At 65.3% G+C, this 54,760-nt stretch carries 62 protein-coding genes, 1 tRNA gene and 1 pseudogene (1 of these 64 cut by a window edge); 36 read left to right on the top strand and 28 right to left on the bottom strand.

Annotated features, from left to right (window positions below; translation table 11 throughout):
* Both BW990_RS10765 and coaD read left to right on the top strand, forming a co-directional pair.
* A protein-coding gene (locus tag BW990_RS10765; protein WP_076448047.1) for a CBS domain-containing protein crosses the window boundary here: on the top strand, positions 1-271 show its 3' portion. The gene continues 164 nt to the left of window position 1, outside the view; only the last 271 of its 435 coding nucleotides appear in the window; its start codon lies beyond the left edge, outside the window; it ends in the stop codon at positions 269-271.
* Positions 272-362: 91 nt separating this feature from the next.
* Positions 363-866 (top strand): pantetheine-phosphate adenylyltransferase, encoded by a 504-nt coding sequence (coaD, locus tag BW990_RS10760; RefSeq protein ID WP_076448159.1) that lies wholly within the window; start codon positions 363-365, stop codon positions 864-866.
* Here the strand turns inward: coaD and BW990_RS22105 are convergent.
* Positions 857-1,012 (bottom strand): hypothetical protein, encoded by a 156-nt coding sequence (locus BW990_RS22105; RefSeq protein ID WP_200798041.1) that lies wholly within the window; start codon positions 1,010-1,012, stop codon positions 857-859. The two genes, coaD and BW990_RS22105, sit on opposite strands and share 10 nt — an antisense overlap.
* Before the next feature lie 194 nt (positions 1,013-1,206).
* Between BW990_RS22105 and BW990_RS10755 the strand changes: the two genes are divergently transcribed.
* Entirely contained in the window at positions 1,207-1,410 is a 204-nt protein-coding gene (locus BW990_RS10755) for a hypothetical protein (RefSeq protein ID WP_076448046.1), read from the top strand.
* Positions 1,411-1,646: 236 nt separating this feature from the next.
* On the opposite strand, the gene gap (BW990_RS10750) is transcribed toward BW990_RS10755, so the two are convergent.
* The 3 genes from gap (BW990_RS10750) to gap (BW990_RS10745) all read right to left on the bottom strand — a co-directional run bounded on the left by gap (BW990_RS10750) (position 1,647) and on the right by gap (BW990_RS10745) (position 4,138).
* Positions 1,647-2,648: a type I glyceraldehyde-3-phosphate dehydrogenase gene (gene gap, locus BW990_RS10750; protein WP_076448045.1), complete on the bottom strand. Its 1,002-nt coding sequence runs from the start codon at positions 2,646-2,648 to the stop codon at positions 1,647-1,649.
* 99 nt (positions 2,649-2,747) lie between these two features.
* Positions 2,748-2,906 (bottom strand): hypothetical protein, encoded by a 159-nt coding sequence (locus BW990_RS21830; RefSeq protein WP_159441630.1) that lies wholly within the window; start codon positions 2,904-2,906, stop codon positions 2,748-2,750.
* Between the two features lie 227 nt (positions 2,907-3,133).
* Positions 3,134-4,138, bottom strand: coding sequence for a type I glyceraldehyde-3-phosphate dehydrogenase (gene gap / locus BW990_RS10745; protein WP_076448044.1), 1,005 nt, complete (start codon positions 4,136-4,138; stop codon positions 3,134-3,136).
* A gap of 184 nt (positions 4,139-4,322) precedes the next feature.
* Between gap (BW990_RS10745) and BW990_RS10740 the strand changes: the two genes are divergently transcribed.
* Positions 4,323-4,691: a DoxX family protein gene (locus BW990_RS10740; RefSeq protein WP_076448043.1), complete on the top strand. Its 369-nt coding sequence runs from the start codon at positions 4,323-4,325 to the stop codon at positions 4,689-4,691.
* Positions 4,692-4,766: 75 nt separating this feature from the next.
* A complete protein-coding gene (locus BW990_RS10735) occupies positions 4,767-5,744 on the top strand; it encodes a DUF808 domain-containing protein (RefSeq protein WP_076448042.1) in 978 nt (325 codons plus the stop codon).
* Positions 5,745-5,973: 229 nt separating this feature from the next.
* Here BW990_RS10735 and BW990_RS10730 read toward each other — a convergent pair whose 3' ends face one another.
* Together BW990_RS10730 and tkt are read right to left on the bottom strand one after the other, a co-directional pair.
* On the bottom strand, positions 5,974-7,164 hold the full coding sequence (locus BW990_RS10730; protein WP_076448041.1) for a PQQ-dependent sugar dehydrogenase: 1,191 nt from the start codon (positions 7,162-7,164) through the stop codon (positions 5,974-5,976).
* Positions 7,165-7,357: 193 nt separating this feature from the next.
* On the bottom strand, positions 7,358-9,373 hold the full coding sequence (gene tkt / locus BW990_RS10725; protein WP_076448040.1) for a transketolase: 2,016 nt from the start codon (positions 9,371-9,373) through the stop codon (positions 7,358-7,360).
* A gap of 232 nt (positions 9,374-9,605) precedes the next feature.
* Between tkt and BW990_RS10720 the strand changes: the two genes are divergently transcribed.
* Both BW990_RS10720 and BW990_RS10715 read left to right on the top strand, forming a co-directional pair.
* Positions 9,606-10,157 carry a hypothetical protein gene (locus BW990_RS10720; RefSeq protein WP_076448039.1) on the top strand — a complete coding sequence of 184 codons (552 nt, stop codon included), beginning with the start codon at positions 9,606-9,608 and terminating at the stop codon, positions 10,155-10,157.
* Complete coding sequence (locus BW990_RS10715) at positions 10,157-10,552, top strand: cell division protein ZapA (protein WP_076448038.1); 396 nt, start codon at positions 10,157-10,159, stop codon at positions 10,550-10,552. The genes BW990_RS10720 and BW990_RS10715 overlap by 1 nt, the downstream gene beginning before the upstream one ends.
* A gap of 90 nt (positions 10,553-10,642) precedes the next feature.
* Here the strand turns inward: BW990_RS10715 and grxD are convergent, their stop codons facing one another.
* From grxD to xth, 4 genes are all read right to left on the bottom strand, one after another.
* Entirely contained in the window at positions 10,643-11,005 is a 363-nt protein-coding gene (grxD, locus tag BW990_RS10710) for a Grx4 family monothiol glutaredoxin (RefSeq protein WP_076448037.1), read from the bottom strand.
* Positions 10,998-11,135, bottom strand: a complete 138-nt coding sequence (locus tag BW990_RS21825; protein ID WP_159441629.1) for a hypothetical protein — start codon at positions 11,133-11,135, stop codon at positions 10,998-11,000. The genes grxD and BW990_RS21825 overlap by 8 nt, the downstream gene beginning before the upstream one ends.
* A gap of 15 nt (positions 11,136-11,150) precedes the next feature.
* Complete coding sequence (locus BW990_RS10705; protein WP_076448036.1) at positions 11,151-11,393, bottom strand: BolA/IbaG family iron-sulfur metabolism protein; 243 nt, start codon at positions 11,391-11,393, stop codon at positions 11,151-11,153.
* A 71-nt stretch (positions 11,394-11,464) separates the two neighbouring features.
* On the bottom strand, positions 11,465-12,274 hold the full coding sequence (gene xth / locus BW990_RS10700; protein ID WP_076448035.1) for an exodeoxyribonuclease III: 810 nt from the start codon (positions 12,272-12,274) through the stop codon (positions 11,465-11,467).
* Positions 12,275-12,687: 413 nt separating this feature from the next.
* Between xth and BW990_RS10695 the strand changes: the two genes are divergently transcribed.
* Genes BW990_RS10695 through BW990_RS10685 form a run of 3 tightly spaced genes read left to right on the top strand, consistent with a single transcriptional unit; the run spans position 12,688 to position 15,065 of the window.
* The gene (locus tag BW990_RS10695; RefSeq protein ID WP_076448034.1) at positions 12,688-13,044 is read left to right on the top strand and encodes a DUF6749 family protein; all 357 of its coding nucleotides are present in this window, start codon (positions 12,688-12,690) and stop codon (positions 13,042-13,044) included.
* 36 nt (positions 13,045-13,080) lie between these two features.
* Positions 13,081-14,169 (top strand): DUF6902 family protein, encoded by a 1,089-nt coding sequence (locus tag BW990_RS10690; RefSeq protein WP_076448033.1) that lies wholly within the window; start codon positions 13,081-13,083, stop codon positions 14,167-14,169.
* Positions 14,166-15,065 (top strand): DMT family transporter, encoded by a 900-nt coding sequence (locus BW990_RS10685; protein ID WP_076448032.1) that lies wholly within the window; start codon positions 14,166-14,168, stop codon positions 15,063-15,065. Before BW990_RS10690 ends, BW990_RS10685 begins: the two co-directional genes overlap by 4 nt.
* Before the next feature lie 83 nt (positions 15,066-15,148).
* Here the strand turns inward: BW990_RS10685 and BW990_RS10680 are convergent, their stop codons facing one another.
* Positions 15,149-15,472 carry a HesB/IscA family protein gene (locus BW990_RS10680; protein ID WP_076448031.1) on the bottom strand — a complete coding sequence of 108 codons (324 nt, stop codon included), beginning with the start codon at positions 15,470-15,472 and terminating at the stop codon, positions 15,149-15,151.
* 139 nt (positions 15,473-15,611) lie between these two features.
* Here BW990_RS10680 and BW990_RS10675 point away from each other — a divergent pair, with 139 nt between their 5' ends.
* The 8 genes from BW990_RS10675 to BW990_RS10640 all read left to right on the top strand — a co-directional run bounded on the left by BW990_RS10675 (position 15,612) and on the right by BW990_RS10640 (position 24,443).
* Positions 15,612-16,769: a deoxyguanosinetriphosphate triphosphohydrolase gene (locus tag BW990_RS10675; protein ID WP_076448158.1), complete on the top strand. Its 1,158-nt coding sequence runs from the start codon at positions 15,612-15,614 to the stop codon at positions 16,767-16,769.
* Between the two features lie 70 nt (positions 16,770-16,839).
* The gene (locus tag BW990_RS10670) at positions 16,840-18,660 is read left to right on the top strand and encodes a cation:proton antiporter (protein ID WP_076448030.1); all 1,821 of its coding nucleotides are present in this window, start codon (positions 16,840-16,842) and stop codon (positions 18,658-18,660) included.
* A gap of 165 nt (positions 18,661-18,825) precedes the next feature.
* Positions 18,826-20,571, top strand: coding sequence for an arginine--tRNA ligase (argS, locus tag BW990_RS10665; RefSeq protein ID WP_076448029.1), 1,746 nt, complete (start codon positions 18,826-18,828; stop codon positions 20,569-20,571).
* 73 nt (positions 20,572-20,644) lie between these two features.
* The gene (locus tag BW990_RS22240) at positions 20,645-21,619 is read left to right on the top strand and encodes an SPOR domain-containing protein (RefSeq protein ID WP_076448028.1); all 975 of its coding nucleotides are present in this window, start codon (positions 20,645-20,647) and stop codon (positions 21,617-21,619) included.
* The gene (locus tag BW990_RS10655; RefSeq protein WP_076448157.1) at positions 21,616-22,620 is read left to right on the top strand and encodes a glycoside hydrolase family 3 N-terminal domain-containing protein; all 1,005 of its coding nucleotides are present in this window, start codon (positions 21,616-21,618) and stop codon (positions 22,618-22,620) included. Before BW990_RS22240 ends, BW990_RS10655 begins: the two co-directional genes overlap by 4 nt.
* Complete coding sequence (locus tag BW990_RS10650; protein ID WP_076448027.1) at positions 22,617-23,414, top strand: segregation and condensation protein A; 798 nt, start codon at positions 22,617-22,619, stop codon at positions 23,412-23,414. Before BW990_RS10655 ends, BW990_RS10650 begins: the two co-directional genes overlap by 4 nt.
* Positions 23,411-24,094: an SMC-Scp complex subunit ScpB gene (scpB, locus tag BW990_RS10645; protein ID WP_076448026.1), complete on the top strand. Its 684-nt coding sequence runs from the start codon at positions 23,411-23,413 to the stop codon at positions 24,092-24,094. Before BW990_RS10650 ends, scpB begins: the two co-directional genes overlap by 4 nt.
* 133 nt (positions 24,095-24,227) lie before the next feature.
* Positions 24,228-24,443, top strand: a complete 216-nt coding sequence (locus BW990_RS10640) for a hypothetical protein (protein ID WP_076448025.1) — start codon at positions 24,228-24,230, stop codon at positions 24,441-24,443.
* A 104-nt stretch (positions 24,444-24,547) separates the two neighbouring features.
* Here BW990_RS10640 and BW990_RS10635 read toward each other — a convergent pair whose 3' ends face one another.
* From BW990_RS10635 to BW990_RS10600, 8 genes are all read right to left on the bottom strand, one after another.
* Positions 24,548-25,627: a 2'-deoxycytidine 5'-triphosphate deaminase gene (locus tag BW990_RS10635; RefSeq protein WP_076448024.1), complete on the bottom strand. Its 1,080-nt coding sequence runs from the start codon at positions 25,625-25,627 to the stop codon at positions 24,548-24,550.
* A 175-nt stretch (positions 25,628-25,802) separates the two neighbouring features.
* Positions 25,803-25,879, bottom strand: a tRNA-Pro gene (locus tag BW990_RS10630).
* Between the two features lie 88 nt (positions 25,880-25,967).
* Positions 25,968-27,149 carry a MerR family transcriptional regulator gene (locus BW990_RS22100; protein ID WP_083950557.1) on the bottom strand — a complete coding sequence of 394 codons (1,182 nt, stop codon included), beginning with the start codon at positions 27,147-27,149 and terminating at the stop codon, positions 25,968-25,970.
* A 7-nt stretch (positions 27,150-27,156) separates the two neighbouring features.
* Entirely contained in the window at positions 27,157-27,459 is a 303-nt protein-coding gene (ihfA, locus tag BW990_RS10620) for an integration host factor subunit alpha (protein ID WP_076448023.1), read from the bottom strand.
* Between the two features lie 95 nt (positions 27,460-27,554).
* The gene (locus BW990_RS10615) at positions 27,555-28,526 is read right to left on the bottom strand and encodes a beta-ketoacyl-ACP synthase III (protein WP_076448022.1); all 972 of its coding nucleotides are present in this window, start codon (positions 28,524-28,526) and stop codon (positions 27,555-27,557) included.
* A complete protein-coding gene (gene plsX / locus BW990_RS10610) occupies positions 28,523-29,629 on the bottom strand; it encodes a phosphate acyltransferase PlsX (RefSeq protein WP_076448021.1) in 1,107 nt (368 codons plus the stop codon). Before plsX ends, BW990_RS10615 begins: the two co-directional genes overlap by 4 nt.
* Positions 29,630-29,657: 28 nt before the next feature.
* Entirely contained in the window at positions 29,658-29,864 is a 207-nt protein-coding gene (rpmF, locus tag BW990_RS10605; RefSeq protein WP_076448020.1) for a 50S ribosomal protein L32, read from the bottom strand.
* A gap of 164 nt (positions 29,865-30,028) precedes the next feature.
* Positions 30,029-30,598 carry a YceD family protein gene (locus BW990_RS10600; RefSeq protein ID WP_076448019.1) on the bottom strand — a complete coding sequence of 190 codons (570 nt, stop codon included), beginning with the start codon at positions 30,596-30,598 and terminating at the stop codon, positions 30,029-30,031.
* A 119-nt stretch (positions 30,599-30,717) separates the two neighbouring features.
* On the opposite strand from BW990_RS10600, the gene BW990_RS10595 reads away from it, so the two are divergent.
* From BW990_RS10595 to BW990_RS10585, 3 genes are read left to right on the top strand one after another with little or no spacing between them, the layout of a single operon-like run.
* Positions 30,718-31,185 (top strand): outer membrane protein assembly factor BamE, encoded by a 468-nt coding sequence (locus BW990_RS10595; protein ID WP_234990220.1) that lies wholly within the window; start codon positions 30,718-30,720, stop codon positions 31,183-31,185.
* A gap of 2 nt (positions 31,186-31,187) precedes the next feature.
* Positions 31,188-32,045 carry a GNAT family N-acetyltransferase gene (locus BW990_RS10590; RefSeq protein WP_234990219.1) on the top strand — a complete coding sequence of 286 codons (858 nt, stop codon included), beginning with the start codon at positions 31,188-31,190 and terminating at the stop codon, positions 32,043-32,045.
* 50 nt (positions 32,046-32,095) lie between these two features.
* The gene (locus BW990_RS10585) at positions 32,096-33,922 is read left to right on the top strand and encodes an ABC-F family ATP-binding cassette domain-containing protein (RefSeq protein WP_076448018.1); all 1,827 of its coding nucleotides are present in this window, start codon (positions 32,096-32,098) and stop codon (positions 33,920-33,922) included.
* Positions 33,923-34,128: 206 nt separating this feature from the next.
* Here the strand turns inward: BW990_RS10585 and BW990_RS10580 are convergent, their stop codons facing one another.
* On the bottom strand, positions 34,129-35,208 hold the full coding sequence (locus BW990_RS10580; protein ID WP_076448017.1) for an AbrB family transcriptional regulator: 1,080 nt from the start codon (positions 35,206-35,208) through the stop codon (positions 34,129-34,131).
* Between the two features lie 81 nt (positions 35,209-35,289).
* Here BW990_RS10580 and BW990_RS10575 point away from each other — a divergent pair, with 81 nt between their 5' ends.
* The 6 genes and pseudogenes from BW990_RS10575 to BW990_RS10540 all read left to right on the top strand — a co-directional run.
* Positions 35,290-36,390, top strand: a complete 1,101-nt coding sequence (locus BW990_RS10575) for an acetoin utilization protein AcuC (protein WP_076448016.1) — start codon at positions 35,290-35,292, stop codon at positions 36,388-36,390.
* 229 nt (positions 36,391-36,619) lie between these two features.
* The gene (locus tag BW990_RS10570) at positions 36,620-37,711 is read left to right on the top strand and encodes a tyrosine-type recombinase/integrase (protein WP_076448015.1); all 1,092 of its coding nucleotides are present in this window, start codon (positions 36,620-36,622) and stop codon (positions 37,709-37,711) included.
* Between the two features lie 107 nt (positions 37,712-37,818).
* Positions 37,819-38,817, top strand: coding sequence for a hypothetical protein (locus BW990_RS21330; protein ID WP_143526152.1), 999 nt, complete (start codon positions 37,819-37,821; stop codon positions 38,815-38,817).
* A gap of 100 nt (positions 38,818-38,917) precedes the next feature.
* Positions 38,918-39,115 carry a helix-turn-helix transcriptional regulator gene (locus tag BW990_RS10555; protein WP_076448012.1) on the top strand — a complete coding sequence of 66 codons (198 nt, stop codon included), beginning with the start codon at positions 38,918-38,920 and terminating at the stop codon, positions 39,113-39,115.
* Positions 39,112-39,777, top strand: coding sequence for a helix-turn-helix domain-containing protein (locus BW990_RS21325; protein WP_076448011.1), 666 nt, complete (start codon positions 39,112-39,114; stop codon positions 39,775-39,777). The genes BW990_RS10555 and BW990_RS21325 overlap by 4 nt, the downstream gene beginning before the upstream one ends.
* 270 nt (positions 39,778-40,047) lie before the next feature.
* A pseudogene (locus BW990_RS10540) lies at positions 40,048-40,337 on the top strand (transposase); the annotation flags it as partial.
* Between the two features lie 262 nt (positions 40,338-40,599).
* Here BW990_RS10540 and BW990_RS21015 read toward each other — a convergent pair.
* Positions 40,600-41,589: an AraC family transcriptional regulator gene (locus tag BW990_RS21015; RefSeq protein WP_143526151.1), complete on the bottom strand. Its 990-nt coding sequence runs from the start codon at positions 41,587-41,589 to the stop codon at positions 40,600-40,602.
* Positions 41,590-42,312: 723 nt separating this feature from the next.
* On the opposite strand from BW990_RS21015, the gene BW990_RS21820 reads away from it, so the two are divergent.
* The 9 genes from BW990_RS21820 to BW990_RS10485 all read left to right on the top strand — a co-directional run bounded on the left by BW990_RS21820 (position 42,313) and on the right by BW990_RS10485 (position 47,854).
* Complete coding sequence (locus BW990_RS21820) at positions 42,313-42,489, top strand: hypothetical protein (protein ID WP_159441628.1); 177 nt, start codon at positions 42,313-42,315, stop codon at positions 42,487-42,489.
* Between the two features lie 83 nt (positions 42,490-42,572).
* A complete protein-coding gene (locus tag BW990_RS22095; RefSeq protein WP_076448007.1) occupies positions 42,573-43,313 on the top strand; it encodes a hypothetical protein in 741 nt (246 codons plus the stop codon).
* 48 nt (positions 43,314-43,361) lie between these two features.
* Entirely contained in the window at positions 43,362-43,673 is a 312-nt protein-coding gene (locus BW990_RS10520) for a hypothetical protein (RefSeq protein WP_076448006.1), read from the top strand.
* The gene (locus BW990_RS10515; protein WP_076448005.1) at positions 43,673-43,981 is read left to right on the top strand and encodes a hypothetical protein; all 309 of its coding nucleotides are present in this window, start codon (positions 43,673-43,675) and stop codon (positions 43,979-43,981) included. The genes BW990_RS10520 and BW990_RS10515 overlap by 1 nt, the downstream gene beginning before the upstream one ends.
* A 483-nt stretch (positions 43,982-44,464) precedes the next feature.
* The gene (locus BW990_RS10505; protein WP_076448003.1) at positions 44,465-44,764 is read left to right on the top strand and encodes a hypothetical protein; all 300 of its coding nucleotides are present in this window, start codon (positions 44,465-44,467) and stop codon (positions 44,762-44,764) included.
* A 208-nt stretch (positions 44,765-44,972) separates the two neighbouring features.
* Positions 44,973-45,881: a L,D-transpeptidase gene (locus BW990_RS10500; protein WP_234990218.1), complete on the top strand. Its 909-nt coding sequence runs from the start codon at positions 44,973-44,975 to the stop codon at positions 45,879-45,881.
* A gap of 10 nt (positions 45,882-45,891) precedes the next feature.
* On the top strand, positions 45,892-46,074 hold the full coding sequence (locus tag BW990_RS21815; RefSeq protein ID WP_076448001.1) for a hypothetical protein: 183 nt from the start codon (positions 45,892-45,894) through the stop codon (positions 46,072-46,074).
* Between the two features lie 11 nt (positions 46,075-46,085).
* Positions 46,086-47,087: an META domain-containing protein gene (locus BW990_RS10490; RefSeq protein WP_159441627.1), complete on the top strand. Its 1,002-nt coding sequence runs from the start codon at positions 46,086-46,088 to the stop codon at positions 47,085-47,087.
* Between the two features lie 23 nt (positions 47,088-47,110).
* A complete protein-coding gene (locus BW990_RS10485) occupies positions 47,111-47,854 on the top strand; it encodes a heparan-alpha-glucosaminide N-acetyltransferase (protein WP_234990217.1) in 744 nt (247 codons plus the stop codon).
* A gap of 63 nt (positions 47,855-47,917) precedes the next feature.
* Here BW990_RS10485 and BW990_RS10480 read toward each other — a convergent pair whose 3' ends face one another.
* The 7 genes from BW990_RS10480 to BW990_RS10455 form a co-directional block, all read right to left on the bottom strand.
* Positions 47,918-49,411, bottom strand: a complete 1,494-nt coding sequence (locus BW990_RS10480) for a phospholipase D family protein (protein ID WP_234990216.1) — start codon at positions 49,409-49,411, stop codon at positions 47,918-47,920.
* A gap of 441 nt (positions 49,412-49,852) precedes the next feature.
* Positions 49,853-49,990: a hypothetical protein gene (locus BW990_RS21810; RefSeq protein WP_159441626.1), complete on the bottom strand. Its 138-nt coding sequence runs from the start codon at positions 49,988-49,990 to the stop codon at positions 49,853-49,855.
* Positions 49,991-50,038: 48 nt separating this feature from the next.
* A complete protein-coding gene (locus BW990_RS10475; RefSeq protein WP_143526150.1) occupies positions 50,039-51,229 on the bottom strand; it encodes a hypothetical protein in 1,191 nt (396 codons plus the stop codon).
* 4 nt (positions 51,230-51,233) lie between these two features.
* Complete coding sequence (locus BW990_RS10470; protein ID WP_076447998.1) at positions 51,234-52,706, bottom strand: ShlB/FhaC/HecB family hemolysin secretion/activation protein; 1,473 nt, start codon at positions 52,704-52,706, stop codon at positions 51,234-51,236.
* Positions 52,707-53,053: 347 nt separating this feature from the next.
* Positions 53,054-53,281, bottom strand: a complete 228-nt coding sequence (locus tag BW990_RS10465) for a hypothetical protein (protein ID WP_143526148.1) — start codon at positions 53,279-53,281, stop codon at positions 53,054-53,056.
* Positions 53,278-53,547: a hypothetical protein gene (locus tag BW990_RS10460; RefSeq protein ID WP_234990215.1), complete on the bottom strand. Its 270-nt coding sequence runs from the start codon at positions 53,545-53,547 to the stop codon at positions 53,278-53,280. Before BW990_RS10460 ends, BW990_RS10465 begins: the two co-directional genes overlap by 4 nt.
* Before the next feature lie 117 nt (positions 53,548-53,664).
* On the bottom strand, positions 53,665-54,339 hold the full coding sequence (locus BW990_RS10455; protein WP_143526147.1) for a hypothetical protein: 675 nt from the start codon (positions 54,337-54,339) through the stop codon (positions 53,665-53,667).
* Between the last annotated feature and the right edge of the window lie 421 nt (positions 54,340-54,760).

Raw genomic sequence — 54,760 nt, 5'->3', positions numbered from 1 at the left:
GGACATCGTGCGCGTGCTGGGCACCAAGGGCGCCAGCTGCATGAACGACACGGTCGACGATCACATGACCCGCACCATCCAGACCTGCAGCCGCACCGACAGCGCCAAGGACGTGCTGGGGCGCATGACCGAAGGGCGGTTCCGGCACATGCCGGTGGTCGAGGACGGCAAGATGGTGGGCATCATCACGCTGGGCGACGTTGTGAAGGCGCAGCTGACCGAACTCGAGATGGAGAAGGACGCGCTCGAGGGGATGATCAAGGGCTTCTGACCCGGCGCGTCGCAGCCGCTTGCAATCCGGACCGTAATATTGTTGCGTGCCGCGCAACGAAAAAGCGCGAGACACCATCATGCCCATGCCCGTGCGGACCGCTCTCTATCCCGGGACCTTCGATCCGATCACCCTGGGCCATGTCGACATCATGCGCCGCGCGGCGCGGCTCTGCGACCGGCTGGTCATCGGGGTGGCGATCAATCGCGACAAGGGTCCGCTTTTCACGCTCGATGAGCGGGTGGCGATGATCGAGGCGCAATCCACGGCGCTGACGGCCGATATCGGCACCGAAATCGTGGTGCATCCGTTCGAGAACCTGCTGATCGACTGCGCCCGCGACGTGGGCGCGGGGCTGATCGTCCGCGGCCTGCGCGCGGTGGCCGATTTCGAATACGAATACCAGATGGTCGGCATGAACCGCGCCCTCGACGCCTCGATCGAGACGGTGTTCCTGATGGCCGAGGCCCGGCATCAGGCGATCGCGTCAAAGCTGGTGAAGGAAATCGCGCGGCTCGGGGGCGACGTCACCAAGTTCGTCACCCCCGATGTGCGGGCCGCGCTGGAGCAGCGTTTCGGGCCTGCTCACCCGTAGACGGCGTGGCGCGCGACCGCATCCTCCCGGCCGTTGATGTCCAGGTCGACCTTCTGTTCGAAGGGCAGGGACTTTAGTTCGTGGCGCGTGCGGGTATAGCGCATGTGCTGGTCGAGGCGGGTCTTGACGTGGTCGAAAAGGGTCATGATTGATCTCCGGTTCGGTGTGTGAGGGGCTGTTCTTGCCTCTGTTGGCGCTAACATATGCGCTGAACCGCGGCTCACAACGCCCATCACCGAAGAGCCGTTCTGCAGCCATTGCATAGCGCCAAGGTCGCTGTTCAGCCGGTGTTAACCGTGGCCGTGGCAGGGTGGCGGCGAGTTGTTTCGGAGGACATGCCATGGATATCCTGCCCGTCACCGCGCTGCGCATCTCGCCGCTGGCGCCGAACCAGCCGGCCCCCGTGCCGCCGCCTCCGATGGGCGGGGCCGGGGGCACGACGCTTGCCGCGCCGCTGATGCCGCCGCCGCCGGTGGAGACCGCGCTGCTGCCGCGCGCAGCACAAGGCTATGCCGCGGCCGTGGCGATCACGAATCCGGACTAGGCGGGGTAGGACAGGCGTGATTTGTCAACGGGGCTGGGGGGATGCCGGCTGCCGTGACCGTGGCTGCGGGGACCGGGACCGCGAAGCCCGCAAAGCGCGGGCCGCGCAAGAAAAAGGCCGGACGCATCGGTCCGGCCCGTCTGGTATCTGGCCTGTCTCGCAACCGGCCCGTCTCGTAAGGGCATCGGCGGGATGCGGCGGGCGCCCCGTCCGGACGCGCCGCGGCAATTCTGGGCTCAGACGAACTTGCCGAGCACCGTCGCGGTGTCGAGCATCCGGCTCGAGAAGCCCCATTCGTTGTCGTACCAGCTCAGGATCCGGACGAAATTGCCGTCCATGACCTTGGTCTGATCGGTCGCGAAGATCGACGAATGGGCGTCGTGGTTGAAATCCATCGACACGAGCTTGTGGTCGGTCACGCCGAGGATGCCTTTCAGCTCGCCCTCCGCCGCTGCCTTGATCGCCGCGTTGATCTCGTCGACATCGGTGTCGCGGCCCGCCTCGAAGGTCAGGTCCACGACCGACACGTTCGGCGTCGGTACACGGATCGCCACGCCGTCGAGCTTGCCGTTGAGATCGGGCAGCACGAGGCCCACGGCCTTGGCTGCACCGGTCGAGGTCGGGATCATGTTCAGCGCCGCGGCGCGCGCGCGGTAGAGATCCTTGTGCATCGTGTCGAGCGTCGGCTGGTCGCCGGTATAGGAATGGATCGTGGTCATGAAACCGCGGGTGATGCCCACCGTTTCGTGCAGGACCTTGGCCACCGGCGACAGGCAGTTGGTGGTGCAGGAGGCGTTCGACACGACGAGATCATCGGCGGTCAGGCTGTCATGGTTGACGCCGTAGACGATGGTCTTGTGCGCCTCGGAGCAGGGGGCCGAGACCAGAACGCGCTTGGAGCCGTTCTCGAGATGCAGCGCGGCCTTCTCGCGCGAGGTGAAGATGCCGGTGCATTCCAGCGCCACGTCGACATCGGACCAGGGCAGCTCCTTCGGGTCGCGGATGGCGGTGACGCGGATCGGGCCGCGCCCGACGTCGATCCAGTCGTCGCCTGTGGTCACCGGGGCGGGGAAGCGGCCATGCACGCTGTCATATTGCAAAAGGTGGGCATTGGTCTCCACCGGGCCGAGATCGTTGATCGCAACGACCTCGATATCCGTGCGCCCCCCCTCGATCAGGGCCCGCAGGATGTTGCGGCCGATACGTCCGAAGCCATTGATCGCGACTTTCGTGGTCATGGAGATCTCCTTCCGGGCTAACCTGATTTCCTCGTTACCGCTAACAATCAAAGCGGTCGTCACGTGTCAAGGTGAGCCATCCGCCGCGGCGGTCAAGCGTCACCGCCAGAACGCGACCCAGCCGAGCAGCTGGAAGAACTTCTGACCGAGGAAGATCATGTGCTCCGTGCCGAAAATCGCCATGTCCATGATGATGGCGCCGAGAATGAGCGCGCCCAGGGAAAGGGCCAGTCCGTTGGTCATATCCGCCTCTGACATGCGCAGCGATGGGCGCTGCCCCTCAGGTGTAGCATCGGCGGGACGGGCTTGGACAGCCGCCGCGCGTTCGCGGGCGCGAAGCGTTGCAGCCGGAACGCCTGGAGGCGTGGATCGCTGGCCGGGCGGGGCGGACGGTCACGCAGGACGGCCCGGGAATGCGCCGTCAGGGGCAGGGCAATGGCCCGGGTGCGGGCCCGTCGCGGGCCGCACCCGGAGCGCCGTGCCGCTCAGTGCAGCCGGCGGCCGATCTCGGCGGCCACGTCGGCCATGCGCGCCGAGAAGCCCCATTCGTTGTCGTACCAAGCGAGGACCCGCACCAGCCGCGCGCCGGTCACCTTGGTCTGGTCGGGCGCGAAGATCGAGCTTTGGGTCGTGTGGTTGAAATCGATCGAGACCTTGGGCTCGGGGTCATAGGCCAGCACGCTGCCCATGCGGCCCGCGGCGGCCTCGGCCACGACCTCGTTCACGTCCGCGACGGTCACGTCTTTCCGCGCGATGAAGGTCAGGTCCACCGCCGAGACATTGGGCGTGGGCACGCGGATCGCCGAGCCGTCGAGCCGGCCCTTGAGACCCGGCAGCACCTCGCCGATAGCCTTCGCGGCCCCCGTGGAGGTCGGGATCATCGCCATCGCCGCGGCGCGGGCGCGGTAGAGGTCCTTGTGGCGGCGGTCGAGCGTGGGCTGATCGCCGGTATAGGAATGGATCGTGGTCATGATGCCGCTCTCGATGCCAATGGCCTCGTCGAGAACCTTGGCGAGCGGGGCAAGGCAATTCGTCGTGCAGGAGCCGTTCGAGATCATCGTCTCGCCCGCGAGCAGATCGCGATGGTTCACGCCGTAGACCACGGTGCGGTCGACGTTCTTCGCCGGGGCCGAGATCAGCACGGATTTCGCGCCGCGCGCGCGATGCACCCCCGCCTTCGCGCCGTCATTGAACTGGCCGGTGCATTCGAGCACGACATCGCAGCCGTCCCAGTCGAGCTCGGCGGGATCGTAGGTCGAGAACATCTGCATCGGCCCGCGGCCCAGATCCATCGTGTCGCCCGAGATGCGCACCTCGCCCGGAAAGCGGCCATGCACGCTGTCGTAGCGCAGCAGATGGGCCGAGGTTTCGAGCGGCCCGGTGGCGTTGATCTTCACCACCTGCACGTCGTTGCGCGCGCTCTCGGCGATATGTGCGAGAGTGGACCGCCCGATGCGGCCGAAACCGTTGATGCCGAGGGTAACCGTCATGCGACTTGCTCCTGCCGATAGATTGTGAACAACTGCATACCGTCAGGGGCTTCGCGGAGGCAACGCGAAAACCCGTTTTTCGACAGTGTGTTAGCGATAAAGGTCACCCATTTGGCACTGGTGGCGCTAACCCTTGCGGACCGGTCGCGCTAACATCCGGCCGGGAATCGGAAAGGAGGCCGGGATGGCCGATCTGGCAAGCCTCGCGGGGCGAATCCTTCTCGCGGTTCTGTTCCTTGCGGGCGCGGTGCAGAAAGCCGCCGATCCCGAGCCGGCGATGACGCTGCTGACCGGGTTGGGCTTGCCGGGCCTGCTGATCTGGCCCGCGGCGGTCTATAACGGGATGGCGGGGCTGGCGCTGGTCTTCGGGGTCGCCACGCGCCCCGTGGCGGCGAGCCTCGCTGCCTATGGCGCGGCGACGAGCCTCTTTCACCTGATCCCCGAGGATCCCTGGCAGATGTCGATCTTCGTGAAGAACTGGGCCATCGCGGGGGGCTGCCTCGTGCTGGCGGCGCATGGGCCCGGGCGCTTTGCGCGCCAGCCCTTGCGCTGAGGGCGCGGCGCATTAGGGTTCGGTGCGATCTCATACGGGATACCGGGCGGCGTACCGGCGGCGAAAGGGCATGACATGAGCGGACTTCTGGCACTTCTCGATGACGTGGCGGGGATCGCGAAGGTGGCGGCGGCCTCCGTCGACGACGTGACCGCACAGGCGATGAAGGCCGGATCGAAGGCCGCGGGTGCGGTGATCGACGACGCCGCGGTGACGCCGAAATACGTGCAGGGCTTCGAGCCCGCGCGGGAATTGCCGATCATCTGGAAGATCGCCCGCGCCTCGATCTTCAACAAGCTGGTCTTCCTGCTGCCCGCGGGGCTGGCGCTGTCGAACCTGCTGCCCTGGGCGATCCCGCCGCTTCTGATGTTGGGCGGCGCCTATCTGTGCTTCGAAGGGGCCGAGAAGCTCGCCCATGCGATCATGCCGCATGACGATCACACGCCCGGGCCAGATGGCAGCCACGATATCGGCGATCCCATGCATCTCGAGGAGCAGAAGGTCGAGGGTGCGATCAAGACCGATTTCATCCTGTCGGCGGAGATCATGACCATCGCGCTGGCGGCGATCCCGGCCTCGACGCTGTGGATGGAGGCGGCGACGCTGGCGATGGTGGCGGTGATGATCACCACCGCAGTCTACGGATCGGTCGCGCTGATCGTGAAGATGGACGATATCGGGCTGTGGCTGACCCAGGTCGGGCGGACCGGGCTGACGCGCGGCTTCGGACGCGGGGTCGTGAAGGCGATGCCGGTGGTGATGAAAGTGCTGTCGGTGGTGGGCACCGCGGCCATGCTCTGGGTCGGCGGGTCGATCATTGTGCACGGGCTGGCGCAGATGGGCTGGCATGCGCCCGAGGAGATCATCCACGACATCGCCGTGGCCGCCGCGGGGTTCGCCTCCGACGGGCTGCGCGGGACGGTGGAATGGATCGTGACGGCCTTCTGCGACGGGGTTCTGGGCGTGGCGCTCGGGCTGATCCTGATCCCCGTGGGCACCAAGCTCGTCGCGCCGCTCTGGGCGCGGTTCGTGGAGAAGGCGCCGTCCTTCTGACGGCTTTGGATTGAAGGGGGGCGTTTTCCATCGTGGAAAACGCGGCGAAATCCGACGCGGATTTCGGCGTGGTCTCTGGCGACGGCGATCCATTTCGGGCCTGCGGGCGGGAAATCCGACGCGGATTTCAGCGTGGTCTCTGGCGAAAGCGACGCGCTTCGGGCCTGCGGGCGCGAAATCCTCGCAGGATTTCGAGGCGGTGTCTTCGCAAGACACCGCCCTTTGACCCTCAGCCGCCGGGCGTCAGCCGTACCAGGCGGCCCCGGTCCGAATCCGTCACGGCGAGGATCGCGCCATCGCGGTCGACCGCCACGTCCCGCACGCGGCCCAGATCCATGCGCAGGCGCTCTTCTTCGGTGACGCGGTCATTCGGCCCGAGCGACAGGCGCACGATCCCGCCGGGATTGAGCGAGGCGATGAAGATATCCCCCTGCCAATCGCCGAACAGCGCACCGTCATAAAGCGTCATGCCCGACGGTGCGATCACCGGGTCCCAGAAATAGACCGGCTGTTCCAGTCCGTCCTGCACGGCGGCGTTCGCGCCCACCGGCGAGCCGTTGTAATTCTCGCCGTAGGAGATCACGGGCCAGCCGTAATTCTTGCCGCGCTCGATCCGGTTGAGCTCGTCGCCGCCCGCGGGCCCGTGCTCGATCGTCCATAGATGGCCGTCGCGGTAAAGCGCGCCCTGCGGGTTGCGATGCCCGCGCGACCAGATCTCGCCGTTCTTGCCGCGGTTGCCTGCGAAGGGATTGTCCGAGGGGATGGCGCCGTCGAGGGTGAAGCGCACGGTCTTGCCATAGGTCGTGTCGAGCTCCTGCGCCAGTTCGCGCTCCCCCTCGCCGAAATGCTCGCCGGTGGTGACGAAGACATGGCCCGCCCCGTCGAATTCGATCCGCGAGCCGAAATGCATGGGCGAGTAGGAGCCCGGTTCCTGCACGAAGAACTCGGTCACGTCGTCGAGCGCGCTGAAATCCTCGGCCAGCGTGGCATAGGATGCGGCGGTCGCGTTGCGCCCCCGGAAGAGCGGCTTGGCATAGCTGAGATAGATGCGGCGGCTCTGCGCGAAATCGGGCGCCAGCGCCACGTCGAGGAGCCCGCCCTGGCCTTCGTTCAGCACCTCGGGCACGCCGCCAATCGGCGCCGAAACCGTGCCGTCCCGCGCGATGTGGCGCAGCGTGCCGGTGCGTTCGGTGACGAGATAGCCCGCATCGCCCGGCAGCACCGCCACGGCCCAGGGGCGCGACAGGCCGTCCGCGACGGTCGAGACCTCCAGCGCCACGCCGCTGTCCACAAGCGGGGCGCGGAACTGTTCGGCGAAGGCGGGCGGGAAATCGGTGTTCCGCGCGCCGCGCTCGAAATCCTGCGCGCAGGCGGGCAGGGCGAAGAGCAGCGTGGCGGCGGTGGTCAGGGCGAGGCGCATGGGGGCGGCATTCCTTTCGGTCGAGCGTAACGGGACGCCCCATAGGTATCGTCCCGGGCCGGGCTGGCAAACTCACCGTCGAGTGATCGGTCGGGGCATGGCCCGAGCGAGGGGCGGCGCCGCGGGCCCCACACGTAAACGCCCCGATGCCGATGGCATCGGGGCGTCCGCTCCGCGATCCGGGTGGGCCGGATCAGAGCATGGATTTGACCTTCTCGGCCACCGCTGCGGGGGTGATGCCGAAATGATCGTAGAGCGCGTCGGAGGGCGCCGAGGCGCCGAAGCCGTGCATGCCGACGAAGCCGCCCTTTTCGCGCTTGCCGCGCTCGCCGTAGAGCCAGCGGTCCCAGCCGAAGCGGATGCCCGCCTCGACGGCGACGCGCACCGGACCGCCGGGCAGCACACGCTTGCGGTAGGCCTCGTCCTGGTCCTCGAAAAGTTCCCAGCAGGGCATGGAGACCACACGGGTGCCGATCCCCTCGGCCTGCAGCAGGTCGCGGGCCTCCATGGCGATGGCCACTTCCGAGCCGGTGGCCATCAGGATCGCCTGGCGCTTGCCCTCGGCATCGGCCAGAACGTAGCCGCCCTGGGCCACGAGGTTCTTGGTCTTCATCTCGGTGCGCAGGGTGGGCAGGTTCTGCCGCGACAGCGCCAGCACCGACGGCGTCGCATCCTGGGTCAGCGCGATTTCCCACGCCTCCGCCGTCTCCGTCGTGTCGGCGGGGCGGAAGACCAGCGTGTTGGGCGTCGCGCGGCAGATCGCCAGATGCTCGATCGGCTGGTGGGTCGGGCCGTCCTCGCCGAGACCGATGGAATCGTGGGTCATCACGAAGACGGTGGGGATCTTCTGCAGCGCCGCGAGCCGCATGGCGGGACGCGCGTAATCGGTGAAGCAGAAGAACGTGCCGCCATAGGGCCGCACGCCGCCATGCAGCGCCATGCCGTTCATGGCCGCGGCCATGCCGTGCTCGCGGATGCCGTAATAGATGTAGCGCCCGTCGCGGGTTTCCGCGTCGAAAACGCCGAGATCCGCGGTCTTGGTGTTGTTGGAGCCGGTCAAGTCCGCCGAGCCGCCGATCGTCTCGGGCATGATCGGGTTGATCACCTCGAGCACCATCTCGGAGGATTTGCGCGTGGCGACCTTGGGCTGCGTCTCGGCCAGCTGCTTTTTCAGCGCCTTGATCGTGGCCGACAGCTTTTTCGGGGCCTCGCCGGCCATGGTGCGGGCGAACTCGGCCTGCTTGTTGCCGGAAAGCTTGGCAAGCCGCGCGTCCCATTCGGCGGAGGCCGCGGCACCGCGCGCGCCGACCTCTTCCCACCAGGACTTGATGTCGGCGGGTATCTCGAAGGGCGCCGCGCTCCAGCCCCAGGCGGCCTTGGCGGCGGCGTTCTGATCGCCATCGGTCAGCGCACCGTGCCCCTTGGAGCTGTCCTGCGCCGCGTGGCCGAGCGCGATATGCGTCTTGCAGGCGATCATCGAGGGGCGCGGATCGGCCTTGGCGGCGGCGATGGCGGCGTCGATGGCCTCGGGGTCGTGGCCGTCGATTTCCTGCACGTGCCAGCCCGAGGCCGCGAAGCGCTGCGGCTGGTTGGTGCGGTCCGACAGGCTGACCTTGCCGTCGATGGTGATGTTGTTGTTGTCCCAGAAGACCACGAGGTGACCCAGCTCCTGGCGGCCCGCAAGCGCGATGGCTTCCTGGCTGACGCCTTCCATCAGGCAGCCGTCACCGGCGATCACATAGGTGTGGTGGTCGATGATCTTCGAGGTGAAGCGCGCGCGCAGCGCCTCTTCGGCGATGGCAAAGCCCACCGACATGGCGATGCCCTGGCCAAGCGGGCCGGTCGTCGTCTCGATCGCGGTGGCGAGGAAGTTCTCCGGATGGCCGGCGGTGCGGGCACCGAGCTGGCGGAAATTCTTCACCTCGTCGAGCGTGATCTCCGCATCGCCGGTCAGGTAGAGCAGCGCGTAGAGCAGCATGGAGCCGTGGCCCGCCGACAGGATGAAGCGGTCGCGGTCGGGCCAGTCGGGGCGCGCGGCGTCGAACTTGAGATGCCTGGAATAGAGAACGGTCGCGACATCGGCCATGCCGATGGGCATGCCGGAATGGCCGGAATTCGCCGCGGCGACCGCGTCGAGAGCCAGCGCGCGGATCGCGGTCGCGCGCATCCAGTGGTCGGGGTGGGACGAGGAGAGGGCTGCGATATCCACGGGTCGGTCATCCTTGCTTGGATCTGAGACACCCTTGCGTCTAATGAGGCCCCCGGCCAAGATCAAGCGTGGCTCCCAAGGCCTTGACAGGAAAGGGGGCGCACATTTGCATCACTGTTGATAAAGTTGCCGGAACAGAGGGCCAGAGCGATTCGGGCGCAACCTGCCGCGGCAGGGCCGCACCCGAGCCATCGCAAGATCGGTCCATGAGGACGGGCAGAAGGCGGACAGCATGAGTGAGATCGACGAGCTTGAACGGCGGATCGCGGCGGCGCTCGACCGGATCGCGACCGGGGTCGAGAGCCTGGGCGGCGCGGGTGCCGCCTCCGGCGGCGACGACACCGTGTTGGAGGCCGCCGCTGCGCTGGCGGAGGCGCAGGCCGCGCTCGAGGAGGAGCGGCTGGCCAATGCCCAGCTCGAGGAACGGGTGCGCGCCATCCGCACCAAGCAGGAAACCGAGGTCGCCGCACTTCGCGCCGAGGCCGAGGAGGCCCGCGCGCGGCTCGCCGCCCTCGACGGGGACCTGCAGCGGTTGCGCCATGCCAACGAGATGCTGACCGGCACCAACCAGGAGTTGCGCGCGGCCCTCGAAGAGAATGTCGGAGAGCCGCATCTGATCAACAAGGCGATGCTCGCGGAGCTCGAATCCCTGCGCGCCGCGCGGGCAGTGGAGACCAGCGAGGCGCAGGCGCTTCTGGGCGCGCTCGCGCCGCTTCTGGCCGACGCCGCCGGAACCGACGCGGAGAGCGACGCCGACGCGCCCCAAACCGAGGAGGCCACCTGATGCCCGAGGTCGACATCACCATCGGCGGGCGCACCTTCGCGGTGGCCTGCCAGGACGGCGAGGAACCCTATCTGCTGAGCGCGGCGGAGATGCTCGATACCGAGGCGCGGGTGCTGATCGACCAGATCGGCCGCATTCCCGAGCCGCGGATGCTGCTCATGGCGGGGCTGATGCTGGCGGACAAGACCGCCGGGCTCGAGGAGAAGCTGGCAGCCTCGGATGCGCGTGTGGCCGAGCTCGAGGCGCAGCTGCGCTCCGCGGCCAGTGCGCCCGCGCCCGAACCCGAACGCATCGAGGTGCCGGTCCTGCCCGCGGGGGTGACCGAGGTGCTGGCGGAGTTGGCCGCGCGCGCCGAGGCGGTGGCCCAGGATATCGAGGATCGCGCCGAGCGCTGAGGCGCCGGGGCAGGCCCCACGCATGAAAACGGCGCGCCCGGGACCTGCCCGCGGCGCGCCGCTTCATCCGCCCGTGCGGGCGTCTTCAGATCAGCCGTTGGCTTCGCGGATCTTCTCGGCGGCGTCCTTGTCGAAGCTCACGCCGTTCTCGGCGAAGAGCTGGTCGAGCTCGCCCGACAGCGTCATCTCGGTGATGATGTCGCAGCCGCCCACGAACTCGCCCTTCACGTAGAGCTGCGGGATGGTCGGCCAGTCCGAGTAATCCTTGATGCCCTGCCGGATCGCGTCGTCGGCCAGCACGTTCACGTCGGTGAAATCGACGCCCATGTAGTTGAGCACGCCGGCGACGCGGCTCGAGAATCCGCATTGCGGCATGGATTTGGTGCCCTTCATGTAAAGGACCACGTCGTTGGCCTTCACGGTTTCCTCGATTTGCGCCTTTGCGTCAGTCATCGTCTTTCTCCATCTGTTGGACACGGCGCTTCTCGGCCCGGATATAGGGCATGAGCGCGCCGTAGGTGATCACGCCGACCAGCGCGAGTGCGCCCAGGATCGGCCAGGTCTCGGACAGGAAGGCCATCATCGCCCCGCGCCCGCCCTAGTCCGGAGCCTTGGTGGTCAGCGCCAGCGCGTGCAGTTCGCCATGGGCGCCGTCCATCTTCCCCTTCAGCGCGGCATAGACCGCCCGCTGCTGCTGGACGCGGTTCTTGCCGGCGAAACTCGCATCGATCACTTCGGCGGCGTAGTGGTTCCCGTCGCCGGCCAGATCGGTGATGGTGACCTTGGCGTCGGGAAACTCGGCGCGGATCAACGCTTCGATTTCGTGGGCCTGCATTGCCATGGGACAGGGCGCTCCGGATTGTTGCGTATTGGCCCAGATGTAGGCGGGCGGGCGCGGCGGTGCAAGCGGGCTCAGGCCGCCAGTTCGACCCAGACCGGCACGTGGTCGGAGGGTTTGTCGCGTCCGCGCACCTCGCGGTCGATGCCCACATCGGTCATCAGGTCCGCGCAGGCGGGCGTCATCAGGACGTGATCGATGCGGATGCCGTTGTTCCGGTTCCACGCGCCCGCCTGGTAATCCCAGAAGGAATAATGCCCCGGGCCGGGATGGCGCGCGCGGAACGCCTCGGTGAAGCCGAGATTCAGGATGCGGCGGAAGGCGGCGCGGCTTTGCGGCAGGAAGAGCGCGTCCTTCGCCCAGGCCTCGGGTTTCGCGGCATCCTCGGCCTGCGGGATGATGTTGTAATCCCCGGCCATGAGCGCGGGCATCTCGGCCTCCATCAGCGCCTCGGCGCGCGCATGAAGCCGGTCCATCCAGTCGAGCTTGTAGCCGTATTTGCCGTTATGCTCGGGCGTGCCGTCGGCGCCGAACTCGACCGGGTTGCCGTTCGGAAGATAAAGACCGCAGAGCCGGATCGCATGGGTGTCGCCCATCACCGTGGCCTCGATCCAGCGGGCCTGGTCGTCGGCGTCGTCGCCGGGCAGGCCGCGGGTGACATCCTCGAGCGGGCGCCTGGACAGGATCGCCACGCCGTTGAAGCTTTTCTGGCCATGGGTTTCGACATTGTAGCCCATGTCCTCGAAGACCTCGCGCGGGAAAGCGTCGTCGACCGACTTGATCTCCTGCAGGAGCACGACATCCGGCTCGGCCTCGGACAGCCAGTCGGTGAGCGCGGCCTGCCGCGCCTTGATGCCGTTGATGTTGAACGTGGCGATCTTCATGGAGCCTCCTGCGCGTGCCGCTCCGGTTTTGAGCGACGAGACGGGGGGATGCAAGCGCCGGAGGTCGTCTTTTCCGGCGATGATTCGCGCCCGCATTCGGGCGATGCGGGGACGGTTCCGGCCCAGGCGCCATCTTGCCCGGTGTTTATCCACAGAAATCTGCATTTCGTGGATAACGTTGAGAATTGTTTAACCGCCCGCGTGTTACCCCGCCGTCATTCTGTGGACAAACGCGGAAGGGCACCGCGAGCGCAATCTTAGGGGGAAATTAAGAGTCGCAACACCCGTTTTACGTGCAACGCTGGCTTCATCAACGTGAACTGGAGCATAAGATGTCTGCACTTAAGCAATTCGAAACGAACGATAATACCGCAATCTTTCAAACCGGCCGGACTGTGGCAAAGCGGTCCACCATGACCGGCGACGCCGTCGAGGCTTTCACCTCCTGGTCGGGGCCGGAAGACAGCATGCTGCATGGCGGCGATGCGACGGAGATGTTTACCTCCTGGTCGGGTCCCTCGGGCAGCGAGACGAAGACGGGCGATGCGACGGAGATGTTCACCTCCTGGTCGGGTCCCTCGGGCAGCGAGACGAAGACGGGCGATGCGACGGAGATGTTCACCTCCTGGTCGGGTCCGGCGGGCAGCGAGACGAAGACGGGCGATGCGACGGAGATGTTCACCTCCTGGTCGGGTCCGGCGGGCAGCGAGACGAAGACGGGTGATGCGACCGAGATGTTCACCTCTTGGTCAAAGCCGGCCAAGGGCTGAACCCCGGGGCGGACCTTCAGAGAAAAGGAAACGATCATGTCGAACGTCGTCAAGCTGAATGTCCCATCCCGCCTGACCGATGACGAGGCGCGCTACGGCGCCCTCGTCGCCACCTTCGCCCGGCACAGACGCGCCGAAGACGACGTGTTCTGGCTCAAGGAAAACGCCGAGATCCTGAACGTGCTGGAAAGCGCGGCCATTTCCCCGGGTCGCGAGGCGCTGACGGCGCTGTCGGGGTTTTACGACAGCGTCGCCTCGCGGCTCTCTTTCTTCCCGCAATATTACCGGTTCATCCTGTCGATCGCCCTCGATCTCGAGGATCTGGGGCTGCCCGGCCAGACCGCGGAGGCGCTCTGCGCCCGGGTCGCCGACGAGGGGCTGCCCGAAGCGGAACTGTCCGATCTGCAGCGGCTCGAGGCACGGCGCCTGCTGGCCCGGCGCGGGATCGTGGCGCTGCCCCGCGACGGCGGGCTCGAAGAGCGGCTGCGCGATTTCGCGGCACGCTGCAGCACCTTCGCGATTCCGAACAAGAAGGCCGCCTACGAGCTGACCCATATCGTCTTCTACCTGAGCGAGTACGGCCGCCGCGATCCGCGCTTGTCCGAGGCGGCGGAAACCAGCCTCGTTTATGCGGGCACCCTCGCGTTCCTCGATCGAAACGCCGATCTTCTGTCGGAAATCGCCATCGCGATGCATTATGCGGATATACAGGTGCCGCAACCTTGGGTAGAGTTCCTGGACAATGCCCTCAACGCCATGCGTGTCACGGCACATTCGGATTCGCACAGAATGGACGATTACCACGAATACCTCGTCGCCAACTGGCGCAGCGCGACATGCCGCGGCGCGGGCTTTTCGGGGCCGATCTATTCCGGCGCGATGCGGTTCGATGCGGCTCCGCGCGGGACCTCGCCGCTGCGCGAGCTGTCCGAATGCCTGTTCCTGCTGGGCGCCAATCGCGGCGATGACTGGCACGGAATGCGCCAGACCGTCGGCGAACTTCTGAGCCCCGAGGCGCGCGTCGTGCTGCACGAAGCGGCAGCGGCGGTGCCGGCGCAATTCGAAGCGTTCTTCGCCCGCTTCGCCCGGGCGGAAGGCCGCGGCGCGGGCCGGAGCGGGCCGTGACGGGTCTCGGCGCGACACGTCTCGGCGGGCTTCTCGTCGCCGTCTACACGCTGCAGATGGCCGCGGCCGACAGCATCACGAAGTTCATCGCGGGGCAATACGCGGCGCCGCAGCTTTTCGCGCTGGCCGCGCTCATCGCGGTCGCCCTGTCCTTCGTCGCAGCCCGGCGCCCGGCAGAGGGCGGCACGCGGCGGGCATTGAGCACGGGCCAGAGACCGGCGATGGCGATCCGCTCCGCGCTGACCGTGCTGGCCTCGGTCGCCTTCTTCTACGCTTTCCGATACCTGCCCTTCGCCGATGTCTTCCTGTTCATGGCGCTGGTCCCGGTGATCGCGGCGCTGCTTTCCGGCCCGATCCTGGGCGAGGCGATCCGCCCCACGGCTTGGATCGCGCTCGTGTTCGGGGTGGCGGGGCTGTTGTGCCTGATGCCCGAAGGTCCCTCGATGCTGTCGATCGGGCATGGCTGGGCCGGTCTAGCGGTGCTGTCGGGCACGGGCTCGCTGGTGGCGGCGCGGTATATCGCGCAGCGCGAACGCTCCACACTGGCGCAGGTCTTCTATCCGAATCTGGCGCTCTGCGTCGTGATGACGGCGGCCTTGCCCTTCGTCTGGACGCCGATGTCAGGTGCGGATCTGGCCTGGGTGTCGGTCTACGCGCTGATCCTCTTCGCAGCGCGCTGGACGGTAACGGCCGCCCTGGGGGTGCTGCCCGCCTATGTGGCCACGCCGCTCATGAACCTGCAATTCGTCTGGATGGTGGTGATCGGCTTTCTGGCCTTCGGCGAAGTGCCGGGCCTAGGCACCTTCCTCGGCGTCACCCTCGTGATCGGGTCCGGCCTGTGGCTGGTCTACGATACGGCGCGCCCGAAATGGCGCGAAGTGCCGGCGACGACCTGACGGGCGGGCCCTCTCCAAAGTTCATGTTGTGCTTTAAGGCCGACCCGCAGGAAACTGATATTGCGCCGAAAGTCAGGCTGGGATCACATCGAGAAGCTGGTGCCGCAGCCGCAGGAGCTGGCGACGTTCGGGTTCTCGATCACGAAGCGCGCGCCGATCAGCTCGTCGGAGAAGTCGATCACCGCGTTTTCCAGAAACGGCAGCGAGACCTGGTCGACCACGACCTTCTGGCCCTGGCCTTCGAGCACGATGTCGTCGGCTTCGGGCGCGTCGAGCTTGATCTCGTACTGGAAGCCCGAGCAGCCGCCACCTTCGACGGCCACGCGCAGGGCCTGGCCCTGGTCGCCCGCGCCGATCTCGGCCAGGCGGGCAAAGGCGCGCTCGGTCACTTTCGGGGGCAGATGCATGGATACCTCGGATATGATGCGGGCCTCGGCCCGGATGGATGACGCGCGGCGCGGGCGGCGTGGCAGAGCCAGTTTCCTTCCCGCGTCAGGGCGAATATATGAGGTCGCGGGACATGCGACAAGGACCCCGCACGTGACGATTGCCCCCTATGCTTGCACGCCCGCCGCCTCGCGCGGACGCCGCCACCCCGAAGAGGAGAGCGCGTTCCGCTCGTGTTTCCAGCGAGATCGGGACCGCATCATCCATGCCTCGGCCTTCCGGCGGCTGAAGCACAAGACGCAGGTCTTCGTGGAGCATGAGGGCGATTTCTACCGCACGCGGCTGACCCATTCGATCGAGGTGGCGCAGGTTGCACGCACGATCTCCAACGCGCTCGGCCTCGATCTGGACCTGACCGAAGCGGTCGCGCTGGCCCATGACCTCGGCCACACGCCCTTCGGGCATACCGGGGAAGACGCGCTTGACGCGCTGATGGCGCCGTTCGGCGGGTTCGATCACAATGCGCAGACGCTGCGGATCGTCACGCGGCTGGAGCGGCATTACGCCGAGTTCGACGGGCTGAACCTGACCTGGGACACGCTCGAAGGGATCGCAAAGCATAACGGCCCGGTGGCCCATCCGCTGCCCCATGCGCTGGCGGAATACAATGCCGAGCACGACCTCGAACTGCACACCCATGCCAGCGCCGAGGCGCAGGTCGCGGCCTTGTCGGACGACGTGGCCTACAACAATCACGACCTGCATGACGGGCTGCGCGCGGGCCTTTTCACCGAGGCCGAGATCGCCGAATTGCCGCTCGTGCGCGACGCTTACGCCGAGGTCGACCGGGCCTATCCGGGTCTCGATCCCTACCGCCGGCGGCACGAGGCGCTGCGGCGGGTCTTCGGGTACATGGTGGCCGATCTGATCGACACCTCGCGCGCCCGGCTCGCCGCATCGGGGGCGACGGGGCCGCAGGAAATCCGCGATCTGGGCCATCCGGTGATCGCCTTTTCGGACGCGCTCTGGTCCGATCTGAAGGCGATCCGCGGCTTTCTTTTCGCCCGGATGTACCGCGCGCCCTCGGTCATGGCGCAGCGCGAGAAGGTGACGCGGGCGGTCAACGAGCTGTTCCCGATCTACCTCGAACATCCGGACGAGTTGCCGCGCCGCTGGCAGCGCGACGTGGAGGCCGCCCCGGATCGGGCGGCGCTGGCGCGGCTGGTGGCCGATTACATTGCCGGGATGACCGACCGCTTCGCCCTGCAGGACCATGCGCGGCTGACCGGGGTCGACGTGCTGAGCGACCAGACCTGAGGCGCATTCCGGCCCTCGCCAAAGGCGCGGCGGCTGCTACATTTCATCCCGGACATCGAGAGGAAGACAGATGGCGACACCCGCGGAGGCCGGCCTCACCCCGGTGATGGCATTTGCGCTTGTCGGCGCGCTTGGCGTGGGGTCGCAATGGCTGGCCTGGCGGCTGCGGATGCCCGCCATCGTGCTTATGCTGCTGGCCGGTCTGATCGTGGGGCCGGGCCTTGGCATCGTCGATCCCGGGCGCGATTTCGGCGCGATCCTGCAACCCATGGTGGCCATCGCCGTGGCGATCATCCTGTTCGAGGGCGGGCTCACGCTGCATATCTCGGCGCTGCGCGATGCCGCGGTGGGCGTGCGCCGGCTGGTCTTTCTGGGGGCGCCGCTGGGCTGGGCGGCCTCGGCCGCGGCGCTGTACTACGTGGCGGGGCTGTCCTGGCAGACCTCGGCGGTGTTCGGCGGCATCATGATCGTCACCGGCCCCACGGTGATCGCGCCGCTCCTGCGCCAGGCGCGACTGCGGCGGCGGCCGGCGGCGCTTCTGCAATGGGAGGCCATCGTCAACGATCCCGTCGGCGCGCTGGCGGCGGTGCTGGCCTTCGAGGTGGTCATCGTGCTGCAGACCGCCACCGGCGCGGCGCAGGCGGTGGGCGATCTGGCGCTGGGGATTTCGGTCGCGACCGTGCTGGGCCTCGCCGCGGGCTGGGGCACGGCGCGCGCCTTCCAGCGCGGACATGTGCCGGAATACATGAAGGTGCCGGTGCTCTTCGTGCTGGTGCTGCTGGTCTTCGGGGTCTCGGACTGGGTGCTGCACGAGGCGGGCCTTCTGGCGGTCACGCTGATGGGGCTGTGGATCGCCAATGTGGCGCTGCCCTCCTACGTGGAGATCCGCCGCTTCAAGGAGCAGGCGACGGTGATGCTGGTCTCCGGCGTATTCATCCTGCTGGCGGCGAACATGGACCGGGAGACGCTGGCCTCGCTCGATCTGCGCGCGCTCGGCTTCGTGCTGGTCGTGGTTCTGCTGGCGCGGCCCGCGGCGGTGCTGATCTCGCTCGCCTTTTCGGGCGTGCCCTGGGCCGAGCGCCTGCTCGTGGCCTTTACCGGGCCGCGCGGCGTCGTGCTGGTCGCGGTGGCGGGCCTGTTCGGAGAGCGTCTGGCGGCCATCGGCATCGAGGATGGCGCGCGCATGGCGCCGCTGGCCTTCGCGCTGGTGGCGGCGACGGTGGTGTTGCATGGCTTCACGCTGTCGCCCCTGGCCCGCGCCCTCGGGCTGACGGCGGCGGACCGGCCCGGGGTGATGATCGTCGGCGGCTCGCGCTGGTCGCTGGCGCTCGCGCGGGCGCTGAAGACGCTTGATCTGCCGGTCATCATCGTCGATCCGAACCACGCCCATCTGCGCGCCGCGCGGGAGGCGGGGATCGAGACCTATTTCGGCGACCTGCTGTCGGAGGATGCCGAGCACCGGCTGGACCTCATCCGCTACGAATACGTCATCGCGGCGACCGACAACGACGCCTATAACACGCTGGTTACCACTGATCTCGGGCCGGAATTCGGCCGCGAAAAGGTGTTCCAGGTGCGCCGGACGCGCGACAGCTCCTCGCGCCACGCGCTGCCCGCGAGCTTGGGCGGGCGGCCCATCGGCGCGAACGAGACCTTCCACGAATCCGAGGCCCGGATCGCCGAGGGCTGGGAGTTCCGCAGCACCCGGCTGTCGGCGGAGTTCACCCTGAAGGATTGGCGCGAGAAGAATCCCGAGGCCTTCATCGTGGCCGATTTCGGCCCCGGCGGCGCGCTGCGCTTTCTCGGCCCGGACGAGACGCCGCGCGATGCCAACGACGTTCAGATCCTGATGCTGGCGCCGAAGCGCGAGGAGCGCAAGCAGGCGAGCTAGGGACGGAGCGTGCGACCCGGGCCGGCATTGGAGCGTGGCGGCTGCACGCGTCTCACGACGCCTCGATCCTGCGCCTCGTGATGATCGCTCGGGCCACCAGGAGACCCCCGCATTGACGCGGCCCGTCCGCATGGTAGAGGACACCCGAACCCCGGGAGCCTTGCCATGAACCTCTTTTCCGAGATCGGAACCCTTGTCACGGACGCGATCGGTGCGCTTGCCCGAGACGGCACGCTGCCCGAGGGGCTGAACCTCGGCCCGGTCACCGTCGAGCCGCCGCGCGATCCCGCGCATGGCGACATGGCGACCAATGCCGCGATGGTGCTGGCCAAGCCCGCGAAGATGAAACCGCGCGACATCGCCGAGGCGCTGGTGCCGCATCTGGCCGCCGATCCGCGCGTGTCGGAGGCCAGCGTGGCCGGGCCGGGCTTCATCAACTTGCGGCTTGCGGACAGCGTCTGGCAGGCGCTGCCCACGGCCATTCTGAAGGACGGCACGGCCTTCGGGCGGTCGACCATGGGGCAGGGGCAGAAGGTCAACGTGGAATACGTCTCGGCCAACCCGACGGGGCCGCTCCATGTGGGGCATACGCGCGGCGCGGTCTTCGGCGACGCGCTGGCCTCGCTGTTGGATTACGCGGGCTACGAGGTCACCCGCGAGTATTACATCAACGATGGCGGGGCGCAGGTCGATGTGCTCGCCCGCTCGGTCTACCTGCGGTATCTCGAGGCGCATGGGCAGGCCGTCGCCTTCGAGGACGGCACCTATCCGGGCGATTACCTGATCGCGGTTGGGGCGGCGCTGAAGGACAAGGTGGGCGACGCCTACATGGACCAGCCCGAAGCGGTCTGGCTCGAGGAGATCCGCGATTTCGCCACCGCCGCCATGATGGAACTGATCCGGGAAGACCTGGCCTCGCTCGGGGTCGAGATGGACCACTTCTTCTCGGAGAAATCGCTTTACGGCACCGGCAAGATCGAGGCGGCGATCGAGGATCTGCGCTCCAAGGGGCTGATCTACAAGGGCGTGCTGGAGCCGCCCAAGGGCAAGACGCCCGAGGATTGGGAACCGCGCGAGCAGACGCTGTTCAAATCGACCCGGTACGGCGACGACGTGGACCGCCCGATCATGAAATCGGATGGGGCCTGGACCTATTTCGCCCCCGACATCGCCTACCATTACGACAAGGTCAGCCGGGGCTATGACGCGCTGATCGACGTCTTCGGCGCCGATCACGGCGGCTACGTCAAGCGGATGAAGGCCGCGGTCGCGGCGCTCTCGGCGGAGAAGACGCCGCTCGATATCAAGCTCACGCAGCTCGTGAAGCTCTACAAGAACGGCGAGCCCTTCAAGATGTCGAAGCGCGCCGGCACCTTCGTGACCCTGCGCGACGTGGTGGACGAGGTCGGGCCCGATGTGACCCGCTTCGTGATGCTGACGCGGAAGAACGACGCGCCGCTCGACTTCGATTTCGACAAGGTGCTGGAGCAGTCGAAGGACAACCCGGTCTTCTACGTGCAATATGCCCATGCCCGGGTCTGTTCGGTCCTGCGCAAGGCCGCCGAGGCCGGGATCGCGGTTGACGACGCGACCCTTGCGGCGGCGGACCTCGCCGGGCTGACGCATCCCTCCGAACAGGCGGTCGCGAAGAAGCTCGCCGAATGGCCGCGCCTCGTCGAGATCGCCGCGCGCACCCATGAGCCGCACCGCGTGGCCTTCTACCTCTACGAACTGGCCTCCGAGCTGCACGCGCTCTGGAATAAGGGCAACGACATGCCGGAACTGCGTTTCCTGCAGGAGGGCGATGCGGCCACAAGTCAGGCGAAAATCGCGCTGGCGCGGGCTGTCGCGGTTGTCATCGCGGGCGGTTTGGGTATCCTTGGCGTGAAACCGGTCGAGGAAATGCGCTGATCGAACCAAGCGCCCCGCCGGTCAGGCAGAGCAGATTGACCGGCGGCCCCGTGCCGCCGAGGACGAGGCAGGCATGGCAGATATCTACCGTTCGGGCCCCGTGGCGGGGTCCGCAGGACAGAGCACTTTCGCGACATTGACCCATCTTACCGGCGCAGCGCTTTCGCTGGCGCTGATCGTCGGCATCGGCGTTTGGGGCACCAAGCTGATCCTGCGCGACGTCTCGGGCATCCCGGTGGTGCGCGCGACCGAAGGGCCCATGCGCGTCCAGCCCGACGATCCGGGCGGGCGGCTGGCCGACCATCAGGGCCTCGCGGTGAACGACGTGGCGGGGCAGGGCATGGCGGCACCGCCGCCCAGCGAAATCCGCCTCGCCCCGCGGGATGCCGCGCTCAGTGCCGAGGACGTGCCGCTGGGCGCGCTCGGGGCGCGGCCCCGGTCACGTCAGGCGGCGCTGCCCGAAAGCCCGACGCTGGGCGAGGAAGCGCCGGAGGCGTTGGAGGCACAGGAAGTACCGCTTCCCGAGGGCGAGATGGCCGAGACGGGCGCGCCGGACGCGGCCCTGGAGGACGCGGCGGAGCCCGAGGAATTCGCCTCGGCCACGATCGGGATCACCGATGATCCGGTGCGCGCGGCGATCGACGCGACGGTGGAGATGGCGCTCGAGGCCGATGGCGGCATCGCGCGCTCCCTGCGTCCGCAGACGCGGCCCGCGGGCCTGCGCGACACCGCGCGCAGCGCGGCGGCCGCCGCCACACCCGCGGGGGCCAAGGAGGTCGATCCGACATCGCTGCCCGCCGGCACGCGGCTCGTGCAGCTCGGCGCCTATGACAGCGTCGAGACCGCCCGCCGCGAATGGAGCCGCTTCGAGACCCGTTTCGAGGATTACCTGAGCGGCAAGGACCGGGTGATCGAGCAGGCGGCCTCGGGCGGCAAGACCTTCTACCGGTTGCGCGCGCATGGCTTTGCCGATCTGTCGGATGCCCGGCGCTTCTGCGCGGCGCTGGTGGCCGAGAACGCCGATTGCATTCCGGTGGTGACGCGGTGACCCGCTTCGGCGCGGCGATCCTGGCCCCGCTGGGCCTGCGCCTCAGCGCCGCGGAACGCGCCTTCTTCGGGAAAGAAAATCCGTTTGGTTTCATCCTCTTCGCGCGCAATGTTGAGGCGCAGGACCAACTTCTCGCGCTGACCTCCGAGCTGCGCGACAGCGTCGGGCGCGATGCGCCGATCTTCATCGACCAGGAAGGCGGGCGGGTGCAGCGCCTGCGCGCGCCGCTCGCGACCGATTGGGAGGCGCCGCTCGATTTTGCCGCCCGTTACGGGAATGTGGCGCGCGAGGCGATGTATCTGCGCTACCGGATCATCGCGGCGGAGCTGCGCGCCTGCGGCATCGACGGCAATTGCGCGCCGATGCTGGACGTGGCCCGCTCCGAGACCCATCGCTTTCTGAAAAACCGATGTTACGGCAGTGACTTGCCGCGCGTTCTTGATCTGGGCCGGGCGGTCGCGAAGGCGCATCTCGATGGCGGCGTGCTGCCGGTGATGAAACACATGCCCGGCCATGGCCTCGCCCGGCTCGACAGTCATCTCGACCTGCCGCGCATCGCGGCCCCCGCGACGACGCTGATGGAGACCGATTTCGCCGCCTTCAAGCCGTTCTCGGACCTGCCGCTGGGGATGACGGCGCATCTGGTCTTTACCGAGTATGACGACCGGCCGGCAACCGTGTCGCCGCGCATGATCCGTCTGATCCGAGATGAGATCGGCTTCGGCGGACTGCTGATGACCGACGATATCTCGATGGAGGCTTTGTCGGGCAGCATCGCCGAGCGCGGCGCGGCGTCGCTCGCGGCGGGCTGCGATGTGGTCCTGCATTGCAACGGCGAGATGGCCGAGATGGCGCCGCTGATGGAGGCCATCGGCGAGATGACGAGCGAGGCCTATGTGCGCGCCGTCGCCGCGCTTACCGCCCGTGAGGCGCCGGACTCGGTTGACATCGCGGGCCTCAGGGCCAAGCTGGACGCGCTGTCACCAGAGCGCGCAGGATGAGCGAAGAGACCCAGTTCGAATTACAGCCCATGTCCGTTGCGGACCGCCTGCAGGCGGAGGCGTTGATCGTGGATGTCGACGGCTTCGAGGGGCCGCTCGACCTGCTGTTGACGCTGTCGCGCACGCAGAAGGTCGACCTGCGGCGCATCTCGGTGCTGGATCTCGCCAAGCAATACCTCGCGTTCGTGGAGAAGGCGAAGGAGCTCAGGATCGAGCTTGCCGCCGATTACCTGGTGATGGCGGCCTGGCTGGCCTTCCTGAAATCGCGCCTGCTGCTGCCGCCCGACCCGACCGAGGAGGGCCCCTCGGGCGAGGAATTGGCCGCGCATCTGGCCTTCCAGCTTGAACGCTTGCAGGCGATGCGCGAGGTCGCCGCACGGCTCATGGCGCGGGACCGCAAGGGGCGCGACTTCTTCGCCCGCGGCCTGCCCGAACCCATGGAGCGGGTGCGCCGGGTCAAGTACACCGCGACGATCCTCGACCTGATGCAGGCCTATGCCCGGACGCGCACGCGCGACGAGTTCCGTCCCTTCGTGATGGATCGCGACCGCGTCTTCACCATGGAGATGGCGCTCGACCGGATGCGCGGAATGATCGGCTTCGCGGGCACCTGGACGGATATCTCGGTCTACCTGCCCGAGGGCTGGCATGACGATCCGGTGCGGCGGCGCTCGGCCACGGCGGCGACCTTCGCGGCCTCGCTGGAACTGGTGAAGGAAGGCCGCGCGGAGCTGCGTCAATCCGAGCTGTTCGCGCTCATCGAGTTGCGCCGCAGGGAGGGCCGGGAGACATGAACGATCAGCCCGACATCACCGAGGACACCCGCGATCCCGCCGGGGAGAGCCTGTTCGAGGCACCCCCCATGGGCGAGCAGGAACGCATGGTCGAGGCGATCCTCTTTGCCACCGCAGAGCCGCAGACGGTCAAGGAGCTGAACGACCGGATGCCCTTCGGCTGCGACGCCGCCGAGGCGCTGGTCTATCTGCAGAAGCGCTACGAGGGGCGTGGCGTGCGCGTGGTGCGCGTGGGCGATGCCTGGGCGATCCGCACCGCGCCCGATCTGGGCTTTCTCATGCGCAAGGAGACGGTGGAGACCCGCAAGCTCAGCCGCGCGGCGATCGAGACGCTGGCGATCATCGCCTATCACCAGCCCGTCACCCGCGCCGAGATCGAGGAGATCCGCGGCGTGTCCGTCAGCCGGGGCACGGTGGACCTGCTGATCGAGATGGAATGGATCCGCTTCGGGCGGCGCAAGATGACGCCGGGCCGCCCGGTGACCTTCGTGGTCACGCAGGACTTCCTCGATCATTTCGGGCTGGAGAATGCCCGCGACCTGCCGGGCCTGAAAGAGCTGCGCGCGGCGGGCCTGCTGGAGAACCGGCCGCCGCCCGGCGCCATGCCCGGGCCGGGCGAGGGCGACGTCGATGCCGAGGAAGAGACCGACGAAGGCCAGAGCGAGCTTTTCGAGGATTGAGCGCGCAGGCCGGCGGGTTTCGCGCGGCTTTTGCGCGCAATCACTTGGATGGCGGATCATTGGCCATGAAATCGGCACAATTGCGACCTAGGTGAACGAGGTACGGCGCTGTGACGCGACGAGGAGAGGCGAGATGAACGCGAACCAGATCATCAACATGATCATGCGCACGGTGATGCGTCAGGTCATCAACAAGGGCGTGAACGCGGGCATGGACAAGGCCTTCGGCAAGGGCAAGGCCCGCGAGGACATGACGCCCGAGGAACGCCAGCAGGCGCAGGCGGCCAAGAAACATGCCGGCAACGCCCAGAAGGCGATGCGCGCGGCCCGTCGCGCGGGGCGGTTCTGAGCCCCCGACGCGGGCTGTCCTGACCGATTGTCCGCCCGGCCCCGCGCCGGGCCTTTTGCCGTTCCGGCGGGGCGATGCGACTCGGGCTTCGGGACTTTGGCCCCTCAGACCCGGAAATGCTTGGACAGTTTCAGCCCCTGGCCCTGGTAGTTCGAGGCGATCTCGCGGCCGTAAAGCTGGTCCGGGACCTCGTCCATCTTCTCGTAGACGAGGCGTCCGACGATCTGGCCATGTTCTAGCACGAAGGGGGCCTCGTGGCAGCGGACCTCGAGCACGCCGCGCGATCCGGTGCCGCCCGCGCCCGCATGTCCGAAACCCGGATCGAAAAAGCCCGCGTAATGCACCCGGAACTCGCCCACCATGGCGAGGTAGGGCGCCATCTCGGCGGCATAGGCGGGGGGAATATGCACCGCCTCGCGGCTCACGAGGATGTAGAAGGCGTCGGGATCGAGGATGATCCGGCCCTCGCGGGTGCGCAGCTCTTCCCAGAACTCGGCGGCATCGTAATGCCCGATCCGGTCGAGGTCGATCACGCCGGTATGGGGCTTGGCGCGGTAGCCCACGAGGTCGGAGCCCTCGGCGGGCTGCAGATCGACCGAAAAGCCCAGACCGTCGCGGATGAGCGCGGGGCCGCCGCCCACAAGCGTCTCGGCGTCGTGCAGGGCCGACAGCGCCGCGTCGTCGAGCACGGATTGCCCGCGGCGGAAACGGATCTGGTTGAGCCGCATGCCGGTCCGGACCAGCACCGAGAAGGACCGCGGGCAGATCTCGGCGTAGAGCGGCCCGTCATAGCCCGGCGCGATGCGGTCGAACTCGGTGCCGCCATCGGTGATCGTGCGGGTCAGCAGGTCGAGCCGCCCGGTGGAGCTTTTGGCGTTTGCGATGGCCGAGATATCGGCGGGCAGGGTGACGCGTTCGAGCAGCGGAATGAGGTAGACGCAGCCCTTCTCGAGGACGGCGCCGCCGCTCAGATCGACGCGGTGCATCTCGAACTCGGCGAGCCGGTCCTCGACGCGCCGGTCCGCGCCGGCCAGAAACGACGCGCGCACGCGGATCGCCTGGTGGCCGAGCCGCAAATCGAGGCTGGCGGGCTGGATCTGTCCTTCGACAAGCGGCGCTTCGGGCCGGATCACGCCGGAGGCGACCAGCGCTTCGATCTGTTGGCTTGCCAATACGCCCGTCATGCCGCCATCCCCTTCGCGTCCTGCGCCCGCGCTCATTGTCTAGCAACCCGCGCAGGCGAATGGGAGCGCGTTTCTATCGGATAAGGCGGGAAAATCGGGGAAATTCGGGGATATGTCCGCCGCGCCCTGTCACGGAGCCCGAAGCCCCGCGCAATGCGGCGGAAGAAGAGGTAGCTGGTCGGGCTAGCAGGACTCGAACCTGCGACCTTCCGTCCCCCAGACGGACGCGCTACCAGGCTGCGCCATAGCCCGACTACGCGGTGTCTTACCGGTTTTCAGCGCGGTCGCAACCCCTTTGCGCGGGGATTTTTCGCAAGGCGCGCGCGGTCATCTTCGGGGGCTAGGCGCCGCGGCCCAGATGGTCGCGCAGCGCCGCGGCATGCGGGGCGATGCGCGCGGCCATCGCGGGGCTGAGGCGCGAGATACCGGCGAGATGATGCAAGGGACCGTGCGGCAGGGGCGCGTCGGGATCCGGTCGCGGGGTGGCAAGGGGCGCTTTGGGCGCCGGTTCCGCGTCCTGGCTGGCGGCAGGCTCCGGCGTCTCCTCGGGCGCGGTGTCCTCATCGGCCGCGCGGTCCGGCGCCTCGTCCGAGGGCGCGCGATCGCTGAAGGGTTTGGCGAGGAATTCGGGGGTCGTGCCGAAGAGGCTGGGCTGTTGCGCGTCGTCTTCCGCTGCGTCCGGGGCGGCGGGGCGCACCTCCTTGGCCGGTCCGGCCTCGTCGGCGGCATCCGTCGCTGCGGCCTCCACGCTGTCTTTGTCGCGCAGGGTTTCGCTGATCAACCGGTCGATATCGGCCTCCGGCGCGGAGGCGGAGGCCTCCGCAAGCGCGGCATCGTCCTGCGTGTTCTGGTCAGGGGAACCGGGGGCCGGCAGGTCGATCCCGGCCATATCGGTATCCGCCTCGGGGAGCGGCGCCTCGACGATGCCGGCGGCCTCGTCGGTAGCCGCGTCCTGAGCGGCGGTATCGCGCGCCGCGGGTGCGGCCTCTTCCTCATCCGCAGGGGCATCCTCTGCGCGGCCAGGCGTCTCGGCGAGCGTGCCGCCGGTGAAGGGCACCACGGTGGACGCGGGAGGCTCGGCCTCGATGAAGGGGGCGTCGGCCTCTTCCTCGGCGGCGTCGATCTCGGCGGTTTCGGCCTCCTCGACGGCGCTGTCTTCCTCGATCCGGGCGGGCGCGTCGCCGAGGGCGGCATCCTCCTGCGCGGTGGCCTCGATCGGGGCGTTCCGGTCGTCCTCGGCACCGTCCTCGATCGGCGGGGCCAGCGCCGAGACTGCCTTAACGCCATGTTCGGAAAGGTATTTCTGCACGCCCTTGATGGTCAGGCCATCATCATGCAGGAGCTTCTTGATGCCGCCCAGAAGGACCATGTCGGCGGGGCGGTAATAGCGCCGTCCGCCCGCGCGCTTGACCGGTTTGACCTGCGGGAACTTGCTTTCCCAGAAGCGCAGCACGTGGGCGGGCGTGTCGAGCCAGTCCGCCACCTCGCTGATCGTGCGGAAGGCGTCGGGGGATTTGCTCATATCGGTCTCAGCTCTTGTTGCCTGCGGCCACGCGGTCCTTCATCAGGTGCGACGGTCGGAAGGTCAACACGCGGCGGGGCTGGATGGGCACCTCCTCGCCGGTCTTGGGGTTGCGGCCGACGCGGGCGGCCTTGTCGCGCACGGAAAACGTGCCGAAGGACGATATCTTGACCTGTTCGCCCGCGACGAGCGCGTCGGACATGTGCTGCAGGATCGCCTCGACCAGTTCCGCGCTTTCGTTGCGCGACAGCCCGACTTCGCGGAACACCGCTTCGCTCAGATCCATGCGCGTGAGTGTCTTCTCGCCCATCGGCCATCTCCCTGATTTTCGAGAGTGTAGGCGCGGGGCAATTTCCGAGTCAATATCAATGGCTTGGCGTCAGGCGTTGAACCGCCGCAAAATCGCTACCAGCGCAGTACCACGGCGCCCCAGGCCAGCCCGCCGCCGATGGCCTCGGTCACCACCAGATCGCCGCGCTTGATCTTGCCCTCGGCCTGGCCCACGGACAGGGCAAGCGGGATCGAGGCGGCGGAGGTGTTGCCGTGGTCCTGGACGGTGACGATGACGTTGTCCATGGACAGGCCGAGCTTCTTCGCGGTGCCGGTGATGATGCGGATATTGGCCTGGTGGGGCACCACCCAGTCCACATCGGCACCGGTCAGCCCGACCTTGGCTAGCGCGGTATTGGCGGTCGCGGCGAGCTTCTCGACCGCGTGGCGGAAGACCTCCTTGCCCTCCATGCGCAGAAAGCCCGTGCTTTGCGTGGACACGCCGCCATCGACATAAAGGATATCGCGGTGACGCCCGTCGGAATGCAGGTCGGTCGACAGGATGCCGCGATCCTCGACCGAACCGCTGCCGGTCTTGGCCTCGAGAATGAGCGCGCCCGCGCCGTCGCCGAAGAGCACGCAGGTGGAGCGGTCGTCCCAATCCATGATCCGGCTGAAGGTCTCGGCGCCGATGACCATCACGCGTTCGGCCTGGCCCGACAGAATCAGCGCATTGGCATTGGCCAGCGCGTAGATGAAGCCCGCGCAGACCGCCTGGACGTCGAAGGCGAAGCCGCGCGTCATGCCGAGCTGCGCCTGCACCATCGTGGCCGCCGAGGGAAAGGTCAGATCGGCGGTGGAGGTCGCGACGATCAGCGCGTCGAGATCGCCCGCCACCAGCCCCGCATCGGCGAGCGCGGCCCGGGCCGCATGGGTGGCGAGGTCGGAGGTCGTCTCGCCCTCGGCGGCGAAATGGCGCCGTTCGATCCCGGAGCGGCTGCGGATCCATTCGTCCGACGTGTCGAGTCGCGCCTCGAATTCGGCATTCTCGACCACGCGGGCAGGGAGGTAATGGCCGCAACCGGCAACCACGGCGCGCAGCGTCATGTCTTGTCCTTTCCGTCTTCGGCGGAATTGGCGACATCCTGTGCAAGCTCCGCGGCGGATGCAACCCGGGCCTTCAGCCGGTCGGTGAAGCCCGACTCGGCGAGCCGGCAGGCCAGCCGAACCGCGGCGGCGACGCCGGTCGCATCCGCGGCGCCGTGGGATTTCACCACCGTGCCGTTGAGCCCGAGGAAGACGCCGCCATTCACCCGGCGCGGATCGATGCGCTTCGACAGCCGCTTGAGCGAGGGATAGGCCAGCAGCGAGGCGATCCGCGAGATGATCGAATAGGCGAAGGCCTCGCGCAGCAGATCGCGGATGAGGCTCGCCGTGCCTTCGCCGGTCTTCAGCGCCACGTTGCCGGTAAAGCCGTCGGTGACGATCACGTCGGCCACGTCGCCGGGGATGTCGCCGCCCTCGACGAAGCCCACGAAATCGAACTCGGCATCGTCGGCGGTGGCGTTGATGAGACCATGCGCCTCGTGCAGCTCGGTGCGGCCCTTGTGTTCCTCGGTGCCCACGTTCAGCAGGCCGACGCGTGGCCGCGCCAGCGACAGGCCGTTGCGCGCATAGGAGACGCCCATCAGCGCGTATTGCAGCAGGTCACGGGCATCGGCGCGGATATCGGCGCCCACATCGAGCATGACGTTGAAGCCCTGCTCGGACCGGGAGGGCCAGAGAATCGCAATTGCAGGTCGGCTGACGCCCGGCAATTTGCGCAAACGCACCATGGAGATCGCCATGAGCGCCCCGGTATTGCCGCAAGACACCGCGATCGAGGCCTCGCCGTTGCGCACTGCGTCGAGCGTGGACCACATCGAGGTGCCCTTGCCGTTGCGCATCACGTGGCTGGGCTTGTCGTCCATGGAGACGATGTCGTCCGCATGGCGTATATCGACGCGGCCCTTCAGGCTGGGCGTCTTGGCGACGAGCTTCTCGAGCTCGGCCTTGCGGCCATGCAGGAGGAACCGCACGTCGGGGTTCTTGTCGGCGGACAAGGCAAGACCGGCGACGACGGTCGCCGGTCCCTGATCGCCGCCCATGGCGTCGATGGAAAGAACCACCTCGGCGCGGCCCGTCTCCTGCTGATCCTGCGAAGAGGTCATGAAGATGGGCCTCGCGGGGATGCGTTACTCAGGCTGCGTCTTCGTCCAGGTCGATCTCGTCCGCGACCGCGACGACCTCACGGTCGGCATAATGGCCGCAGGACGGGCAGACGTGATGCGGGCGCTTCAGCTCGCCGCAATTGGTGCATTCGTTGGGGTTCGCAGCAACGAGCGCGTCATGGGCGCGGCGGTTGTTGCGACGCGACTTGGATACTTTGTTCTGTTGGACGGCCATGTCTCAACCTCAATTTCGTGTTTCCGGCGCAGTCTTGAACCGACGCCGCTGTCGGGAATCTGGCGGGGGGATAGTCCCTATCGCGCACCGCTGGCAACCCTGAATTCCGGTGAAGGCGCATACATAGTGACGGCGTGTCAAAACGCAAGCGGTTTCTGGGGCGGTCAGCCCTCCTCGTCGTCGCCCTTTTCGAGCGACGCCTTCAGCCCCGCGAGCCCGGCGAAGGGCTTGGTTTCCTCCTCCGCGATCGGGGCGGCGCCCGCGGGCCGGGCCTCGACGCGCAGTTCGGGCGCGTCCTCGGCGCGGGGATAATCCGGCGCGGCGAGGGCCAGCGCCTCGGTCAGCACCTGGGCGGGGTCGATCACATCGCCGAGCAGTTCGGTGGTGTCGTCCTCGGGCATCTCGATCTCGGAGCCGGGTTCGGGCGCCTCGAGAAGCGCGGGCGGCAAGTAGGTGCGTTCGACCGGGCGGTCGATCCGCGTCGTGACCGGGGCCAGCGTGACGATGCAAGGCTGGATCACCGTCGCGCCGAGCCGCGCCTCGAGCCGCCAGCCGCGTTTGCCGAGCGGCTTGATCGCGCCTTCGAGCACGACCTTGCGCAGCGACGAGAAATCGAGCGCGCGGGCGATCTCGGCGCGGGCCGCGGCATCGGGTTCGAGCCGGAAGCGCGTGGGCGCGGTCTGTGACAACTCCGCAATGCGGAACGGGCCGGATCGTGCGGGGGTCTCGGTCATGGCATCGGCACCTTTCGGAGCGCTGGGGTTTTTTCGCGGCACGCCCGCGGCTTGATCGCGGGTGCGTCCTTCTGTAAGCGGGATAAAAGGCGTTCGAGGCCAAAGGCAAGAGGGACGGAATGACGGGCAGGCTTGAGATGGCACGCGGCACGCGCCTTGTCGCGGTCCTGACGCTGATGGTCGGGCTGGCCGCCTGCACCGCGGATTTTCGCAATCACGGTTACGTGCCGCCCGAAGAGGACCTGCAGGCCATTATCCCCGGCATCGACACCCGCGCCACCGTCGAGGAGACCGTGGGCGTGCCCACCGCCTCGGGCGTGCTGTCGGACGGGGCCTATTACTGGGTCGGCACGACCATGCGCCATTACGGCTGGCAGAAGCCGCAGGTGGTCGAGCGCGAGGTGGTGGCGATCTCGTTCACCGAGACCGACGTGGTGGCCAATATCGAGCGTTACGGCCTCGAGGACGGGCGCGTCGTGCCGATCTCGCGCCGGGTGACCGACAGCGCCAGCGGCGATCTGAGCTTCATCCGCAAGCTCTTCGGCAATATCGGGTCGCTCAACCCGGCCGGTTTCTTCGAGGAATAGGCGTGGCGCTCGCAGCCAGCCCGCGGACCACTGGGCGCGCGGGCGGCCTTGGCGGCGATGCTGGAGCGCATGCCGGTACTGGCATACCGACGGACGACCTTTTCCGCATCGAGACGGCAGCCTTGCGCGTGCGCGCAGCGGCCTCGGCGGCCGATCACGCGGCCATCCTTGCCCTGCGCGCGCAGGCCTTCCGCGGGGCCGCGGCCGCGCCCGAGGAAGACGGCTTCGATCCCCTGTGCCGGCACGTGCTGGTCGAGGAGCGCGGCAGCGGCCGGGTCCTTGCGGCGTTCCGGCTGCTGCACCTGGCCTCGGCGCGCGAGATCGCAACGAGCTATGCCGCGCAATTCTACGACCTGGGCCGGCTGACCGGCTATCCCGGCGGGATGGCCGAGATCGGGCGCTTCTGCCTGGCCGAGACCTGCCGCGATCCGGACGTGCCACGGCTGGCCTGGGCGGCGCTGACGCGCTTCGTCGATGCCCATGACCTGCGGCTCCTGTTCGGCTGCGCCTCGTTCCCCGGCACCGATCCCGCGCCCCATGCCGCCGGGTTCGACTGGCTGGCGCGGCACCACCGGGCGCCGGAGCGCTGGCGGATCGGGGCGCGGGCCCCGGATATCCACGATTTCGGCCGGGCCGCCCCCCTCGCGGCGGCAGGACCGGCGGACATGGGCGGAAAGGCCGGACAGGTGGGGCTGCGGGCGCTGCCGCAGCTGCTGCGCAGCTACCTCGCGCTTGGCGGATGGGTCAGCGATCACGCGGTGATCGACCGCGACCTCGGCACCTGCCATGTCTTCACCGGGGTGGAGATCGCGCGCATTCCGCCCGCCCGGGCGCGGGCATTGAGGCGTCTGGCGGGCTGAAGCTCCTCGCGCCCTTGCGGGCGCTCCTCGCCGCTGCCATATGGCGCGCCATGGCTCAGGCACCGCTTCTGCAACTTTCAGACATCTCGCTGACCTTCGGGGGCGAGCCGGTCTTCGCCGATCTGTCCTTTGTCGTGCAGCCGCGCGACCGGGTGGCCCTCGTGGGGCGCAACGGATCGGGCAAATCCACGCTGATGAAGGTCATGGCGGGGCTCGTGGAGCCCGATACCGGCACGCGCGTCGTCCCGCCCGGCCAGTCGGTCGGCTACATGGAGCAGGACCCGGATCTCTCGGGCTTCGCGACGCTCGGGGACTTCGCCGCGTCCGAGCTGGGCCCCGCGGATATGTACCGGGTCGAGGCGGCCTCGGAGGGGCTCAAGTTCGATCCCGCCCGGCCCGTCGAGACGGCCTCGGGCGGCGAGCGGCGGCGCGCGGCGCTGGCCAAGCTGATGGCCGAGGATCCCGAGCTTCTGCTGCTGGACGAGCCCACCAACCATCTCGACATCGAGGCGATCGGCTGGCTCGAGGCTGAGCTCAAGGCCACGCGCAAGGCCTTCGTGCTGATCTCCCACGACCGCCGCTTCCTGAGCGAGCTGACGCGCGCCACCCTCTGGATCGACCGGGGCGCGGTGCGCCGCCGCGAGACGGGCTTCGAGGGCTTCGAGGAATGGCGCGACACGATCTGGGCCGAAGAGGACCTGCAGCGCCACAAGATGGACCGAAAGATCAAGGCCGAGGCGAAATGGGCGGTCGAGGGCATCTCGGCCCGGCGCACCCGCAACCAGGGTCGGGTGCGGGCGCTGAAGGCGCTGCGCGAGGAACGCGCGGGCATGATCCGCCGTCAGGGCACGGCCGCGATGGACCTCGCCTCGGGCCCGACCTCGGGCAAGAAGGTGATCGAGGCCGAGGGGATCGCCAAGGCCTTCGACGGCAAGACCATCCTGCGCGATTTCTCCCTCAAGATCGAACGCGGCGACCGGGTGGCCTTCGTGGGCCCGAACGGCGTGGGCAAGACCACGCTCATCCGCATGCTGATGGGCGAGGAGGCCCCCGACGAGGGCCGCGTCAAGCTGGGCACCAACCTCGTGCCGGCGGTCTTCGACCAGAGCCGCGCCAAGCTCGACGGGGACATGTCGCTTTGGGAAAACCTGACCGGCGATCCGGACATGCGGGTGTCGGGCAAGGCCGATCAGATCCTCGTGCGCGGGCAGCCCAAGCACGTCGTGGGCTATCTCAAGGAGTTCCTCTTCGACGAGCGGCGGGTGCGCGCGCCGGTGCGCTCGCTGTCGGGGGGCGAGAAGGCGCGGCTGCTGCTGGCCAAGATCATGGCGCGGGAATCGAACCTGCTGGTGCTCGACGAGCCCACCAACGATCTCGACGTGGAGACGCTGGACCTGCTGCAGGATCTCCTGGGCGAATACGACGGCACCGTGCTTTTGGTGAGCCACGATCGCGATTTCCTCGACCGGGTGGCGACGACCACCGTGGCGATGGAGGGCGACGGGCGCGCGGTGGTCTATGCGGGCGGTTGGTCGGATTACCAAAGCCAGCGGCAAGCGCGCGAGGATACGGCGCGGCCCGCGTCCCGCGACACAGCGCAGCCCAAGGCGGAGGCGCCGAAGGCCAAGGCGAAACCGAAGCCATCGGGGCTGAGCTTTTCGGAAAAGCACCGGCTGGAGGAATTGCCCGGCGTGATCGCGCGGCTCGAGGCGGAGATCGGCAAGCTGAACGGTCTGCTGACCGATCCGGATCTCTTCACGCGGGAGCCGGTGAAGTTCCAGAAGGCGACGGAAGCTCTGGCCGAGCGGCAGGAGAAGCTGTCGGCGGCGGAAGAAGAATGGCTGGCGCTGGAAGAGAAGGCCGAGGCTGCGGGGTAGGGGCCGGACCAAGGCCGCCGGGCCCGGCTCGGGCCGGACCACGCCTGACGCTATGGCGCCGCAGGCGCGTCGCTCGGGCGGTGCGATGACGTGGGAAGATTTCGCGCCGCCCTCCGTCCGTTGCCGTGTCGGACCGTCGGCCTGCCACTCCCCCGGCGCAGGGACGGACCCCCGGGTATCGGCCTCGTCACAGCCGCCGGTCCGCCTCAGACCTTCGGGCCGATCCCGAACAGCCGGGGCGTGACCATGAGCGTGCCCACGGTCATCAGGATGCGCGCGACGTGAAAGAGGCTCACCAGCGCCGGGCTCACCGACAATGACAGCGCGATGAGCGACATCTCGGTCACGCCGCCCGGCGCGAAGCTCAGCAGCAATTGCACCACGTCGAGCCCCGTCACCTGCGCCAGCGCGACCGACAGGCCAGTCCCGAGCGTCAGCATGAACAGCACCGACAGGAAGGCGAGGCCCAGACCCTTGCGGATATGCGCCGCGGTGATGCCCAGAAAGCGCAGGCCGAGCGAGGTGCCGATGACCACCTGCGCCGTCGCGAGAACCCAGAACGGCAGGTGCAGCTCGATCGCGCCCATCAGCGTGAGCGCGGCGGTGATGACGAGCGGTCCGACCAGATGGCCCGCCGGCACATGCACCGCGCGCGCCAGGAACAGGCCGAGGCCCGCAGCGCCCGCGCCGAGGACGCAATCCGTCCAGCGCGGCGGCACGTCGCCGCCGGGAGCGATCCCCGCCGCGGAGCCCAGGGGCTCGCCCGCCCAGATCGACAGGGCGGCGGGCACCAGCGTCACGACGAAGATGATGCGCAGAAATTGCTGCAGCGTCAGGATGCGGATATCGGCGCCGGCACCTTCGCCCAGCAGGATCGATTCCATCAGCCCGCCGGGCGTGCCGGAATAGAAGGCGGTGGCGCGGTCATAGCCGCCCAGCCGCTCGAAGATCGCGACGTTCCCCGCATGAGCCACCAGGATGAATAGCAACAGCGCGGCCAGCGCCAGCGGCAGCGTGGCGAGGCTGTCGAGCAGCGCGGGCGAGGCCTGGCTGCCGATCATCACGCCGATGAGCGCGATGAACGGGTTCCGGAAGCGGTTCGGGAAGATGTAATCCCGCAAGAGGCCGCGCTGCAGCGTCGCCACGCAAAGCGCCGAGACCGCGAGCGCGCCGATCATCCAGGGCATCGGCACCATCACCTGCGCCGCAAGCCAGCCGCCCGCCGCGCCGAGGCCCAGCACGAGCGCGGTCAGAAACAGCAGGCGGGGCGGGGGCAGACGGTGCATGGGCCGGACTTACGGCGCGGCGCGGCGATGCGCAATCGCGCGGGGGCTTGGCGCCGTGCAAAGCCGGGTTAGCTCAGGCGCATGACAGGCGCTCTCTTCATCGGGTCGAACATCTATCGCGGGTCGAGCTATGGCCGGCTGCACCCCTTGTCGATCCCGCGCGTGCCCACCGTGATCGACCTGTCGCGGGCGCTGGGATGGCTGCCCGCGTCGCGCTACCGCATCTCGCCGCGCGCCAAACCCGCGGCCCTGCTGGGCTTTCACACGCCCGAATACATCCGCGCGCTGGTCGCCGCCGAGACCGCGCAGGCGGTGGACGAGGGCACGCGGCTGCGGCACGGGTTGGGCACCCTGTCGAACCCGGTCTTTCCCGAGATGTATCGCCGCCCCGCGACGGCGGCGGGCGGGGGCATGCTGGCGGCCGAACTCGTGGCGGAGGGCGGCGTCGTCTACAATCCGGGCGGCGGCACGCATCACGGCCATCCCGATTGCGCCAACGGCTTTTGCTACATCAACGAGCCGGTGCTGACGATCCAGCGGCTGCTGGACCAGGGGCTTGGGCGCATCGTCTATATCGACATCGACGCGCATCATCCCGACGGGGTGGAGCCGGCCTTTGCGGGCTCGGACCGGGTGCGGATGATCTCGTGCCACGAAGAAGGGCGCTGGCCCTTCACCGGCAGGCTCGAGGATGAGGCGGGCGGCGCGGCCTTCAACCTGCCGCTGCCGCGCGGGGCCGATGACAGCGCCTATCGGTTGTTCCTCGACGAGGTGCTGCTGCCCGCGACGGAAGACTTCAAGCCCGACGCGATCTTCCTGCAATGCGGCGCCGATGCGGTGACGGAAGACCCGCTGTCGCGGCTGGCGCTGTCCAACAACGCGCATATCGAGACGGTCCGCGCGCTGCGTCCGCTTGCGCCGCGGCTGATCGTGTCGGGCGGCGGCGGCTACAATCCGTGGAGCGTCGGACGGCTCTGGACCTGCATCTGGGCCACGCTGTCGGGGCAGACAATTCCGGACTTTCTGCCCGAGGAGGCGCAGGCCATCCTGCGCGGCCTTGCCTGGGCGCGGAAGGGCCGGCCGAGCGAGACGCTGCTCACCACCCTGCGCGATGCGCCCCGCGAAGGGCCGATCCCGGACGCGGTGCGGGCGCGCGTGGCGCATCTGGCGGCGCGGATCTGAGCCGCCGGCCCCCGCCGATTGCGCTTGAACCGGCCTCTCGGGCGATGCTATCGAAAGTGCAGCGGCGGGTGTAGCTCAATGGTAGAGCAGCAGCTTCCCAAGCAGAACGTGTGACTGTCAGAGAGTTGCATTTCATTTCTAACATTTTCATTATAAACGATTAGTACTCGCACTCAGCATCATCTGATTGCGCTCGGTATCGCATAGTTTCCGACAAAAAGCAGACAAAATGCCAAAGCTCACAGAGACCTACGCCGCCAAGCTGCCACCTGCAAAGTCCGGCACTGACAAGCACTGGGACAGCGAACTCAAGGGGCTCGTCCTCTTCGTCGGGAAGCGGTCGAAGACCTGGTACTTCCAGAAGGACGTGGGAGGGCAGACACGCCGGGTTCTGATCGGCCGCCACCCCGTGATCTCGGCACAGGTCGCAAGGCAGACCGCCATGGGGCTGGCACTCGAGATGTCTCGGGGGGCCGGGAAGTCCCTCCAGATAGGGGCTCCAACTCTTCAGGATGCAATGGAGGCCTACCTGGCCCGACCGAAGCTCCGGTCGGAGGCGCACAAGGACGGTATCCGCCAGCAGTTCGATCTGCATCTCAAGGACTGGCTTCGGCTACCGCTCGACGAGATCACCAAGGCGATGGTCGCACACCGCCATCGCTCGATGGCCCACATCCCATCCTCTGCCAACCACACGTTGAAATACTTCCGGACCGTCTGGAACCATGCGCGCAGGGTCTACGACCTGCCGGAGTCCCCGACGATGGCAATCGAATGGTACGACGAGACACCAGCCGGGACGATCATCGTGGACCTGCGCGCCTGGCGCCGCGAAGTCGACGGGCTCTACAACCCGATCCACAAGGTCTTCTACGAGCTGTTGCTCTTCACCGGGTTCCGCAAGGGTGAGGCTCTGACCCTCGAATGGCGGAACGTGCTCGAGGACCACCTCCACCTGCCGATGACCAAGAACGGCCGCAGCTTTGATTTGCCAATAACCCAACGACACCACGAGATCCTTGCACCAATGCGCGGACTGGATCGGCGCTGGGTCTTTCCATCTCCCAAAGGCCCGGACGGTCGGCTCTCGACGCCGCAGCGGATGTCATGGAGCCCTCATGCCCACCGGCGCACCTTCGCGACAGTCGCCATGGAGGCCGGGGTTCTCGAGGAGATCGTCGGACGGCTCCTCAACCACACGCCACTGTCGATCACCGGTCAGCGATACGCCAAGCCGTCGCTGGACGCACTCCGCCCTGCCATGGATATTGTGTGCGTGGAACTGGACAAGAGGTTGCGCATCAACACAAAGGGACATTGAAGCAGATGGAACACATCTCAGATTGAAGCTCTGACTGAATTTCGCGGCCCTCAATTACTTGTCAGTTGAGAGAATTACTTCAGTCTTGACGCTCAACATTCCTCTGTTTGGCACTGGAATTTTGCAAGGAGATCATTTTGCGGGTCAAGGTCGGTGACGAAACGAGAATTGTAGAGCTTCAGGACGGCATCGAGCTCCTTGAGAGCGGAGACGCAATCTTCGCTATTGACCAGGTTGATCCACCATTCGAAATCATTGGCGTACTCAAGGAGCGCCTCAGGAACCTCGATGTGCTGGGCGCCCCTCTCAATCAGCCCAATTTGCAAGAGGCCATCGGGAAAGCCCTCGTTCCGCATGGTATCAGACAGAGAGCAGTCCAGGGTTATCCCGTTCCCTGGAAGAGTCTCGATAATAATTTTCGGGAAAACATCAGCCGGAAACTGCTCTTCCGAGGCCCGGGGTTTCTTGACTATACAGAGTTGTGTGAAACCGCTTGGCATTATCACTTCAGGTCGCCTCGTTGCAACGATCTCGAAATTTTCAGCCAAAATTGTTCGATTGATTACGAGTTGGAGCATGGTCTGGCATATGCGGCAGATTTCTCGGGAAGAGATCGCTTGGCTTATAAGGTCGTTGGCAAAGATTGGCGATCGTTTCGATTTGAACTCGACAAACTGTCACATCAGGTCTCCGTTGCCATCAAGAAAGCGCAGGACGACGGTCGGATCATACTCACGGAGAATTCGCCCGGTGGAGAGCGCCTGGTGCCACCGTCCCAGGCGTCACGACGTTTGCCTTCAAGGGATCTGAAACCTTTCTACCTCCTCTCTTCTGAGCTGCCTGAGATCGTGCTCAGTTCCTATCAGAGAAACTCCCGAGAGAAACTGCGCGCTCGGTCTTGGCTGGAACGAGTGGAGGAGCAGGTTTGCCGAGGCGAGTTGAAAGCAAGATACGAAGACCGCATCGCAGTCATGATGACGAAGTTCAACCTCACGAAATCGGCAGCTAAGAGCGTGTATTCCGACTGGCGGAGCGGCGACGAACCCGTTCGGAGGGGGAAAGCCTCAGACTACATGACCATGAATCAACTATATGAAATAGAATAATAAAAATTACTTCTGTCCAGCAAAATGAGGTCTTGGCAGTTTTTTTCGCGGCGCGTGTTGGCGATGTTGAAAGCCACTCAATGCAAGTGGAGTCAACACGATGAGCAGCAACCAACTGGACAATGATCGCCTGCTGACGCGGAGCGATGTTGTCGAGATCTTCGCCATCCCTCGGCGCTACCTGGAACTCGCCGTTTCCCGTGGCGACGGCCCGCCCATAATCCGCATTGGGCGCCTCGTTCGCTACCGTGTCTCCGACATTCGTGCATGGATCGCTGACCAGGAGTGGAAGCCATGACGAAATCGATGTTTTTCCCCCTTTGGAAATGGAAACTTGTGGAGCGAGTATCTCGCGATCCGAAACTTTCCCGCGGAGCCGTTCGCCTGTTTGTTAATCTCATGACGCACCATAATACAAAGACTGGGCTTACTTGTCCGAAGCAGGAACTTCTCGCCTCATATGATGATTGCACAACCAAAACGATTAGAAATCAACTAACTGAGTTGAGGAGTGCCGGATACATACGGACAAAGCGCGCTAAAAAAAATGGCAACCTCCACTATCATTTCATCAAAGGGAGCGGTAGTGAGCTTCCGGTCGGACAGGAAAAATGGCGCAACTTTGACCGGAAACAGGGTTCCTACAAACCAATGAAGGAACCAATTAATATAACCAAAGGCAAGCACACGAAAGGCAAAGGCGATGAAAGCTCAACATTCTTTTCGAGGGAGAGGATCAAGGCACTGATCGAGAAAGCAGTTACGGAACGCTTCGGTGTATATGAAGGGTATGGCTTGCTGCTTCTGCTGGTCGAAAAGGATCCTCAATTTCTTGAGATAACAATTGATGATATCCAGGCCGGAGACAAAGATATAAAAAACCTTGAAGACTTGTTTTCGCATCTGGAACTCCTTCAGCAAAATCAATACGGCAATAATCCAAAGGGTGACGATACATGAACTATGTGCCTGCCTCGGTTGGGTCCTTTCCTAGTGCTTTTTGTATGGGGGCGCCCGAAGGGCAGGGTTTTCCTCATGCTAAACAAATTGGAAAGCCTTCACTTGGAGTTGGTAGGGCAGGGGCCGCAGAAGCCCTCGGCCGACCCATTCGAACCGCTGGGCGCCGGTCAGCTGGAAGCTTCAAGCTGAAGGCGGTTGGAAAGCGCTTATTTCTGCTGCTTTGGCTCAAGGGGAAACTTTCGTCTCGCGAAACCCAACGACGGCGTCCGGATGGCGCGTCTGGAGCCCTACTTCCCAAAGTCCCAGGGCAAGCCACGCGTCGATGATCGGCGCGTCCTGAGTGGGTTTATCTTTATCAATCGTAATGGGTTGCGCTGGCGAGACGCACCGAAGGACTATGGGCCTCACAAGACGCTATACGTTGGAGCGATAAGGCCGTCTTCGCGAAGATGATGGCTGGACTGGCCTCCGAACACGGCGAGAAGAAGACCGTGATGATCGACGCCACCTACCTGAAAGCCCATCGCACGGCGTCCAGTCTGGGCGTCAAAAAGGGGGGGGCGCGGCCGCCGCGACGGATCGCCTGATCTAGAAATCGTAGTGCCTGTCGCGTCTGAGACCGGGACGGACCAGTAGGGCCTGCCACGAACCATTGAGGATGGTCCGACAATTGCCTAAGCCGCCGCACGAATATCCGGAACGCGGTCGTTTTCGTAGCAGGGAAAATTCTCGTTCAGGAGGGGCGGATGCCCAAGCCTGCATGGACCCGCGACACCGTCCAGGGCCGCCTGAAGGCTGCGATTGTACTCTTTATTCACCTCTTTACCCCAATAGCCTTTTGGAGGGTAAATCCCCGTACTTACTGCGGTAAGACTGAGCGAACCGGCTTAAATGGTTGATACCGCAGGCAAACGCGATATCCGTAACGCTGGAATATTCGCCGGACGTGAGATGCCGATGCGCCGCATCGAGGCGAACGGTCGCGAGAGCCCGGCTCGGCCCCACTCCCATCACCTGCTTGAAAGCCAGCTCTAAGGTCCGTGTTGCGACCCCGGTGGCCTCAGCGATTTCAGAAACGTTCACGATCGTTGCGTAGTTCTCGTGGATATATTCGAGGGCGCGACTCACATGGAGATATGATCGACCGGTCCCATGTGCCGGACCCAGCCGAACATCATCGCTTGCAATAAGCATATCGGCGATCTTCGAAAACAGAATATCTTGCCACCTAAGTCGATGAGATTGCTTTTTAAATGAAGGCGCTCCTCTCGCGATCTCACTGTGTACTGACTGAATGAGATGTAAAAACTCGACGGCCTGGGGTTTGCTTTTGGGGTCGATCCGGATTTCCGATCTGGACAGGGTTTCAGCGTCCCCCGCCTTCATACCCTCCCTTTGCAAAGCTTGCGACAGCAGGCTCGGGGCAAAGAGTAAGACGATGGACCAATAGGGCGAATGTGCCGAATGTGTTTCGACCCGTGTGATCCGTTGATTGGGCGGAAATAATGCAATGTTGCCGGAAGGCAGTCGTGTCCGGCCGACTTTGGTTTCTGTCGTCAGCAGTCCATGTAGTGGCAAAAGAAGAGTGGAGTGGGTGACTTCGGTCACGTCCACCTGGTGCCCCGTGGACACCACGTCAGCAACCACGATATCAGGAAAGCGAAATCGAGCGACCCTCGCAGTCGCGCCTTGGCGCTCATCCAGACGAAGCGCGTTCTTGCTGCTGAAAAGGTGCCCGCGTCTTTCTTGGATACCGTAAGCATGACGGCTCACTTCTTCAAAGAGTGTCTGTCGCGGAAGCGTATCGAGCATGGATTCGATGACCAAAAGTGACCCTTGGGGAACTCCCCCGTGTGACGAGATTAGATTGCAGAGTTTGAGGGACCAAGCCTTTCTCAAGGTACGGGGCCAAAATTCAAAACTTCTTAGCGTTGTCCGGAAAAATTGTCGGTTTGCGGAAATTGGATAGTGGTTGCGATCTGTGGATAGACGCGACGCAACGCCCTGAATACGCTAAAATTCTACGTTTGAGGGGCGGTGGAACTTTCTGTGCCGGACGATCGGGCCAGCCAGAGCAATACCACCTTCGGATTGGCAAAAAATCGCTGGGCCGTGGTCGAAAGAACGAGCCATGTTCTGTCTATTTACTGCGAAGGAGAGGCCTTACGAGAAAATGGATGATCTCGGGTCTGTCGTTTGCTGTTTCGCCCCTTTGAACATCACCTGGGTACTTGCCAGTACTGAGGCTAAAGCCGGAGAGCGCGAAGCGATCAAAGGCTGCACAGGGCGGCCAGGCGCGGTGACTTGCGGAGATGGCGAGCAGGTTTCGAGCTCTCAAGCTTCCGAAGCGGCCACGATTTCCGAAATGCGCGACACGCGCGGCAACTCTTGGCCCTGCCTTGCTTGTTCCGACAAAACCGTCGCAGAGCTTGCTCCCCTTAAAGAGGGCGTATGCCACCATAACGGTGCGCGTCGTGTTCGGTGTCACAGGAACCGCTCCGAAAATTGTGCTCAAACTGCACAGAGGACAACTTAATGCATATCGACCTGGCACACGCTTTGGTGGCCGCAGTTCTGATCTTCGCGACGATCTGGGGAATGGAGCGCGCCGGTCTCTATGTCCGCCACAAAGAAGGCGGGCCACGTTTCAGCTGGCCGCTGTTTTTCGCGATTCTTGTAGTGATGACTACCCTCAATCTGATCTGGCCGTGACATCGGCCAGTATGGACAGCAGCTCGACGAAGGGAAGAACAATGACAAGGGATACAAACGATAGACGGGCGATCTCGGCTGCTTTGGCGCTCTCGGCATTCACCTATTTCGGCACCACGCCACCGGCGCAGGCTCAAGACACCGTGCCGATCCAATTTGAACGCGGCGCCAGCGATGCAGATATCAATGGCACGATCATCGGTGATGAATATATCGACTACGTGGTCAATGCCCGAGCCGGCCAGTCCATGGTCGTCGCGCTTGACGTTACCGGGACCAATGGCGACGGCAGCGCCTTTTTCAATATCGTGCCTGCAGGACAGGATTTTCCTGCGCTTTACAATGGCAGCACCGACGACGACCAGCGCGCCGAAGTCACGTTGCCGGAAAGCGGCGACTGGGCGATCCGCGTCTACCTGATGGGCAACGATCGGGATACCGGCAAGACGGTCGGCTACGCGATCAATGTCTACATCGGCGAAGGCGAAGCCCGCGCCACCCAGCTTCCGAGCATGAGTCGCATGGAGCGCGTGCGCTTCGAGGCGGGAACGACCGGGGCCGAACTTTCCGATCAGATCCCGGCTGGTGCGTCCGTGACCTACATGCTCGGCGCGAGTGCCGGACAAGACCTATATTTCCGCCTCGCGGCCAACGGGCCGGGCCTGTCTTGGAAGCTGTTCAATCCGGACGGATCGCTGCTCGATGAGGCCGGACCGGAGCGGGAATACCGCGGCGAGCTCTGGCAGAATGGCGACCACAAGGTCGAGGTCACCAATTCCGGCAACGCAACGCAATCTTTCAACGTGATCTTCGGTGTCGAATAGATCGGCATCTCGGCTTCAACAAAGTGTCTACAACAGGAAGGGACAGACATGACCAACACGATCAAACTCATCGCAGGTGCCGCTGCACTTGTCGCGCTCGCTGGCTGCGTGGAGGATACCAGCTCCAGTGCACCGGCACAGGGAATGCCCAGCGTCGGCAGTTCGAGCGATCTTTCGTCTTTCGAAGGCGCGCGCGCCGGTCAAGCCGAAGGGGGCCTCATGGCGCTGGGCTATGAGCCCATTCGCAGCCAGGGGCTGACGACCTACTGGTTCAACCGCGCCACCGGGGCCTGCGCCGAGATCGTCACCTCCGATGGCCGGTATTCGAGCGTGACCATGCTGCCCGCGGGGGATTGTTAATGACGCGCAGGCTGCTCGCGGCGGTTGGCGCCATAAGTTCCGCAGTGCTGCTGTCGGCATGCGTTGAGGACACCGGCTCAGGCGGATCCATGGGGGCGATGCCCTCCGCCGAAGAACAGGTCTGCCTGCAGCGCGTGAGCCAAGAGACCAATAATGGCGATGTGACGCTTCTGGGATCCTCCTTCTCGCAAGCCGGGACCGAAGTGATCGTCGGTGTCGGCCCGCAGATGGCTCGGTGGCAGTGCATTGCCTACTCCGATGGCACGACGTCTCGGCCCATGTCGCTGACCAACGAAGGGACGCTCTGAGCGCGCCCGCCCATCGCGCCCGCGGGGCGCGGTGGGCGCACATCCCGGTTGGGACCGCATCACGGTCACCGCTGAGGACTCAACCAGAGGTCAGCGCTTTGACGGCATGAAACCGTGCGCAACGAAAAACGCGTTGCGTTGACCGACTGGCCTGAAGCGGAACGAACATCGAAGGAAGGCGACGGGAATGGGGCGCAGTATTTGCAGATGGGTCCTTCGGACTTTCATCATTCTGTATGTGATCGCGATCTTCATTCTGTTGGTCGGGACGTTCGGCTGGTTCGGACAGGAACGCGACCCTCTGTCGGGTATATTCCTTCTGCCGCTCGGGCTGCCATGGAACTTGTTTCTGGACGGGCTTGGGGACTCTCTCCGGCCCTGGGCGGCTGCTGCAGCGCCGCTTCTGAATATTGTCATTCTGAGGTTCTTGTGTGTGCGACTGTCCGTTTGAGGACCGACCAAACATCATGAAGGATGAGAGTTATGGGAAAGATTATCGCGGCCGGTATCGGCCTTGTCGTGGGCGCAGTCGGCGGCATGATGCTGGGTGGCGGAGCCTTGATGGGCGCTGGCGTTGCGACCGGTCTGTCTGCCGGGATTTGCGCCACGGTTCAGGCGGCGCAGGAAGAGGGCATCATGACCGCCGAGCAGGTTGATCAGGTGCTGACCCGGGCGTCGCAGGACTTGGGGTCGAGCGAAGTGGTCTCGGATCCTGCAGCAATGGTTGGGACCGCCGACCAATGCCAGAGCGTCATGGACGCGCTCGTGGCGCAAGCGGGCTGATACATTCTCAAGGATGCCGCCCCGCTTCTCGGGGTGGTGCGCGCCTGGCGGTGTATCTTACCTCGTCATCGCCAGGCGCAATTTCCACGCAGGGCCAAGTGCATGAAACGCCGATGCGCGATTGGATAAAAGCCGAAGGAACATCTTGATGACGAAACTCACACGCCGGAGCTTGCTTGCCACTGGAGGCTGCTTCGGTCTGACACTGATGGCAGGCCCCACCCTCGGGCAACATGTCTACAAGGAAATCAGCGCGCTGGCACCGGGCGAGTTCACCTGGCACCCGGAACGGCAGCCGCGCGGCCCGGTTGCGGTGATCGTGTCGCTGAATGAGCAGTTGGTCCATGTCTATCGGAACGGCGTGCGGATCGCTGTCTCCACCTGTTCGAGCGGCAAGCCGGGACACGAGACGCCGACGGGCGTGTTCGTCGTGCTTCAGAAGGACCGGGATCACCGCTCTTCGACCTACAACAATGCGCCGATGCCCAATACGAACCGGCTGACCTGGGACGGCATCGCGCTTCATGCGGGCAAGTTGCCGGGCTATCCGGCCTCGCATGGTTGCGTGCGCCTGCCGCTCAAGTTCTCGGCGCTCCTGTTCGACGTCACGCATCTTGGGACGCCTGTGATCATCGCGGACGAGCATCATTTCCCGATGGATGTCGCGCATCCCGGAATGATCCTGTCGGGCTATGCCGATCAGGAATTCGAAGACGTCCTGGCGACGCTCGAGCCGCGCAAGCACCCCTCGGACTGGGAGATTGACGACGGCTATCCAATCACATCGATGATCGCTTCCGCCTATGACCAGAAGATCGCGATCCTTGAAAACGACCGCGAAGTCGCCGAGGGGCCGCTCATCTGGGACGGCGAACCGCTTGGCTCGCATGTCTACGTGCTGAAGGGGCCGCATGACGCCGCCAAAGGCATGCATTGGGAAGCACTGACCTATTCCGGCAGCGATGGCGGTCTGCACGATCTGCGGCGGGTGCGCACCGACAAGGCCTTCTCGGAGGTGATCAAGCAGTACGTGCATCCAGGCATGATCTATGTCTTCACCGATCTGCCCCTGCATCCGGACAGCCGGTCCGGCCGTGACTTCGTCATCATGTCGTAAGGAGGGCAGGATGTTTCACGCAACATCTTCCAACGTTTTAAAGCGCTCGGGCCGCCGCATCGCATTGCGGACCGCCGCACTTGGTTCGGTCCTGTTCCTCGCAGGATGTCTGCAAGGCCCGATGGCAACGGAAAGCACCCCGGACCAGGGTGTCGTCGTCGCAGATATCGCGGTCCAGGCGGCGGAGGAATGATCCGGCGGGCTATGCGTCGTGCCATCGCAAAATGCGGTGAGCGCCTCTCACACAGGCAATCATGGCTTGCCGCTGTGCCGCTGCTTCTGAGTGCGGGACTTGCCTCAGCGGATACCACCTCATGGCGGATCGCATCCATCAATGGCGTGGCCGCTCAGGGAGAGACGGAGCTACAATTCTCAGCTGACGGTGGCATCAACGGCTCCGCCGGATGCAATCGCTTTTCGGGATCTGCGCGCATTATCGAGGGCGCATTGATCATCGAGGCGCCTCTTGCCACGACCCGGATGGCCTGTCCCGACACAGCTTCGTCGACGCAGGAGGACACGGTTCTACGCCTGCTAAGTGATCGCGTCACCATCGACTTCGATCCGGTGGCTGAACTGATGATCCTGACCCGTGAAGCCGACAGGATTACCCTCGCGCCGATCGTGGCCGGCAGGGACCGGAGCGAGGGGAATCCACCCGGCGTGTTCACTGCGGGATACGTCAACGTATTCGGCCTCGAGGGTCCGCTGAACATCCGGCAGGAGGCGACAACCACATCCGCAATCGTTACCCGCGTTCTGGCCGGGACCCTGCTCCGCAATCTTGGGTGCGAAAGCCGCGAGGATCGCGACTGGTGCCAAATCTCCTTCATCGACGCCTCCGGGCTGACCGGATGGGCGGCTGCCGAATATCTGCAACCCGCGCCCGCGCTGGTACGCGCGAAGGATGGCGTGTTCGACCGGATCGGCGGGCTTTCCTGTTCGATACCGCAAGACGGCTCGGCACAGGACTGCGATTTCGGGCTGGCGCGCGACGGCGGGCATTCCGCCGCATTGATGATTTACCGACCCGATGGTGGCACCTCGCTCTTGGGCTTCATTGACGGGCGCTTTTCTATGGCCTTCGAGGATGGCGCACCCATCGCGGGTTTCGAAAGCACGTCAGAAGGCGACACGTTGACAGTAACCGGAGAGGGCGCGCGATACGAAGTCCCGACGGCGCTCCTCGAACACACTTTGGAATGAGGGCAAAGCGCGGGCACGTAAGCGTGGAAGGTTCGTCCGGTTTTGCGCGCGCTGGCATCGATGGGACGACCAGCGCGCGGATCGCAGGCCTCGACGTGGCGCGCGGCGTCGCGATCCTCGCAATGATCGCCTTTCATTTCGTGCGCGATCTCGAGCTCTTCGGTATTGTTGCGCCGGGCACTACGCTGACTGGCGGCTGGGCCATAGCCGCCCGCCTGATCGCGGGCAGTTTCCTGTTTCTCTCAGGGGTGAGCCTGGCGCTGGCGCATGGCAGGGGTATCCGCTGGCGCGCCTTCCTGCGACGTGTCGGTGTGCTTGCTGTGGCGGCGGCGCTTGTGACCGGGGCGAGCTACTTGGCGATGCCCGACCGCTTCATCTATTTCGGCATTCTGCATGCCATCCTTTTGGGCAGTTTGATCGGCGTCTTGTTCGCACCGCGCCCGGCTACCCTCTCGGTCTTGGCGGCCGGCGCAATCCTGCTGCTGTGGTGGGGGTTCGGCAGAGCGCTTGATCTGCCGGGCTGGCTGGATTGGACGGGGCTCGCCACAAGCCCGCGCCCGGCGCTCGATCAAATCCCGGCCTTGCCTTGGCTGGCCCCGGTGTTCATCGGTCTGGCCAGCGCCAAGATCGTGCAGAGTCTGCCCAGCCCGGGCTGGCACCCACCTGCCCTGATCTGGCTCGGGCGGCACAGCCTTCTCGTTTACCTGGTGCATCAGCCGCTCTTGATCGCTGCTATCTGGATCGTCATCCGACTGCTTCCCAGCTGAAGCTTAACGCCAAAGATCCAAGGGCGCGCGCACCATGCCCCGCGAACCTGCAATCCCGAGCATTCAGAGCAACCACTCGATCGGCAGCAACCCGATGATCGCCAGCGCGATCTGCGTCGACCAGTTCGCCCCGGGCTCTTCCTGATAGACCTCGATCCGGTCATCCGAAAGTGGCTCCCGCCATATCATTTTGCCCTCCGGCGTCAGGCCCGGTTGATAGCTGACAGTGGCAAGCGGACCATCGAAGGCGGTAGAGACCTTTTCCGCTATGGCCGGGCTATCGATCAGAAACCCCATTTCGCAATTCAGAAGAGCCGATCGTGGATCGAAATTGAATGAGCCGATAAACACGCGCTCCTGGTCAATGGAGAACGTCTTTGCATGCAGGCTGGCGCCCGACAATCCGAGGGGCAGAACCTGTAGGTTCCGCTCAGGGCTCTCGCCGCGGGACTTCAACTCGAACAGGGAAATACCGCTTTCAAGCAGTTCGCGCCGATACCGGGTGTACCCAGAATGCACGAGGAAGACATCGGTCGTATCGAGGGCGTTGGTAAGGATTTGGACCTCGACCTCTTGATCGCGGAGATCCGTAAAAAAGGCGGTCCCCTTCTGACCCGGCACGAAATAGGCAGAGGCAAGATCGAGCCGCGTGTTGATGTCGCCGAGGATGTTGCTCAGCCGCGAGATCATCAGTTGATCCGCAGACGCGATGCCTTGCCCCTTGATAGGATCGTCCGCCACGACCTGAACCCTGGTCCATTCCAGATTGGCGGCCCATTGCTCTATCCGCGCCAGGCTGTCTTGCGCGCCTTCGAAAACGTCCTTGGCCGCAGACGTTGCCGTTATCACCCGTACGCGCTCATCGAAAGCTGCAAGGTCGCCTTCCCCGTCAACGATCTGCCCAATCTCGAAGACCGAGGGCGCATTCCAATATTGATCGAAGATATCGGCGGTCTCCGGAACGACCGCTCCGGTCGCAATCGCATCCATGTCGAGATAAAAGATGTCCTCTCCGACCCGGAAATATTCATCTCCGATATTCCGGCCTCCAATGATCGAAAAAGCGCCATCTGCAATCATTGACTTGTTGTGCATCCGGCGGTTCATTCGGAAGAAGTCGAACGCATATCCGAGCAATTTTGGAGACCGCACCGTCGACGGATTGAACAGTCGCACCTCAAATCCATCAACGGCGCTTAGAGCGGCAAGGTAGGCGTCCATGCCGGGAACGCCGTTGTCGTCCACGAGAAGCCTAACGCGCACCCCGCGCCGCGCCGCACGATGCAGTGCATCCAGTAAAATCATGCCCGACACATCGTCATGCCAGATGTAGTATTGCGCATCGATCGAAACCTGTGCCGCATTGATAAGGGCAAGTCGGCTGGTCAGCGCGTCGTCGCCTCGAGCCAGCGGGTGGATGCCGGTCATGTCCGAGCCGTTTTCTCGAATGCCTCGCGCCATTAGGTCGCCAAGAAACATGCCTTCCGCAGCCGGAATAGCATTGCTTTCGGTTCTTCCGGAAAGGTCTGGCAATGGAAACATCAGACGCAGAGCCACGACACTAACGAAGAGCAAGCCAGACAAAACGGCGAGCAATCTAAGAATACGCATCTTGTAATCTCGATATATGGATAATCTGACTGCCTGCATTTTCAATATCATGCTCACTGGAAGGGGGAAATCCAGAGGCCTGCGCTCACGGCCAGCCCTTTGCGGTAAGTGGTGCAGATGATCGATACCAAGCCTCGGACCGCGGGCGCCATTTCGAGGCTAAGTCACATTCGGGGGCGAAAACAGCGTTTGGTACATTGGGCGTATAGTTCTGAAAAACTCTGCTGCATGAAAATCTCCTTTCAAACTTGGAATATTGTTCTCTGGATGGCCTGATTCGTGGGATCGCGCTTCAAAACAGGAGCTTTCGCGGGGTGATTTCCCACTAATTCGGATACTCCGAGCGAAGCGGCGAGTTTTTCAACAGAATGGGCGGGAAGCGATCTTTCACTGCGCTTGCGTGCCAGCGGGCTTAACGTCCAGACAGCGAACTTTTTGAAGAGGCTTGCTCATCTTCGACAACAAATGCTTTGCATCGAGGCGAATTCGGTCGAGCGCCGCGCGCACCGCGAAATACTTCTTCATGTTCCGCGCCGATCGTCAGGATCTCGGCCGAGAAACGAACCTCCGCTGCTATCTGGCCCTACGGCGGACGGAGATCAGGCAGTCGGCATGGCGCGGATGCAAGGCCGGAAGATCACGGGCCATAAGATCGACCGATCCTGCATGGCGGAGCGCGCCTTCGGTTGCGGTCTCGTCGCCAGCGGCGCTTCGCCGCTTTCCATGACCGCTCGCGATGCATGACCAGGGCGGGCCGTCGTCGCGCGACGCAAAGCGCGGCTCGGCATGCGCCGCCTGCCGGCCAGTCGACCGAGTGATATGTTGCGATGCGAGCGGCGGTACTACCGGCTGAGGCGCATGACGCACCTGTGTCGCGCTTTGAGGCGTCGCAACGACGATCTGCGGCCGCGGCCGCGGCCGCTGAATGGTCACAAGCGCCGTGCCGGGCGGCGTGGCTTGGCCTGTTATTGGTGGGATCTGCATAGGCACGGCGACAGGCTGCGGGCTCGGGATCGCCATCGGCACCTGTCCGGGGATCGCCTGCGGGACGGGTGTCGGAACCGCGCCGACACCGCTCACACCCGGCCCGGGCGTGCCTTGCGGCACGGGGCCAAAGCCGGTGATCGTCTGACCCGGCACGCTTTGGACGATGATCTGCGGGACCATGGGCGGCACGGCGACAGGCTGCGGGCTCGGGATCGCCATCGGCACCTGTCCGGGGATCGCCTGCGGGACGGGTGTCGGAACCGCGCCGACACCGCTCACACCCGGCCCCGTCGTGCCTTGCGGCACGGGGCCAAAGCCGGTGATCGTCTGACCCGGCACGCTTTGGACGATGATCTGCGGGACCATGGGCGGCACGGCGACAGGCTGCGGGCTCGGGATCGCCATCGGCACCTGTCCGGGGATCGCCTGCGGGACGGGTGTCGGCACGGCTCCGGTGCCGGAGATGCCCGGCCCGGGCGTGCCTTGCGGCACGGGGCCAAGGCCGGTGAAAGTGTCAAGCGGGTTGGGACTAACGGGTACGAGCGCCGGTAGCTGCGTCGATGTTGCCGTCTGCCCGCCCATAGGTGGCAGCTGGTTCGAGGTCGGCACGGTCGGTGTACTCGTCCCGCCAGTATCCGGCGTCTGGGGTGCGCCGCAATTTGCCCCCGCATGTTTGTTGCCGACGCCTTGGCACCAGCCGAACTGGTTGCCTGTCGCGTGGACCTGCGGCGCGGAGAAGACCAGCACAAGAAGTCCGGGCAGCAATCGCTTGGTCATGGCATCACCACGTCTTTGTGAGAGAGAAATAGGCGGCCGCATCGCCCGCGCGTGTCGATGGCCCGTCGATGAGGGGCGTGTCGATCCGGCTTTGAAGGGACATGCCGCCCGTAAACTCTGCGTCGAGCCCGAAGCCGACCGACGCGAAGGTCTCGGCACCCGTTTCGCTTCCCGACGCATCCCGGTTCTCGATATGGCCTGCATCGAAGAAGGCGAAGGGGCGGAGCTGGGTTATGGAGGGTGTCGCCGGAAACAGGTAACGGCCGGCCTCGAGGAAGAACGATGCGCCGCTGTCGCCTTGTGCTTCGGCGAAAAGATAGCCGCGCTCGTCGCGCCGGCCGCCAAGATAGAATTCCTCGATCCCCGGCAACCGATTGTTCGAATATTGTCCCCAAAGTTCGGCGCGCACGGCGCTGTCGGGACCGAACCAGGTCACCGGGCGCTCAAGCCCGACCCCGCCACGAAGGTAGGCGAAGGTCTCGTCGCCGGGATCAAGGCCCGGCGCGTCGGTATCCTGGCGTCCGGCCGTGCCGCTGAGGGCGACCTCATAGGCACCGCCGCCGGGCAGCGTCTTGCCGTAGATCCAGGAGGCGCTCGCGGCATCGACCACGCTGTCGAAATCCGTTGCCGGAACATCCACCTCCGAGCCGGAGCGGCGCAGTTCGAAGAGTGCGTAGCCATATGTCTCGACATCGCGGATCACCGGATAGCCGAGAGCCAGAATGGCCGTGTCGCCGCGTATGTCCGTGGCCTCCAGCGTTGCGGTCGCATCACGACGGGCGGCGACATTGGCAAGGTACAGCTCGCCATAGGCCCCCGATCCGCCGAGCGGCATACGATAGGCCGCAGCGCCCCAGACCGAGCTGTCGCCGCCGTCGAAGTCCTCGGTGAGGGACAGATCGAAACGCAAGAGATCACCGGGCGTCACGGCGCTTAGGAATGCTTGGGAAAAAGTGAGCGTGGCGGCCTCACCGATCCGGCGCTCGGGATGATCGAGCGTGACGGACCCGAAGGCCCGGTCTTCGGGGCTGGCGATGAGGCGCAGGCGCGCGGCACCGATGGGATCGGGATAATCGACTTCCGCCGTGGCAGAGATGGATTCTATGTCCTCGATCAGCATCAATGCGCGCTCGAAAGCGGGTAGCGTCACAGGTCCCGGGCGCGTGAGCGGCTCAGTATAGCGGCGCGCCAGCTCGAAGGTGGCCGCATCCATTCCCTCGATCGAGATCTCGCCGATGCGGCCTTCGTCCACAACAAGCGTCTGCCCGTCCTGGGCGACGAAGGCTTCGGCAAGGAAATATCCATCCTCGCGGTAGATCGTCTGAAGGGTCAGGGCAACGCTCTCGGGAGAGACCGCGCCGTCGCGCTGGATCGTCTCGAGCGTCGCGAAAGACAGCAGCTCCGTTGGGTCATAGACCGTGACGCCTTCCAGCGAAAATGCGACCGTCTGCGCGAGCGCCGCTGCTGGCAGCGCCATCCACCCCCCTGCCAAGGCCAATATGGGTCGCATTGCAGCGCTCTCCTTCGGAAATGTCCCTATTCAGAATTGTACTGGCCAGAATGCCCGTCCCCGGCATCTGATCAATCGAAAGTCGAACCCGGTGCGGCCTGTCGGCGCAAAGCGCGGCAAAGCGGCATCACAGGCTGCGCAATATGTTCCGATTGGTCCGCGGAGTACGTGAGGCGGCCATCTAATTGTCGGATTCCGCGGCACTGCCCACGATGCCGGTCACACCGAAACGAATGTTGCTCATCTTCGCTGCGCCCTAAGGGCCTACATGCGGCCCGCCCGAACCCGGCAAATGGCCGCAAAAACCGCGAGGTTCAGGCCCGGTGCCACAGGATGGCCCAGATCGCGCCCGGAAGCGGCAGCACCGTCCAGGGCAGTCCCAGAGGCATGAGAAACACGCCCGCAAGCGGATCACGCTCTTGTCCGAAAAGGCCGAAAGTGCCGACCAGCAAGAGCGTCGAGGCCACAGCCCAAAGCGCCGTAAAGCCGATGACGAGCGCGCGGCAAAGCCTCTTGCGGGCGGTGCCGCGCGCCGGGCTCACAAGGTGCCTTCGCTGCCCTGGAATTCGACCGACGGGTTGCTGCCATCGTCGCCGACAAGACACCGCCAGGGTGCGCCATTGGCCCCGACCCGCATGTAGACCGCGCTGTTTGCCTGCGAGAATTCCGAGCCGACAACGGTGACGCCACCCTCGGTCTGCGATGCCAGAAGGTCACGGCAGGCCGTTACGGCAGCATCGCTCGCGCCGAAAGTGCCTTCGATAAACGGTGCGCTTCCCGGTGCCGGGGCCATAACCGGCTCGCTCATGGCGCTCGTGGTGTCATCGCAGGCGGCGAGGGCTGCAAGTGCCGCAATACCGATGAAAAGTCGTGAGGCGTGAATGATGGTCTCTTTCTTAAATTATGTCGTATGCGCGAACGGCGCTCACTCGATCCCGAAGATAACCGAATAGGCTTGACCGGTGCTCGTGCGGTTGATGACCTCGACGGTGTGATCGCCCGACTGCCAGAGTTGCCCGCGATATTCGAGATCGGCGCTCACCCGATCCAGAAGCGCCGAGCCGTCCGGATTTAAGATCTGGTAATCGAGCGCCGACCCGTCGGCGGCGACACGCACGTAAAGGTCCTGCTCCGCAGCCGCGCCGAGCACATATTGCTTGGCCTCGCCGGGGGCGAGGCTGTCGCGAAATTCCGTGCCACTCGAGCCTGTCGGAAAGCTGACGCGAACGGGGCCCGCGTCTTCCATCGAACCCGCTATGGCACCGCCGTCATCATCGGCTGCGTCCGTCACGGCAAGCTCTTCGACCGTGCCATCCGAATAGGCAAGGCAGCGCCAGACCGTGCCGCCGCCGTCGCGAAGCATCACGAGCGTCGCGGCTTCGGAGAATTCCGAGCTGATGACGGTTCCTGTCTGCCCGTCCGGGCCGCCAACAAGCCGCAGTTGATCGATGCACCCGTCGATCGCCTCCTGCTCCGCAGCCAACACCATATTGCCGGCCAAAGCGAAAGCCATGCCGATAACCAGTCTTTTTGTTGCATGTCTCATCTCGTGGTCCTCCTCGACGCCAAACGCGCCTTTTCCAAAATACTTTGCGGTCATCTTCCCGCTCGAGGCAAAACATTCGTGTGAGAAGTCAGTGGTCGGCCGCATTTGCGGATATGCCCCCAGGTTCCCCTACCGCGGTCAGGCGAAGGCGCTGACGACCGCTTCTCGAGCCGAATACTTTTGAAAGATGCTATAGTGGTCCGAGCGATGTGAGATTCTATCGTCTCCTCGCGTCAAGTCAGGCGGACCGACATTGATGAGCTACTTCGTATCTACGACTGCGTCTCCCGAGATTGGCATTGGGCCGTGAGCGGCTGCCTCTGGTCGAGTGCTCGAGCGAAAGTTTTTGGCCAGTCGTCATGTGTCCGGTGGTTCGGGCGGATTCCGTTGAAAAACTCCTGTTCGCGAGCGCAGAATATTGGCGCTCGTGATTGGCTCAAGCGCCTTTCCCTTCAGGCGTTTCGTGGTTTCTGCG

Source organism: Roseivivax lentus, from assembly GCF_900156805.1.
Lineage (GTDB): Bacteria > Pseudomonadota > Alphaproteobacteria > Rhodobacterales > Rhodobacteraceae > Roseivivax > Roseivivax lentus.
This window is presented reverse-complemented; position numbering and strand designations above follow the sequence as displayed.

Bases quoted from the DNA above. Each gene is read 5' to 3' on its own strand.
- BW990_RS22105 (WP_200798041.1), bottom strand. From the start codon at position 1,012: ATGACCCTTTTCGACCACGTCAAGACCCGCCTCGACCAGCACATGCGC.
- BW990_RS10755 (WP_076448046.1), top strand. From the start codon at position 1,207: ATGGATATCCTGCCCGTCACCGCGCTGCGCATCTCGCCGCTGGCGCCG.
- gap (WP_076448045.1), bottom strand. From the start codon at position 2,648: ATGACCACGAAAGTCGCGATCAATGGCTTCGGACGTATCGGCCGCAAC.
- BW990_RS21830 (WP_159441630.1), bottom strand. From the start codon at position 2,906: ATGTCAGAGGCGGATATGACCAACGGACTGGCCCTTTCCCTGGGCGCG.
- gap (WP_076448044.1), bottom strand. From the start codon at position 4,138: ATGACGGTTACCCTCGGCATCAACGGTTTCGGCCGCATCGGGCGGTCC.
- BW990_RS10740 (WP_076448043.1), top strand. From the start codon at position 4,323: ATGGCCGATCTGGCAAGCCTCGCGGGGCGAATCCTTCTCGCGGTTCTG.
- BW990_RS10735 (WP_076448042.1), top strand. From the start codon at position 4,767: ATGAGCGGACTTCTGGCACTTCTCGATGACGTGGCGGGGATCGCGAAG.
- BW990_RS10730 (WP_076448041.1), bottom strand. From the start codon at position 7,164: ATGCGCCTCGCCCTGACCACCGCCGCCACGCTGCTCTTCGCCCTGCCC.
- BW990_RS10720 (WP_076448039.1), top strand. From the start codon at position 9,606: ATGAGTGAGATCGACGAGCTTGAACGGCGGATCGCGGCGGCGCTCGAC.
- BW990_RS10715 (WP_076448038.1), top strand. From the start codon at position 10,157: ATGCCCGAGGTCGACATCACCATCGGCGGGCGCACCTTCGCGGTGGCC.
- grxD (WP_076448037.1), bottom strand. From the start codon at position 11,005: ATGACTGACGCAAAGGCGCAAATCGAGGAAACCGTGAAGGCCAACGAC.
- BW990_RS21825 (WP_159441629.1), bottom strand. From the start codon at position 11,135: ATGATGGCCTTCCTGTCCGAGACCTGGCCGATCCTGGGCGCACTCGCG.
- BW990_RS10705 (WP_076448036.1), bottom strand. From the start codon at position 11,393: ATGGCAATGCAGGCCCACGAAATCGAAGCGTTGATCCGCGCCGAGTTT.
- xth (WP_076448035.1), bottom strand. From the start codon at position 12,274: ATGAAGATCGCCACGTTCAACATCAACGGCATCAAGGCGCGGCAGGCC.
- BW990_RS10695 (WP_076448034.1), top strand. From the start codon at position 12,688: ATGACCGGCGACGCCGTCGAGGCTTTCACCTCCTGGTCGGGGCCGGAA.
- BW990_RS10690 (WP_076448033.1), top strand. From the start codon at position 13,081: ATGTCGAACGTCGTCAAGCTGAATGTCCCATCCCGCCTGACCGATGAC.
- BW990_RS10680 (WP_076448031.1), bottom strand. From the start codon at position 15,472: ATGCATCTGCCCCCGAAAGTGACCGAGCGCGCCTTTGCCCGCCTGGCC.
- BW990_RS10670 (WP_076448030.1), top strand. From the start codon at position 16,840: ATGGCGACACCCGCGGAGGCCGGCCTCACCCCGGTGATGGCATTTGCG.
- argS (WP_076448029.1), top strand. From the start codon at position 18,826: ATGAACCTCTTTTCCGAGATCGGAACCCTTGTCACGGACGCGATCGGT.
- BW990_RS22240 (WP_076448028.1), top strand. From the start codon at position 20,645: ATGGCAGATATCTACCGTTCGGGCCCCGTGGCGGGGTCCGCAGGACAG.
- BW990_RS10650 (WP_076448027.1), top strand. From the start codon at position 22,617: ATGAGCGAAGAGACCCAGTTCGAATTACAGCCCATGTCCGTTGCGGAC.
- scpB (WP_076448026.1), top strand. From the start codon at position 23,411: ATGAACGATCAGCCCGACATCACCGAGGACACCCGCGATCCCGCCGGG.
- BW990_RS10640 (WP_076448025.1), top strand. From the start codon at position 24,228: ATGAACGCGAACCAGATCATCAACATGATCATGCGCACGGTGATGCGT.
- BW990_RS10635 (WP_076448024.1), bottom strand. From the start codon at position 25,627: ATGACGGGCGTATTGGCAAGCCAACAGATCGAAGCGCTGGTCGCCTCC.
- BW990_RS22100 (WP_083950557.1), bottom strand. From the start codon at position 27,149: ATGAGCAAATCCCCCGACGCCTTCCGCACGATCAGCGAGGTGGCGGAC.
- ihfA (WP_076448023.1), bottom strand. From the start codon at position 27,459: ATGGGCGAGAAGACACTCACGCGCATGGATCTGAGCGAAGCGGTGTTC.
- BW990_RS10615 (WP_076448022.1), bottom strand. From the start codon at position 28,526: ATGACGCTGCGCGCCGTGGTTGCCGGTTGCGGCCATTACCTCCCTGCC.
- plsX (WP_076448021.1), bottom strand. From the start codon at position 29,629: ATGACCTCTTCGCAGGATCAGCAGGAGACGGGCCGCGCCGAGGTGGTT.
- rpmF (WP_076448020.1), bottom strand. From the start codon at position 29,864: ATGGCCGTCCAACAGAACAAAGTATCCAAGTCGCGTCGCAACAACCGC.
- BW990_RS10600 (WP_076448019.1), bottom strand. From the start codon at position 30,598: ATGACCGAGACCCCCGCACGATCCGGCCCGTTCCGCATTGCGGAGTTG.
- BW990_RS10595 (WP_234990220.1), top strand. From the start codon at position 30,718: ATGACGGGCAGGCTTGAGATGGCACGCGGCACGCGCCTTGTCGCGGTC.
- BW990_RS10585 (WP_076448018.1), top strand. From the start codon at position 32,096: ATGGCTCAGGCACCGCTTCTGCAACTTTCAGACATCTCGCTGACCTTC.
- BW990_RS10580 (WP_076448017.1), bottom strand. From the start codon at position 35,208: ATGCACCGTCTGCCCCCGCCCCGCCTGCTGTTTCTGACCGCGCTCGTG.
- BW990_RS10575 (WP_076448016.1), top strand. From the start codon at position 35,290: ATGACAGGCGCTCTCTTCATCGGGTCGAACATCTATCGCGGGTCGAGC.
- BW990_RS10570 (WP_076448015.1), top strand. From the start codon at position 36,620: ATGCCAAAGCTCACAGAGACCTACGCCGCCAAGCTGCCACCTGCAAAG.
- BW990_RS10555 (WP_076448012.1), top strand. From the start codon at position 38,918: ATGAGCAGCAACCAACTGGACAATGATCGCCTGCTGACGCGGAGCGAT.
- BW990_RS21325 (WP_076448011.1), top strand. From the start codon at position 39,112: ATGACGAAATCGATGTTTTTCCCCCTTTGGAAATGGAAACTTGTGGAG.
- BW990_RS21015 (WP_143526151.1), bottom strand. From the start codon at position 41,589: ATGCTCGATACGCTTCCGCGACAGACACTCTTTGAAGAAGTGAGCCGT.
- BW990_RS21820 (WP_159441628.1), top strand. From the start codon at position 42,313: ATGCATATCGACCTGGCACACGCTTTGGTGGCCGCAGTTCTGATCTTC.
- BW990_RS10520 (WP_076448006.1), top strand. From the start codon at position 43,362: ATGACCAACACGATCAAACTCATCGCAGGTGCCGCTGCACTTGTCGCG.
- BW990_RS10515 (WP_076448005.1), top strand. From the start codon at position 43,673: ATGACGCGCAGGCTGCTCGCGGCGGTTGGCGCCATAAGTTCCGCAGTG.
- BW990_RS10505 (WP_076448003.1), top strand. From the start codon at position 44,465: ATGGGAAAGATTATCGCGGCCGGTATCGGCCTTGTCGTGGGCGCAGTC.
- BW990_RS10500 (WP_234990218.1), top strand. From the start codon at position 44,973: ATGGCAGGCCCCACCCTCGGGCAACATGTCTACAAGGAAATCAGCGCG.
- BW990_RS21815 (WP_076448001.1), top strand. From the start codon at position 45,892: ATGTTTCACGCAACATCTTCCAACGTTTTAAAGCGCTCGGGCCGCCGC.
- BW990_RS10490 (WP_159441627.1), top strand. From the start codon at position 46,086: ATGCGTCGTGCCATCGCAAAATGCGGTGAGCGCCTCTCACACAGGCAA.
- BW990_RS21810 (WP_159441626.1), bottom strand. From the start codon at position 49,990: ATGAAGAAGTATTTCGCGGTGCGCGCGGCGCTCGACCGAATTCGCCTC.
- BW990_RS10475 (WP_143526150.1), bottom strand. From the start codon at position 51,229: ATGACCAAGCGATTGCTGCCCGGACTTCTTGTGCTGGTCTTCTCCGCG.
- BW990_RS10470 (WP_076447998.1), bottom strand. From the start codon at position 52,706: ATGGCGCTGCCAGCAGCGGCGCTCGCGCAGACGGTCGCATTTTCGCTG.
- BW990_RS10460 (WP_234990215.1), bottom strand. From the start codon at position 53,547: ATGAGCGAGCCGGTTATGGCCCCGGCACCGGGAAGCGCACCGTTTATC.
- BW990_RS10455 (WP_143526147.1), bottom strand. From the start codon at position 54,339: ATGACCGCAAAGTATTTTGGAAAAGGCGCGTTTGGCGTCGAGGAGGAC.